The organism is Ferrimonas sp. YIN67, assembly GCF_057219095.1.
Genome location: NZ_JBXVVJ010000002.1, coordinates 402,825 through 458,321, shown reverse-complemented (window position 1 = coordinate 458,321; position 55,497 = coordinate 402,825). Strand labels below are relative to the sequence as shown.

Annotated in this window: 58 protein-coding genes and 4 tRNA genes (2 of these 62 running past the window's edge); 33 read left to right on the top strand and 29 right to left on the bottom strand. The window is 56.3% G+C overall.

Annotated elements, in window-relative coordinates:
* From AC2D8U_RS05725 to AC2D8U_RS05655, 15 genes are all read right to left on the bottom strand, one after another.
* A protein-coding gene (locus tag AC2D8U_RS05725; protein ID WP_484618090.1) for a DUF3069 domain-containing protein crosses the window boundary here: on the bottom strand, positions 1 to 267 show its 5' portion. 132 nt of this gene lie to the left of the window's left edge; the window shows 267 of its 399 coding nt (coding positions 1–267); its start codon is at positions 265 to 267; its stop codon lies off the left edge, out of view.
* A 1,078-nt stretch (positions 268 to 1,345) separates the two neighbouring features.
* The gene (locus AC2D8U_RS05720) at positions 1,346 to 3,025 is read right to left on the bottom strand and encodes a Na(+)/H(+) antiporter subunit D (protein WP_484618089.1); all 1,680 of its coding nucleotides are present in this window, start codon (positions 3,023 to 3,025) and stop codon (positions 1,346 to 1,348) included.
* Complete coding sequence (locus AC2D8U_RS05715; RefSeq protein WP_484618088.1) at positions 3,018 to 3,299, bottom strand: hypothetical protein; 282 nt, start codon at positions 3,297 to 3,299, stop codon at positions 3,018 to 3,020. The genes AC2D8U_RS05720 and AC2D8U_RS05715 overlap by 8 nt, the downstream gene beginning before the upstream one ends.
* Positions 3,300 to 3,308: 9 nt before the next feature.
* Positions 3,309 to 4,778 carry a monovalent cation/H+ antiporter subunit D family protein gene (locus AC2D8U_RS05710; protein ID WP_484618087.1) on the bottom strand — a complete coding sequence of 490 codons (1,470 nt, stop codon included), beginning with the start codon at positions 4,776 to 4,778 and terminating at the stop codon, positions 3,309 to 3,311.
* Positions 4,775 to 6,250 carry a monovalent cation/H+ antiporter subunit D family protein gene (locus tag AC2D8U_RS05705; protein ID WP_484618086.1) on the bottom strand — a complete coding sequence of 492 codons (1,476 nt, stop codon included), beginning with the start codon at positions 6,248 to 6,250 and terminating at the stop codon, positions 4,775 to 4,777. Before AC2D8U_RS05705 ends, AC2D8U_RS05710 begins: the two co-directional genes overlap by 4 nt.
* Before the next feature lie 3 nt (positions 6,251 to 6,253).
* Positions 6,254 to 6,694, bottom strand: coding sequence for a cation:proton antiporter subunit C (locus tag AC2D8U_RS05700; RefSeq protein WP_484618085.1), 441 nt, complete (start codon positions 6,692 to 6,694; stop codon positions 6,254 to 6,256).
* Positions 6,691 to 7,692 (bottom strand): DUF4040 domain-containing protein, encoded by a 1,002-nt coding sequence (locus AC2D8U_RS05695; RefSeq protein WP_484618084.1) that lies wholly within the window; start codon positions 7,690 to 7,692, stop codon positions 6,691 to 6,693. Before AC2D8U_RS05695 ends, AC2D8U_RS05700 begins: the two co-directional genes overlap by 4 nt.
* A complete protein-coding gene (mnhG, locus tag AC2D8U_RS05690; protein ID WP_484618083.1) occupies positions 7,689 to 8,051 on the bottom strand; it encodes a monovalent cation/H(+) antiporter subunit G in 363 nt (120 codons plus the stop codon). The genes AC2D8U_RS05695 and mnhG overlap by 4 nt, the downstream gene beginning before the upstream one ends.
* A complete protein-coding gene (locus AC2D8U_RS05685) occupies positions 8,048 to 8,323 on the bottom strand; it encodes an MrpF/PhaF family protein (RefSeq protein ID WP_484618082.1) in 276 nt (91 codons plus the stop codon). The genes mnhG and AC2D8U_RS05685 overlap by 4 nt, the downstream gene beginning before the upstream one ends.
* Positions 8,320 to 8,790, bottom strand: a complete 471-nt coding sequence (locus AC2D8U_RS05680) for a Na+/H+ antiporter subunit E (protein WP_484618081.1) — start codon at positions 8,788 to 8,790, stop codon at positions 8,320 to 8,322. Before AC2D8U_RS05680 ends, AC2D8U_RS05685 begins: the two co-directional genes overlap by 4 nt.
* 521 nt (positions 8,791 to 9,311) lie before the next feature.
* A tRNA-Val gene (locus tag AC2D8U_RS05675) sits at positions 9,312 to 9,388 on the bottom strand.
* Between the two features lie 28 nt (positions 9,389 to 9,416).
* Positions 9,417 to 9,493, bottom strand: a tRNA-Val gene (locus AC2D8U_RS05670).
* A 16-nt stretch (positions 9,494 to 9,509) separates the two neighbouring features.
* A tRNA-Val gene (locus AC2D8U_RS05665) sits at positions 9,510 to 9,586 on the bottom strand.
* A gap of 27 nt (positions 9,587 to 9,613) precedes the next feature.
* Positions 9,614 to 9,690, bottom strand: a tRNA-Val gene (locus AC2D8U_RS05660).
* A 165-nt stretch (positions 9,691 to 9,855) separates the two neighbouring features.
* The gene (locus tag AC2D8U_RS05655) at positions 9,856 to 11,211 is read right to left on the bottom strand and encodes an MATE family efflux transporter (RefSeq protein WP_484618080.1); all 1,356 of its coding nucleotides are present in this window, start codon (positions 11,209 to 11,211) and stop codon (positions 9,856 to 9,858) included.
* Positions 11,212 to 11,258: 47 nt separating this feature from the next.
* Here AC2D8U_RS05655 and AC2D8U_RS05650 point away from each other — a divergent pair, with 47 nt between their 5' ends.
* The gene (locus AC2D8U_RS05650) at positions 11,259 to 11,873 is read left to right on the top strand and encodes a riboflavin synthase subunit alpha (RefSeq protein WP_484618079.1); all 615 of its coding nucleotides are present in this window, start codon (positions 11,259 to 11,261) and stop codon (positions 11,871 to 11,873) included.
* Here AC2D8U_RS05650 and AC2D8U_RS05645 read toward each other — a convergent pair.
* From AC2D8U_RS05645 to AC2D8U_RS05635, 3 genes are read right to left on the bottom strand one after another with little or no spacing between them, the layout of a single operon-like run.
* Entirely contained in the window at positions 11,867 to 12,073 is a 207-nt protein-coding gene (locus AC2D8U_RS05645) for a CPXCG motif-containing cysteine-rich protein (RefSeq protein ID WP_484618078.1), read from the bottom strand. The genes AC2D8U_RS05650 and AC2D8U_RS05645 overlap by 7 nt on opposite strands.
* A gap of 19 nt (positions 12,074 to 12,092) precedes the next feature.
* Positions 12,093 to 12,860 (bottom strand): pteridine reductase, encoded by a 768-nt coding sequence (locus AC2D8U_RS05640; RefSeq protein ID WP_484618077.1) that lies wholly within the window; start codon positions 12,858 to 12,860, stop codon positions 12,093 to 12,095.
* Positions 12,853 to 13,716 carry a fructosamine kinase family protein gene (locus AC2D8U_RS05635; protein WP_484618076.1) on the bottom strand — a complete coding sequence of 288 codons (864 nt, stop codon included), beginning with the start codon at positions 13,714 to 13,716 and terminating at the stop codon, positions 12,853 to 12,855. Before AC2D8U_RS05635 ends, AC2D8U_RS05640 begins: the two co-directional genes overlap by 8 nt.
* 404 nt (positions 13,717 to 14,120) lie before the next feature.
* Between AC2D8U_RS05635 and AC2D8U_RS05630 the strand changes: the two genes are divergently transcribed.
* From AC2D8U_RS05630 to rplT, 13 genes are all read left to right on the top strand, one after another.
* Positions 14,121 to 14,951: a lamin tail domain-containing protein gene (locus AC2D8U_RS05630; RefSeq protein ID WP_484618075.1), complete on the top strand. Its 831-nt coding sequence runs from the start codon at positions 14,121 to 14,123 to the stop codon at positions 14,949 to 14,951.
* Between the two features lie 9 nt (positions 14,952 to 14,960).
* A complete protein-coding gene (locus AC2D8U_RS05625; protein WP_484618074.1) occupies positions 14,961 to 15,404 on the top strand; it encodes a hypothetical protein in 444 nt (147 codons plus the stop codon).
* A 10-nt stretch (positions 15,405 to 15,414) separates the two neighbouring features.
* Complete coding sequence (locus AC2D8U_RS05620) at positions 15,415 to 15,717, top strand: hypothetical protein (RefSeq protein WP_484618073.1); 303 nt, start codon at positions 15,415 to 15,417, stop codon at positions 15,715 to 15,717.
* Between the two features lie 604 nt (positions 15,718 to 16,321).
* Positions 16,322 to 17,260, top strand: coding sequence for an N-acetylmuramoyl-L-alanine amidase (locus AC2D8U_RS05615; RefSeq protein WP_484618072.1), 939 nt, complete (start codon positions 16,322 to 16,324; stop codon positions 17,258 to 17,260).
* A 257-nt stretch (positions 17,261 to 17,517) separates the two neighbouring features.
* Positions 17,518 to 18,714, top strand: a complete 1,197-nt coding sequence (locus AC2D8U_RS05610; RefSeq protein ID WP_484618071.1) for a ligand-gated ion channel — start codon at positions 17,518 to 17,520, stop codon at positions 18,712 to 18,714.
* A gap of 13 nt (positions 18,715 to 18,727) precedes the next feature.
* Positions 18,728 to 19,219 (top strand): SET domain-containing protein, encoded by a 492-nt coding sequence (locus AC2D8U_RS05605; RefSeq protein ID WP_484618070.1) that lies wholly within the window; start codon positions 18,728 to 18,730, stop codon positions 19,217 to 19,219.
* Positions 19,191 to 20,381 carry a type III PLP-dependent enzyme domain-containing protein gene (locus AC2D8U_RS05600; RefSeq protein ID WP_484618069.1) on the top strand — a complete coding sequence of 397 codons (1,191 nt, stop codon included), beginning with the start codon at positions 19,191 to 19,193 and terminating at the stop codon, positions 20,379 to 20,381. The genes AC2D8U_RS05605 and AC2D8U_RS05600 overlap by 29 nt, the downstream gene beginning before the upstream one ends.
* Complete coding sequence (locus AC2D8U_RS05595) at positions 20,362 to 21,204, top strand: PDC sensor domain-containing protein (RefSeq protein WP_484618068.1); 843 nt, start codon at positions 20,362 to 20,364, stop codon at positions 21,202 to 21,204. Before AC2D8U_RS05600 ends, AC2D8U_RS05595 begins: the two co-directional genes overlap by 20 nt.
* Entirely contained in the window at positions 21,197 to 22,447 is a 1,251-nt protein-coding gene (locus AC2D8U_RS05590) for an MFS transporter (protein WP_484618067.1), read from the top strand. Before AC2D8U_RS05595 ends, AC2D8U_RS05590 begins: the two co-directional genes overlap by 8 nt.
* 186 nt (positions 22,448 to 22,633) lie before the next feature.
* On the top strand, positions 22,634 to 24,568 hold the full coding sequence (thrS, locus tag AC2D8U_RS05585) for a threonine--tRNA ligase (RefSeq protein ID WP_484618066.1): 1,935 nt from the start codon (positions 22,634 to 22,636) through the stop codon (positions 24,566 to 24,568).
* A gap of 3 nt (positions 24,569 to 24,571) precedes the next feature.
* Complete coding sequence (infC, locus tag AC2D8U_RS05580; protein ID WP_484618387.1) at positions 24,572 to 25,117, top strand: translation initiation factor IF-3; 546 nt, start codon at positions 24,572 to 24,574, stop codon at positions 25,115 to 25,117.
* Positions 25,118 to 25,207: 90 nt separating this feature from the next.
* On the top strand, positions 25,208 to 25,402 hold the full coding sequence (gene rpmI, locus AC2D8U_RS05575; protein ID WP_484618065.1) for a 50S ribosomal protein L35: 195 nt from the start codon (positions 25,208 to 25,210) through the stop codon (positions 25,400 to 25,402).
* Between the two features lie 23 nt (positions 25,403 to 25,425).
* Positions 25,426 to 25,785 carry a 50S ribosomal protein L20 gene (gene rplT, locus AC2D8U_RS05570; RefSeq protein WP_222542804.1) on the top strand — a complete coding sequence of 120 codons (360 nt, stop codon included), beginning with the start codon at positions 25,426 to 25,428 and terminating at the stop codon, positions 25,783 to 25,785.
* 110 nt (positions 25,786 to 25,895) lie between these two features.
* On the opposite strand, the gene AC2D8U_RS05565 is transcribed toward rplT, so the two are convergent.
* Together AC2D8U_RS05565 and AC2D8U_RS05560 are read right to left on the bottom strand one after the other, a co-directional pair.
* The gene (locus AC2D8U_RS05565) at positions 25,896 to 26,711 is read right to left on the bottom strand and encodes a DUF1853 family protein (protein WP_484618064.1); all 816 of its coding nucleotides are present in this window, start codon (positions 26,709 to 26,711) and stop codon (positions 25,896 to 25,898) included.
* 47 nt (positions 26,712 to 26,758) lie between these two features.
* A complete protein-coding gene (locus AC2D8U_RS05560; protein WP_484618063.1) occupies positions 26,759 to 27,112 on the bottom strand; it encodes a hypothetical protein in 354 nt (117 codons plus the stop codon).
* Between the two features lie 272 nt (positions 27,113 to 27,384).
* Between AC2D8U_RS05560 and AC2D8U_RS05555 the strand changes: the two genes are divergently transcribed.
* Positions 27,385 to 28,374, top strand: coding sequence for a 2-hydroxyacid dehydrogenase (locus AC2D8U_RS05555; RefSeq protein WP_484618062.1), 990 nt, complete (start codon positions 27,385 to 27,387; stop codon positions 28,372 to 28,374).
* A gap of 14 nt (positions 28,375 to 28,388) precedes the next feature.
* Positions 28,389 to 29,144 carry a Nif3-like dinuclear metal center hexameric protein gene (locus tag AC2D8U_RS05550; RefSeq protein WP_484618061.1) on the top strand — a complete coding sequence of 252 codons (756 nt, stop codon included), beginning with the start codon at positions 28,389 to 28,391 and terminating at the stop codon, positions 29,142 to 29,144.
* 50 nt (positions 29,145 to 29,194) lie between these two features.
* Here the strand turns inward: AC2D8U_RS05550 and AC2D8U_RS05545 are convergent, their stop codons facing one another.
* Positions 29,195 to 30,985, bottom strand: a complete 1,791-nt coding sequence (locus AC2D8U_RS05545) for a cation:proton antiporter (protein WP_484618060.1) — start codon at positions 30,983 to 30,985, stop codon at positions 29,195 to 29,197.
* A 290-nt stretch (positions 30,986 to 31,275) separates the two neighbouring features.
* On the opposite strand from AC2D8U_RS05545, the gene AC2D8U_RS05540 reads away from it, so the two are divergent.
* On the top strand, positions 31,276 to 31,407 hold the full coding sequence (locus tag AC2D8U_RS05540) for a hypothetical protein (RefSeq protein ID WP_484618059.1): 132 nt from the start codon (positions 31,276 to 31,278) through the stop codon (positions 31,405 to 31,407).
* A 147-nt stretch (positions 31,408 to 31,554) separates the two neighbouring features.
* Here AC2D8U_RS05540 and AC2D8U_RS05535 read toward each other — a convergent pair whose 3' ends face one another.
* Positions 31,555 to 32,682 (bottom strand): acyl-CoA dehydrogenase family protein, encoded by a 1,128-nt coding sequence (locus tag AC2D8U_RS05535; protein WP_484618058.1) that lies wholly within the window; start codon positions 32,680 to 32,682, stop codon positions 31,555 to 31,557.
* A 25-nt stretch (positions 32,683 to 32,707) separates the two neighbouring features.
* Complete coding sequence (locus tag AC2D8U_RS05530) at positions 32,708 to 33,220, bottom strand: flavin reductase family protein (RefSeq protein ID WP_484618057.1); 513 nt, start codon at positions 33,218 to 33,220, stop codon at positions 32,708 to 32,710.
* A gap of 165 nt (positions 33,221 to 33,385) precedes the next feature.
* On the opposite strand from AC2D8U_RS05530, the gene AC2D8U_RS05525 reads away from it, so the two are divergent.
* Positions 33,386 to 34,087 carry a winged helix-turn-helix transcriptional regulator gene (locus AC2D8U_RS05525; RefSeq protein ID WP_484618056.1) on the top strand — a complete coding sequence of 234 codons (702 nt, stop codon included), beginning with the start codon at positions 33,386 to 33,388 and terminating at the stop codon, positions 34,085 to 34,087.
* A 99-nt stretch (positions 34,088 to 34,186) separates the two neighbouring features.
* Here AC2D8U_RS05525 and AC2D8U_RS05520 read toward each other — a convergent pair whose 3' ends face one another.
* Positions 34,187 to 34,534, bottom strand: a complete 348-nt coding sequence (locus tag AC2D8U_RS05520) for a HopJ type III effector protein (protein ID WP_484618055.1) — start codon at positions 34,532 to 34,534, stop codon at positions 34,187 to 34,189.
* Positions 34,535 to 35,038: 504 nt separating this feature from the next.
* The gene (gene metG, locus AC2D8U_RS05515; RefSeq protein WP_484618054.1) at positions 35,039 to 37,093 is read right to left on the bottom strand and encodes a methionine--tRNA ligase; all 2,055 of its coding nucleotides are present in this window, start codon (positions 37,091 to 37,093) and stop codon (positions 35,039 to 35,041) included.
* 225 nt (positions 37,094 to 37,318) lie between these two features.
* Here metG and apbC point away from each other — a divergent pair, with 225 nt between their 5' ends.
* The 9 genes from apbC to AC2D8U_RS05470 all read left to right on the top strand — a co-directional run bounded on the left by apbC (position 37,319) and on the right by AC2D8U_RS05470 (position 44,308).
* On the top strand, positions 37,319 to 38,434 hold the full coding sequence (gene apbC, locus AC2D8U_RS05510; RefSeq protein WP_484618053.1) for an iron-sulfur cluster carrier protein ApbC: 1,116 nt from the start codon (positions 37,319 to 37,321) through the stop codon (positions 38,432 to 38,434).
* A gap of 44 nt (positions 38,435 to 38,478) precedes the next feature.
* Positions 38,479 to 39,123, top strand: coding sequence for a uridine kinase (udk, locus tag AC2D8U_RS05505; protein ID WP_484618052.1), 645 nt, complete (start codon positions 38,479 to 38,481; stop codon positions 39,121 to 39,123).
* 42 nt (positions 39,124 to 39,165) lie between these two features.
* On the top strand, positions 39,166 to 39,750 hold the full coding sequence (dcd, locus tag AC2D8U_RS05500; protein ID WP_484618051.1) for a dCTP deaminase: 585 nt from the start codon (positions 39,166 to 39,168) through the stop codon (positions 39,748 to 39,750).
* Positions 39,750 to 40,562 carry an aminodeoxychorismate lyase gene (gene pabC, locus AC2D8U_RS05495; protein WP_484618050.1) on the top strand — a complete coding sequence of 271 codons (813 nt, stop codon included), beginning with the start codon at positions 39,750 to 39,752 and terminating at the stop codon, positions 40,560 to 40,562. The genes dcd and pabC overlap by 1 nt, the downstream gene beginning before the upstream one ends.
* Positions 40,563 to 40,624: 62 nt before the next feature.
* Positions 40,625 to 41,578: an endolytic transglycosylase MltG gene (mltG, locus tag AC2D8U_RS05490; protein ID WP_484618049.1), complete on the top strand. Its 954-nt coding sequence runs from the start codon at positions 40,625 to 40,627 to the stop codon at positions 41,576 to 41,578.
* 11 nt (positions 41,579 to 41,589) lie between these two features.
* Complete coding sequence (gene tmk / locus AC2D8U_RS05485) at positions 41,590 to 42,198, top strand: dTMP kinase (RefSeq protein ID WP_484618048.1); 609 nt, start codon at positions 41,590 to 41,592, stop codon at positions 42,196 to 42,198.
* 5 nt (positions 42,199 to 42,203) lie between these two features.
* A complete protein-coding gene (gene holB, locus AC2D8U_RS05480; RefSeq protein ID WP_484618386.1) occupies positions 42,204 to 43,118 on the top strand; it encodes a DNA polymerase III subunit delta' in 915 nt (304 codons plus the stop codon).
* Between the two features lie 21 nt (positions 43,119 to 43,139).
* Entirely contained in the window at positions 43,140 to 43,466 is a 327-nt protein-coding gene (locus AC2D8U_RS05475; RefSeq protein WP_484618047.1) for a PilZ domain-containing protein, read from the top strand.
* 77 nt (positions 43,467 to 43,543) lie between these two features.
* Complete coding sequence (locus AC2D8U_RS05470) at positions 43,544 to 44,308, top strand: TatD family hydrolase (RefSeq protein ID WP_484618046.1); 765 nt, start codon at positions 43,544 to 43,546, stop codon at positions 44,306 to 44,308.
* Between the two features lie 258 nt (positions 44,309 to 44,566).
* Here the strand turns inward: AC2D8U_RS05470 and rsmF are convergent, their stop codons facing one another.
* A complete protein-coding gene (gene rsmF, locus AC2D8U_RS05465) occupies positions 44,567 to 45,976 on the bottom strand; it encodes a 16S rRNA (cytosine(1407)-C(5))-methyltransferase RsmF (protein ID WP_484618045.1) in 1,410 nt (469 codons plus the stop codon).
* 73 nt (positions 45,977 to 46,049) lie between these two features.
* Between rsmF and AC2D8U_RS05460 the strand changes: the two genes are divergently transcribed.
* Entirely contained in the window at positions 46,050 to 47,276 is a 1,227-nt protein-coding gene (locus AC2D8U_RS05460; protein WP_484618044.1) for a nucleoside recognition domain-containing protein, read from the top strand.
* Positions 47,277 to 47,859: 583 nt separating this feature from the next.
* The gene (locus AC2D8U_RS05455; protein WP_484618043.1) at positions 47,860 to 49,248 is read left to right on the top strand and encodes a GGDEF domain-containing protein; all 1,389 of its coding nucleotides are present in this window, start codon (positions 47,860 to 47,862) and stop codon (positions 49,246 to 49,248) included.
* 363 nt (positions 49,249 to 49,611) lie between these two features.
* On the opposite strand, the gene AC2D8U_RS05450 is transcribed toward AC2D8U_RS05455, so the two are convergent.
* The 3 genes from AC2D8U_RS05450 to AC2D8U_RS05440 are packed head-to-tail and all read right to left on the bottom strand — an operon-like array spanning position 49,612 to position 53,394.
* Entirely contained in the window at positions 49,612 to 52,209 is a 2,598-nt protein-coding gene (locus AC2D8U_RS05450) for an MlaD family protein (RefSeq protein WP_484618042.1), read from the bottom strand.
* Entirely contained in the window at positions 52,206 to 52,805 is a 600-nt protein-coding gene (locus AC2D8U_RS05445; protein WP_484618041.1) for a paraquat-inducible protein A, read from the bottom strand. Before AC2D8U_RS05445 ends, AC2D8U_RS05450 begins: the two co-directional genes overlap by 4 nt.
* Positions 52,783 to 53,394 carry a paraquat-inducible protein A gene (locus AC2D8U_RS05440; RefSeq protein ID WP_484618040.1) on the bottom strand — a complete coding sequence of 204 codons (612 nt, stop codon included), beginning with the start codon at positions 53,392 to 53,394 and terminating at the stop codon, positions 52,783 to 52,785. The genes AC2D8U_RS05445 and AC2D8U_RS05440 overlap by 23 nt, the downstream gene beginning before the upstream one ends.
* Before the next feature lie 187 nt (positions 53,395 to 53,581).
* Between AC2D8U_RS05440 and AC2D8U_RS05435 the strand changes: the two genes are divergently transcribed.
* The 4 genes in view from AC2D8U_RS05435 to prc are tightly spaced (at most 33 nt apart) and all read left to right on the top strand, a layout consistent with a single transcriptional unit that may run on beyond the window.
* Positions 53,582 to 54,058, top strand: coding sequence for a GAF domain-containing protein (locus tag AC2D8U_RS05435; RefSeq protein ID WP_484618039.1), 477 nt, complete (start codon positions 53,582 to 53,584; stop codon positions 54,056 to 54,058).
* The gene (locus tag AC2D8U_RS05430; RefSeq protein WP_484618038.1) at positions 54,055 to 54,354 is read left to right on the top strand and encodes a hypothetical protein; all 300 of its coding nucleotides are present in this window, start codon (positions 54,055 to 54,057) and stop codon (positions 54,352 to 54,354) included. Before AC2D8U_RS05435 ends, AC2D8U_RS05430 begins: the two co-directional genes overlap by 4 nt.
* On the top strand, positions 54,344 to 55,018 hold the full coding sequence (proQ, locus tag AC2D8U_RS05425; RefSeq protein ID WP_484618037.1) for an RNA chaperone ProQ: 675 nt from the start codon (positions 54,344 to 54,346) through the stop codon (positions 55,016 to 55,018). Before AC2D8U_RS05430 ends, proQ begins: the two co-directional genes overlap by 11 nt.
* Before the next feature lie 33 nt (positions 55,019 to 55,051).
* Positions 55,052 to 55,497, top strand: partial view of a carboxy terminal-processing peptidase gene (gene prc, locus AC2D8U_RS05420; protein ID WP_484618036.1) — the 5' portion only. 1,594 nt of this gene lie beyond the right edge of the window; the window shows 446 of its 2,040 coding nt (coding positions 1–446); it begins with the start codon at positions 55,052 to 55,054; its stop codon lies beyond the right edge, outside the window.

Here is a 55,497-nt window from a genome sequence, read left to right as displayed (position 1 = left end):
GGTCTCTTCGCCTTTCTCCTGGTTGTTCTTCACCATGGTCAGCAGCTCGGCGGTCGGCCCTGCCAGGGTGTAAGTGCAGACAGCCAGGAACTGCTCAAAGCTCTCCATGACATTGCGGGCGCTCTGTGGTTGCTGATCCCAAGCGTCGCGCAAAGGGGCTTCCAGGGCAACGTAGATGCTGTGCAGGCCTTCGTATTGCGCCTCTTCAACTTCCATGTGGTTCATTACCTGCATCAGCTGGGCAGGGATCTGTACTTGTTCAGTCATGGTACCGGTCCGGTTTAAGGAAAAGCCGACATCTTAGCGGATCTGGCGAAAATGTCAGTCCTTGCTGTGGCAAACTCGAGTGAATGGGCGTTTCATCACCATTCATCTTGCTTCTTGAGGGCATATAGCCAGGGATTGAACTCGAACCACGACACTTGCTTGCAGTGGGACTTGCCCCTGAGTCCCAGGGGGTGTGAGCCTGTTCGCGAAGGGGCCAGTCCTGGTGTATGAGGCGATGGTGTCATGGATCAAAGGAAGTTGGGTGAGCATGATGAGCAAACTGGGAGCCGGTGGTGCAGCGTTACTGGGCTCGGCCTGCCTAATGCCCAATGCGGTGGAAAGCACCGAGTGGCAGATCGCCCATTTCGCTGGAAAACGTAGGTCCTGATCAAGAACGGGGATCCTGTGAGCCGGGTATTGGCTCATTGTGGCAAGCTCAGCTTGGTGTAATCTTGATTGGATCCCTTGAATATCAGGAGGGGAGCCTCACACGCACCTGTTACGACTTCGATGGTGATCATCGCCAGTATGGAGCGGTTAGGGTGGAAGGACTAAGGAGCGTAGCGATTGCTTGATACCATCTAGATGCAGTGTTCTATGAGATCCGAACACCTGTCTAGACCAATTTTCGGCTTCCGAAGGCGGGCGCTGCCGTGGTGTAGATGGGGACCCTTCCCGTTGCCGTCATCCATAAGGTCTGTGGCGATATCTCCTTTGACCTGGTGAGGCGTCATATACCCGGTTGATGGTACCCATTCTGTTTTCAAGCCCAGGCACCGGCGCTCCATTGGCGCATTGTCCCAACGCTCACCACGCCGATTCATGCTCTGAGTCATTGGATTACGCCAGAGGAACTGGGTGGTTGCGCTGGTGCCCACTGATCGCTTCTACTGGCTTGATCTAAGTGGCATGCTGGTTTGGCTAGGACGGGTTGCTGCTGCATAGGGTCAGTTTTCAGCGGAACGCCGATAAAGGTGTTTTGGATGCCTGGCCAGAACGATTCGGCAGCCTGGTGGAGTGGGTGCGGGATCCACACCCATCCAACTCGCCCTTGCACTCGCTCATCAACTTAACGCGGTTAAACAAAGCTCAATGTCAGATACCCGGTGAGGATCACCGCAACCCACATCACCATAGAGCTGGTCAGTCGGGTTCGCGATAAGCGCGCTTCCGGCAGGTGCAGCGCCAAGAAGTCCAACATCCGCTGTACCAAAGCCACACAGCTTTGCCGAACACTTTGATCCCAGTGCATCACCCGGCCCGAGCTGCGCTCTATCACGCTTGGGAAAAGCTTCCGATAGAACCAGTCAAAGTCCAGACTGATGGTGAGGGTCCGCTTCATCATAGGTAACAGAACAAAGAATGCCGTGCCGGCAAACAGCAGCAGCTGGAATTGGGTAACCAGATGATCCCAGGTGTAGGGCTGATAGCTCACCGGGTAGGGCAAGATCTGATAAAACAGCTGCGGGACAAGGCCGATCCCTATGCATAAGGCAGAGAACAGTGCCATCGCCCAGCGCATGGTGGCGGGCGGATCCGTTGGTCGCAGCCCGGAGTCCTTTTGAAAGAAGACAAACCAGGGGAACTTGATCCCCGCGTGGAGGAACACCCCGGCGGAGGCTGCCAGCAACAAGAACCACACCCAGGCCAGACCCTCATGGGCCGCGGCGGCGGTTTCCAGCGACTTAGTCACGAAGCCCGAGGTAAAGGGCACCGACGAGATCGCCAGTGCGCCAATGGTGCCGTACAGGGTGGTCAGTGGCATCGACTGGAACAGTCCGCCCAGATCGGAGCATTTGCGCTTGCCGGTCTGATAGAGCACGCAGCCCGCCGCCATCAGCAGCAGGCCTTTGTAGATGATGTGCGCAAAGGCATGGGCCGCTGCGCCACTGAGTGCCAGCTCGCTGCCAATGCCGATGGCGGTGATCATAAAGCCCACCTGGTTGACGATGCTGTAGGCCAGGATCCGCCGCATGTCGTTTTCCAGCAGCGCATAGATGATCCCGTAAAACACCATATAGAGGCCGATGTAGATCAGCGCCGTGGTGCCCGCAAAGCACACCATCAGGGTAAACACCGCAGTTTTGGTGGTAAACGCCGACAGGAACACGCTGCCGCTGGGACTCGCTTCGGGGTAGGCATCGGCGATCCAGGCCGAGAAGGGGGGCGCCCCGGCGTTAACCAGGAAACCCGCCAAGATCAGGTAACCGCTCCAGTGGGACAAGCCGATGGGGCCGAACTCAATGCTGCCGCTGGCGTACACATGGGCCACAATGCCCACCATCAGCACGACGCCACCAAACAGGTGGACCATCAGATAGCGGAAACTGGCCTTCCAGGCCGACTCCGTCCCCGCTGCCCAAAGCACCAAGGTCGAGCCCAGGGTCATCAACTCCCAGAACACAAACATGCTGAGCAGATCGCCGCAGAGCGCCACCCCAATCGCCGAGCCGGCGTACAGCATGGCCGCCGACAGCTCCACGGTTTTCGCCTGATTGAGGGCATAAAGCGCACCGGCAAAGGCCATCAGGGCAAAGACGGTGGCAAACAGCCGCCCCAAAACGGTGATCTCAAGCGGGGTCAACTGGTACTGCAAAAACGTCACGCTCGTGCTCGTGCCCAGCGGCAGTGTCCACACCAGCAAAAGCACAAGTATGGGCCCAGCCAATAGCAGGACCCGTTGCCAAAGCACAGAGGCAAACGGCAGCAGCAGACCAATGATGATCAATAACAGCCCAGGTGGAAAATGCTCAATCATGGTAGTAGCTGTCCTTGCGCTTCAAGAGAAAACCCAATCCTTTGGCGATGATCACCATCAGTGCGCAGGCGATAAAGCCGTACCAGCCATAAAATCCCGGGCTGCTGTCCAGGGTGATCCCTTGCGACTCCAGATTGCCATGGTGATGCATGAACAACTCCGGCAACAGGGACAGGGCCAGCACCACCCATAGGCCGCGCCAGAGTTTGGGCCGGTTCTCGGGGCGGTACAGCCAGTGAAGCTCAGAAGACGATTTAGTGGTTTGATCGGTCATCACAGTCCCTTATGAGAGCGCCGCAACGAGGCGGATCTGCTCAGCAAGCTCAAACAATCGATTGGGGAAGGCAAACAGCAGCAAGGTCATCGCAGCGGTGATCCCCAGCGCCGTGACCATCACGGGCGGCGACTCTTTGCGCACCGCGGGCAAAACATCGGCAGGCTTAAAGTAGGCGGCGTAGATCACAGGAACAAAGTAGGCCGCATTGAGCAGCGTTGATAACAGGATCACCCCTACAGCCAGTTGCTGCTCGGCTTCGATGGCGCCCATCAGCAGATACCACTTGGAGATAAAGCCCACCGCGGGGGGTAAGCCGATCATCGACAGCGCCCCTATGGTGAATGCCGCCATGGTGATCGGCATCTGATGACCGATCCCATTGAGCTGGCTGATCTCGGTTTTCTTGGTCGCGGTGTAGATGGAACCCGCAGCAAAGAACAGGGTGATCTTGCCAAAGGCATGGGCCGCGATGTGCAGGCTGGCACCCAGAATTGAGATCGGCGCCAGGATCATCGCCCCGAGCACCACATAGGAGAGTTGACCAATGGTGGAAAACGCCAAGCGACGCTTCAGGTTGTCCTGTTTGAGCGCCACTACCGAGGCACTGACCACGGTAAAGGCCGCAAGATAGAGCAGGATCTCACTGCCCGGTGCCTGTTGCAGCAGCTCCAGGCCAAAGACATACACCACCACTTTGATGACACAAAAGACCCCGGCCTTCACCACCGCGACCGCGTGCAACAAGGCACTGACCGGCGTTGGTGCCACCATGGCCGCAGGCAACCAGCGGTGCACCGGCATTACCGCCGCTTTGCCGATCCCAAGCAAAAACAACAGCGCCAGGACCGTTACCAATGGGCCATCCAGATGCTCAGCCAGGATCCCGGCACTGGTAAAATCTGTGGTGCCGGTGAGCATCCAGGTCCAGATGATCGCCGGCAGCAGCAGGCCCACCGAGGTGAACAGCAATATGCCCAGATAGACCCGTCCCGCCTTCATCGCCTTTTCGCTGCCCTTATGGGTCACCAGGGGGAAGGTCGACAGGGTCAATAGCTCGTAAAACACAAACAGGGTGAACAGGTTGGCGGAGAAGGCGATCCCCAACGCCGCCGTGATCGCCAGGGCAAACAGCAGATAGAAGCGTGTTTGATCCCGCTCGTTATTACCGCGCATATACCCGATGGCATAGAGGCTGGTGACGAGCCAGAGAAAGCCAATGATCAGTGCAAACAGCACCCCCAGCGGCTCCAGCTCAAAGCTCAGGCCCAGTCCGGGGAGCAATTCGAACCAGATCAGGGACGCGTTATCTTGAGCCATAAATCCCTGATAGAGGTGCAGCATCAAAACCAACTGGATCGAGGCGCCGACCAGGGTGAGGCCGTCACGCCAATTGGGATGGTGACGACACAGGGCGATCCCCGCCATCACCAGCAGCGGCAGTAATAGGGTAAGTTGAAGGGTCAGTGCTCCACTCATGATTGCACTCCAAACAGTCCTTGTGCCGTCATCTCCGCAATTCCCACGGTAAAGCGGGTATCAATGCCCAGGTACACATTGGCGAAGACCAGGATCCAGATGGGCAGCAGAAACCCTAAGGGGACCTCCTCACGCACTACCTCATGATCCGGCTGCTGGAAGTAGGCCACTTCCACAATGCGCCAGACATAGATGAGTGCCAGCATCGAGCTGAGCAACACCAAGCCGACCACCGGCCACCAGCCTTGCTCAAGCAGTGCCAAAACCAGATACCACTTACTGATAAAGCCCACGGTAAGCGGCACACCGATCAAGCTTAAGCCCCCCACCAGGATGGCCGCCATGGTCAGCGGCATCCGCTTACCCAGGCCTTTAAACTGACTCAGCTCAGCACTGCCGATCCGGTACACCACTGCGGCCAGCGCCAGGAAGAGCGCTCCCTTGATCAAACCATGGTTGAACATATGCAGCAGGGTGGCCACCAGCCCCTGCTCACTGGCCAGGCTGAAGCCAAGGATCATATAACCGATCTGGGCCACGCTGGAGTAGGCCAGCAACCGCTTCACGTTGCTTTGATAGATGGCGATCAAAGAGCCTGCGAAGATCCCTGTCAGTCCCAATGCCAGATGGATCTTCTGCAACGGCAGATGCTCAAATGAGAAGCTCACCCCATAGATATCAAACACAAACCGCAGCATGACATAGAGGGCTACTTTGGTGGCCGTCGCCGCCAAAAACGCCGTCACCACCGAGGGGGCATAGGCATACGCATTGGGCAACCACAGGTGCAGAGGAAACAGCGCCAGCTTGAGACAGACACCCACGATAAAGAATGCGAAGGCGGTAAACAGGGTGCGGGTATGGGCGACTTCAGGCAGGCGTTGCGCCAGATCCTGCATATTCAGCGTGCCGGTCATCATATAGATGAGGCCGATCCCAATGAGGATAAAGGTTGCGCCTATGGTCCCCATGATCAGGTATTGATAAGAGGCCCATAATGCCCGGCGATCTTTGCCGAGGCCCACCAGGGTGTAGGTGGCCAGTGAAGAGATCTCCAAGAAGACGAAGACATTGAAGGCGTCGCCCGTGGCCAGGATCCCCATCAAGCCAGCCATGCACAGTAGGTAGGCGATATAGAAATAGAGCTGACGATCTTCTGGCAGTTCCCGCTCAATGCTGTACTGCGCCGACCACAGCACTAAGGTCCCCACCCCGGAAACCAGCACCAACAGGAAGGCATTGAGTGCATCGATACGATATTCGATCCCCCAGGGGGCCTGCCACCCGCCTAGCTCATAAACGATGGGGCCGCTGGCGATCACTTGGCTTATCAACAAGAGGCTGATCCCAAACGCCAAGCCACTGACCATCACGCAGAACAGCCACAACAGGCGTGTGGGTCTTAGCAGTAAACATGCCGGTGCCGCCATCAAAGGGACGATCACCTGCAATACAGGAAGGTGGGCTAACACGATTTAACTGTCCTTGTTTCCAACTTTACGTTTAGGCTCATCCTCAGCGACCGGGTGAGGCTCTAATGGCACCACCTCCGCTGGCGTCACGCTGGCCCCATTATCAATGGTTTGGATCTCATCCTCCTCCACGGTGCCGTAAGCTTCTCGGATCCGCATCACCAAGGCCAAACCCACCGCTGTGGTGGCGATCCCCACTACGATGGCGGTGAGGATCAACACATGGGGTAGGGGGCTGGAGAAGCTTTGATAGCCCTCGGCCAGGATGGGCGCGGTGCCTCCCTCCACATTGCCCATGCTGATATAAAGGATGAATACCGAGGTTTGGAAGATCCCAAGCCCCATCAGCTTTTTCACCAGGTTACCGTGGGAGATCACGATGTAAAATCCCAGCATCATCAGGATGATCACCACCCAGTAGTTGTACTGCGCTAAGAGACTCACTCCTGCCCCCCTGGCTGGATCGCCCGCTCGGAAAAGGTAAAGAACAGCAAAATCATCACCGAGGTGACCGTGATCCCGACGCCCAGCTCTACCAGGAAGATCCCCAGGTGCTGGCCCGACAGGGCATTGGCAGACAGGGCGTGATAATCCAAAAAGGCGTGGCCGTTGAGCATGGACACCATTCCCACACTGCCGTACAGCAACACGCCCACGGCGGAGATAAAGCGGATCACCGGGATGGGGAAGATCTTCCGTGCCCGCTCAAAGCCGAACACCATGGCATACAGGGCGATGGCGGCGGCGAAGATCACCCCCGCCTGGAAGCCTCCCCCCGGGCCGTAGTCACCGTGAAACTGGACATAGAGCGCGAACAGCATAATGGGTGGGATCAGCAGCTTGCTGATCACGCGCAGAATGAGGTGATCGGGCAAGGCGCCCCGGCTGGCTGCCGGGTTATTGGGCTTGCGTATTCCCACGCCACGGCCACCGAGCAGCGCCAACACCCCGATCCCCGCGGTGAAGACCACCAGGGTTTCGCCGAACGTGTCGTAGCCCCGGTAGCTGGCAAGGACTGAGGTCACCATATTGGGGATCCCGATCTCCTCCATCGACGCCTCGATGTAGTGGCTGGACACCTGCTGCTGTACCGGCGTGTTGGGATCGCCAAACATCGGCATATCGATAAGGCCATAAAACAGCAGTGCGCCGGTCAAAAACACCACCACCAAGGCGGCTCTGGGCTGGATGCTGTTGGCTTTCTCATAGCGGCTGGTCACCATCAAGGCCGCCAGCAGCAACAAGGTGGAGATCCCGGCGCCTACCGCGGCTTCGGTAAAGGCCACATCCACCGCATCCATGGTGACGAAGAACACCGCAGAGACCAGGCTGTAGAGGCCACACAGCATCACGGAGGAAAACAGATCCTTGGTCCGCGCAATGGTCAGCGCCAGCAGCACCAAGAAGCTGAGCAGCACCACATCAATCACAAACTCGATCATCCGTTGGTCTCCTCCTGCTCTGTGGTGGATGGGCGCGCTCTCCCCCTCTGCGGTCCAAGTAGCGGTGCCAAACCGCCCTTAAGCGCAGCCTTGGCCAAAGCGTGGGCCGCCGTGGGGCTGGTTAAGGGAATGAAGATCAAGATAAAGCACAGCTTGGCGATCACCAGCCAGTGGCTGTCCGGCTGCAGGATCAATCCTAAGATCAGTAAACCACTGCCCAAGGTGTCGGTGACCCCGGCAGCGTGCATCCGGGTATATAAATCAGGAAAACGCAGCAAGCCCAGTGCCCCTATCAGGCAGCAGCTACAACCGGCCAGGATCAAGACCATACTGATCACAGATAACAGCTCTGCCATCATCCTTGCTCCCCCTCGTTCTGTCCATGCTGCTCGAAAAAGCGCAGGATCCCCACCACACCAATAAAGTTGATCAGGGCATAGACCAGGGCGATATCCAGAAACTCCGGCCGACCCATCAAGAACCCCAACACGGCGATCAACAGCACGGTCTTGGTACCAAAGACGTTCACCGCCAGGATCCGGTCATACATGGTTGGCCCCAGGATCGCCCGAGAGAGTGCCAGTCCCATTGCGACCAGTAAGGCGAGGCCTGCCACCACGAACACCGTCATTGGCTCAACTCCTTCACCCGCTGGATCGTTGATCCTTGCTGCAGTGCGTCGATATCATCGCTGTGAAGGGCGTGTACCGTCAGTGTGTTTTCATCCAGATCCAGAGACAGGGTTCCGGGCGTTAAGGTGACCGAGTTAGCCAGCACGACCCGGCTGGCATCATCGTGCAGCTGGTGTTCCAAGATCGCCACTGCCGGGGTCAGTCCCTTTGGGCCTTTTACGATGAGTTTGATCACCTGCCAGTTGGACAGCAGCAGTTCCTTGAGTAACCAGCAGAGGAAACCGGGAAACTTTCGTGCGAGGTGCAGGGGGTAGGACTCGTTATCCACAAGTTCCATGCGGTGGGCCAACCAGGTCACAAAGGCGATTGAGACCACGCCAAGGGTCAAGATAAATGAAGTGTAGTGACCTGAGTTTAAGAGCCAGATCAGGGTCAAGCAGACCAACAAAGAGAGTGTATATCGCATCCGATTGCGTGCAGCGCCATTCCATATCAAGTGACCAATTTATAACATCAACGGTGTTCTAACACTACGTCTTCAAATGTGCAAAGTGATTTTGCATAATCGAATTGTCCCTAATTTCCTAGAGACCTCAAAGCCTTACAATAGGCATACAAGGAAATGTTGTGACAGGTCATCGATATCCGGAAGCATTTTAGCCCAGCCTGCCAAAGGAGAAGACAGTGGGGGCGGCCTCTTCTTTTTTGCTCACGGCCCTGTCGGCGGTTCTAGTTTCAAACTGCACGATGATGTATCAGGTGATGTGCTAGGTGCTGTTGAGCACCAGGGTAGGGGTCACCTAACTCGGCTTAGAGTTATTACTCGTGCCCAAACTTGGGTACAAAACTCCGGATCTCGGGCGCGGCACAGTCCGGCAATGAAACTTGGCCATGAGAAGAACTGGGGAAGGATAGGCTAGGGGTCAGTCGAACTTATCGGACTGGAAAACAAAAAGCCCGCTCGAATGAGCGGGCTTTTTGCCAAGATGGTGCGTCCTAGTGGATTCGAACCACCGACCTCTGCCATGTCAAGGCAACGCTCTAACCAGCTGAGCTAAGGACGCAAAATGTGTTGCTGTGGACCAGCGAATATGGTGCGCCCGAGTAGACTCGAACTACCGACCTCCGCCATGTCAAGGCGGCGCTCTAACCAACTGAGCTACGGGCGCAAAATCTTGTATTGTATGGTGCGTCCTAGTGGATTCGAACCACCGACCTCTGCCATGTCAAGGCAACGCTCTAACCAGCTGAGCTAAGGACGCAGGGATTAGCATAACTAATCGAAAAAGTGGTGCGTCCGAGTAGATTCGAACTACCGACCCCTACCATGTCAAGGTAGTGCTCTAACCAACTGAGCTACGGACGCACTGGGTTGTCGCTGACAACGAGGCGTATAGTAATCATGGCCTCGAGTGTGTGCAAGGGGATTTTCCTTCGGCAGCGTCCGATTGGCCAGCGTTTCGCCAAAACGATGACGGATCAGGCTTTTTTGTTGGATGGCCCCGGAACTCGCCGGGGCCGAAGGTCGTGTTCAAGTGGCGGCCGCTTCATAACGCCCTTGCACTTTGCGCAGTCGCCATTGCAACAGGACGGCGGCACTGGAGAGTCCGGAGATAAAGCCGATCCAGAAGCCGTGGGCCCCCATTCTTGGGACGATCCAGTCGGTTAAACCCACCACATAGCCCACGGTCATACCGATCCCCCAGTAGGAGAGCAGGGCGATCCAGAGGATCGGCATGGTGTCCTTGTAGCCACGCAGGCAGGCGGTCGACACCACCTGGATCCCGTCGGAGATCTGGTAGATGGCGCACAGCAGCATCAATTGGACGGCGAGGGCGATCACCGCGGTATCGTTGGTGTAGAGATCGGCGATGGGGCCTCGAAACAGGATTGTAATGATCGCAGTGAACAGGGCCACACCGATCCCAAGCAGCACGCCCACCTTGGCGACCATGCGGGCGATATGGGGCTCATTGCGCCCCAGGTAGTAGCCGATACGTATGGTGACGGCAACGCCGATAGAGAGGGGCAGCATGAAGATGATGCTGGAGAAGTTGGCCGCGACCTGATGACCGGCCACCACAATGGCGCCCAGAGGAGCGACCATCACGGCGACGAAGGCGAACAGGGTGACCTCAAAGAACACCGCCAGTGCCACCGGCAGGCCGAGCAGACAGATCCGCTTTTGCGCCTGCAGATCGATCCGTTTGAATTGGCTAAATACCTTGTAGGGGCCAAAGCGCTTGCTTGCCAGCAGGTAAATCGCCATGCAGAGGCTCATGCCCCAGAATACCAAAGCGGTTGCCACGCCACAGCCGGCTCCCCCCATGGCAGGCATGCCAAAGTGACCATTGATGAAGATGTAGTTGGCTGGAATGTTGATGGCCAGGCCGATAAAACTGATCACCATGGAGGGCAGGGTGTGGGACATCCCCTCGGTGAAGGCACGCATCACCTGGAACAGCAGGAAAGCGGGAGCCCCCCACAGGACCGCTTCAAGGTAGCCGACGGAGAGACGCTCCAGCTCCGGCTCGAGATCCATGCGGGCCAGGATCAGATCAGCACTGGCCAACAGCATCATGGCGATGGCCGCGCAGATAAGAGCCAGGTAACCGGTCTGGTGGATCAACGGGCGGATCTTCTCCTCCTGGCGGGCGCCATGCAGGTGGGAGACCAAGGGGGGAACGGCCCAAATGATCCCGGCAAACAGCAGGATCACCGGGAGCCAGAGGCTGGCACCGACCGCGACGGCAGCCATGTCGACGGCGCTGATCTGGCCAGCCATCACGGTATCGATAAAGCCCATCATGGTTTGTGCGACCTGAGCGGCAAGGACGGGCAGGGCAAGTTGGACCAGTTTCTTGATCTGGTAGCCAGAGTTATGCATGGTGTACGGCCAATTGGTTTAGATTTCAGTGTAAAACGAGAAGACGTATGTTTACTGGCATTGTTCAGCTTAAGGCGCCTGTGGTGGCGTTGTTCGATCAGCCCGGCCTGCGCACCTATGGGGTGGCGTTACCTGAGGGGTTGAGGGAGGGACTGGAGATCGGGGCAAGCGTTGCCAATAACGGTGTTTGTCTGACGGTGACAAAGCTTGAGAATAATAAGGTTTTTTTCGATGTGATGCGAGAAACTCTGGAAAAAACCAACCTGTCTGAGCTGGCCTTGGGGAGTGAAGTGAACATTGAGCGCTCCCTGGTTTTTGGTAAGGAGATTGGCGGCCATCTGGTTTCCGGTCACGTCCATACCTGTGCCGAGTTGATTGAACGGGATCAGAGCGAAACAAATTGCCGTTTTCGCCTGAAGGTGTCGCCCCAATGGATGAAGTATATCTTGCATAAGGGCTTTGTGGCGGTGGATGGCTGCAGCTTGACCGTTGGCGATTGTTACGATGATGGCTTTGATCTGCATCTGATCCCGGAAACTTTGGCGATCACCACTTTGTCAGATCGCCAGGTGGGCGATCGGGTCAATATTGAGATTGACAGCCAGACCCAGACCATTGTCGATACGGTGGAGCGGGTGCTGGCTCAACGCCAGGCTCAGTAGTTCTGTTCGTCATCCGCATCGACAAATACTTGCACCTGCTGGTGCTGCTCGTCGATGTGGAGCCGGACATGGATGGGGCTGCAACAGGCGCTGCAATCCTCATAAAACTCCTGATCGCCGTCACTGGAGTCCACCTCGATCCGAGTATGGAATCCGCAATGCGGGCACAGAACATTGTGTTGGTTATTGCCCAGTTTCATGGTTCCCGCTCCAGGAGCGCTAGGCCCCCTCTAGTGGTGAAAGGGATCGGCCGCCATCGACGGCCAATACCTGCCCGGTGATGTAGTGTCCCTCTTCGGCCAGAAAGCACAGGGTGTTGGCGATCTCCTCTGGGGTTCCCAGGCGGGCCTGGGGGATCTGCGCCAGGACCCGTCGTTGTGCATCCGACCATGTGTCTGCGCCATCATCGCCAGGCCATAGGATGGCCCCCGGTGCAATGGCATTGACACGGACTTTGGGAGCCAGCTCCAGCGCCAAGGACTTCGTCATCATGATCAGCGCAGCCTTCGCCATACAGTACAGTGTATGCCCTTTTAATGGGCTTTGAGCATGGAGATCGACCAGGTTGATAATGCTGCCCCCGTGCCGTTGTAAAGCGGGCGCAACGGCCTGGCTCAGTAGCAGAGGCGCCTGCATATTGGAGCCCACCAGAGCGTACCAGGACTGCTGATCGATCTCGCCGATGGGGGTGGCATAGAAGGCGGAAGCATTGTTGACCAGCAGATCGAGCCGTTGCCACTGTTCCAGTGCTGCCTGGGCCAGTTGCTGGGGGGCTTCCCAGTGGGAGAGATCGGCAACCAGCACTCGGGCGCTGTCGGGGCGGATCCCGTTGAGTTCGTCCGACAGTGCTCGGGCTTCGTCATGGGAGTGACGGCAATGGATCAGGATGCGGTAGCCGCGTCGGTGCAGGGTGCGGTTGATCACGGCCCCGATCCGTTTGGCACTGCCGGTGATCAGGGCGACCTTGGCTTCGCTGCTCTCAGTCACAGAACAGCTCCTGTAACTGGCGTTGGCACTGCTGCAGATAGCTGCCGCCGAACAGGTTGAGGTGATTGAGCAGGTGGTAAAGCTGGTAGATCGCCTTACGCCGGGCGTAGCCGGGATCCAGCGGCCACTCGAGATCATAGCCTTTGTAAAAGTCGGTCGGCAGGGGAGAGAAGAGTTCAGTCATGGCGAGATCCGTTTCCCGATCACCATAATAGGTCGCCGGATCGAACAGGCTGCCGCAACCCTCAACAAAGGCGAGGTTGCCTCGCCACAGATCACCGTGCAGCAGTGAAGGTTCGGGCTGGTGTCCCTGCAGTGCGGTGGCACAACGGTCGATCCACAGGGCGATGTTACCCAGTTGATGGCCCTTCTCCTGGGCGAGCTTGAGCTGCCAGCCAATACGCTGTTCGGCGAAAAACTCCGCCCAATTTTTTTGCCAGCGATTGGGTTGTACCGTGGTACCGATATAGTTGTCTTCATCAAACCCGTACTGGGACTGGCAATGATCCCGGTGCAGGCTCGCCAGTGCCTGGCCAAACCGGAACCACTGGGCGTCGTTAGCGCCACTGAATTCGAGGAATTCCAGGGCAAGGAACGAGCCTTCGGCACAATCACCAACGGCGATCACCTCCGGGATCTTCAATTCAGGAGACTGGGCCAGCAAGCGTAAGCCGTGGGCCTCGGTTTCAAACAGCTCCACCTTGTCACGCAGGTTGGTTTTGATGAACAGGGCACAGTGATGATCCCTGACATGCCAGGCCTGATGGATATCCCCTCCGGTGATCCTTTCCCGGTGTTGGATCTTAAAATCCCGGCCCAGAGCATCGGAGATCTGCAGGCTGATGGCGTTCCACATATCGGCGGTTCCTTGGCGGTTGTGATGTTTTCATCTTACGACAACTTGTCAGGGATCCAACTATTTCTGACACGACCCTTGCGCTGGCTCAAGGACCGCTTTGGGGTTGGGTATATCTCAATGAGTAGTGTGGAGGCACTTGCGTTCAGACTCATAATTGGGAAGCAAATAGTGGGCAGCTCGAAGCAATCTCTGGAGTAATGGACTGAGTTGACCGTATATGGACACCCCGGTCGTGGAACAAAGCTGACCTGAACTGTAAGGCTACAACTCACTCAGAACCACACATGTTTGGGCTCAGATATGCAATGAAAGTCAAGGGGTGGCGACTCGACGGCCAGCACGACTTCCGAGCCATTTTTTGGTGGCTCAATGTAAGCAACCGATGACACGTGAGGGATAGCATGGAACATGGTCGATACAATGACGACCAACGTCGCTTGAAACGGATCAGCGAGTCTGTACTGGATACTGCCCAGCAGATCTTGGCCAAGGAGGGGTTGGGTGACAGCTATGATCCCCACTTTGCGCTCTGGTGGCGGGCAAATGTGATCCACGCCAGCCGGATGGTGGCAATCGACACCATCAACTGCGGTGAAGCGGGGATCGAGCAGGAGTTCACGGAGGTGATAAATCGCGGGCCGGCGGTGGTCAACCTGTCCCGCTGGCGCCTCAATGCCGGGGGCCGCGGCCAGGACTTTCAATTTCCCAGCAACTGCTTTTTATCACCCGGCGAGGTCATTCAGATCCACACCGCTAGGGGCGTATACAGTTTCCAAAGCAGCACGCCGATCTGGAATATCCGCGGCGACGAGGGGCGCTTGTTTGATGCAGAGGGTCAACTGATCTGCGCCTATATGTATGGCAGCAAGGCTCAGGGCTGTGTCGACATTGCCGAGATCACCTTCGATGGTGTCGAGCAGGGGGAAGCGGATGAGTACTGCGAACTGGTGAATTTCTCCGATCATTGGATCGATCTAAGCCAGTGGCGTCTCAGCGCCGGGCCAGATCAGGAGTTCGTATTCCCCCAAGGGGCGAAGCTGGCGCCCAGCAGCCGCGTAAGGGTGTACACAAATAAGATCGAACCGGCGACCGGGGGGTTCTCCTTCGAGTCGGGCCGCCCTGTGTGGAATAACCGTGGCGATACGGCCCAGTTGTTTGATGCTCGCGGTGAACTGGTCACTGCTTTTCGTTATGAAGTCCGTCAGGAGCGTATCCAGGGTTTGCCGGGGTAGGGAGGTGGCATGATGAAACAGCTGAAACTGAGTCATCTGTTGCTCTTATCGGTGGCACTGCTGGCCTCGGCGTGTTCGATGCAGTTGGTCGATAAGCAAGATCCCATGACCCTGGAGCAGATCGTGCAACTGGGCCGAAAGATCGATGGCTTTTGGCTGCGCCTGTCGTTGGTGCCTAGCGACGACCGACCGTTTCAACGCTACGCCCCCGCCTACATCCAGAGCGGCAGTGACATTGCCGCCTTGCATCTTCGCCAAAAGGCGCGAGCTGACAATGAAGAGACGCAAAAACAGGTCGAACTGATGCAGAGCATGTGGGAGCAGGATACGCGAGCCCATCAACGGGATAACACGGTATCGGATTACATCATAGAAAACCGGCGCAAGCAGTACCACAGGATGATCCTGGCGATCGTTCAGGGCGAAAGTGCCAAACCGCAAAGCTCAGACTAAGGAGAACAGCATGAGCGAAATAAAGGAAGATCTGCTTAATGAGGTACGTGATGCGATTGAGCAGGCCGGGATCCCCCTGATTGGCGAGGCCGAGGCGCGCTTTCGACAGCATAAAAGCGCGCTGGAAAATCTGCTTAAAGCCCGGCAAGAGGGGCTGATTGACGAAGCAGACTTCCAGGCGGAAGTAGTACGCGAAGGGGAGGTTCTTAAGGTGGAGCTGCTGAGTTTGCAGATCGCCAGCAAAGCGGCGGTGCAAAAAGCGATCGACGGCGTCAAGCAGGCGATGATGGCCAGCGCCAAGAGTTTGCTGTAACGGGATGTTCCCTCCTCGATTCGGGTGCCCCGTTACGGGGCGCCATTTTCAGCTATCACACTCGAGTCCTTGTGTCAGAGGAGCCGGAAAAATGATGCCAAGGCTGAGCCCAGTCGAGCTGAAATTGTCGAGTATTTAATGGGTAACGCAAGCTTTGGGCTATGGTTGAATCAGTAAGGGTCGAGGACAAAGCGGTCGAGGTAAAGCCCAGGAGGGAACGGGTTTCCATGCTGGTCCCGAGCATCTCACCGTCAGGTGTACGGGGCAGGGCCTGTGTACTGGCGCACGCTATGCGCCCGGTGTCAGATAGGAAGGCATTCATTTATGGCCTCCGTCAAGGGTCGTTAGCGGACGCCGTGCCCTCGGTCAATACCAAGGTCGGGACACGTTTGGTGATGGTCAAGGGCTTTGAATATAGGGTTGAGCGCCATCCGTTAAGCCTAGGTTCTTGTTGGTCACACAACCAAGCGATTGAGTTGCCGCCGATCTTGTACTGGCCAGCGTCTTTGTCACCTCGGCTCCATGTACAGGTGGCGCCTAGTGATGAGAAGCAGAATGAGCGGGTGTTGAGGTGCTTAATGCGACGCGAGTAAGTAGGAAAGGGATGTTGTCATGCCTTCAGGTTGTGCTTGCGCTGGTTCTTGCGGGGTGCTCCGCTCTGCCCGTTAAGGAGTTACCCAGCCCTGATTTCGATCAGCGGGTGAAAGCGGTGGTGATCCACTATACGGCCGGAGACTTTGCCGAATCGGCCGAGGCGTTGACCGGGCGTGGAGGGGTCAGTGCCCATTACCTGATCCCTCAGGCCGATGATCCGAGTCATGGATCTGCGCTGCAGATCTATCGGCTGGTTGATGAAGGGGATCGCGCCTGGCATGCCGGTGTGAGCCATTGGGGCAACCGCAGCAACCTCAATGACACCTCCATCGGTATCGAGCTGGTCTATCAGCCCGACTGTCGTCGGGGAGCAGACGTTCAGTCGGGGATGGTGACTACCGCACAAGGTGATACCGACCTGCTTTGCCTGTTTCCGGATTTTGATCCTGAGCAACTGGGGCTGTTGGTTCGTCTGCTCACCCAGATCCAGCAGCGCTATCCGAAGATCCCCCCGACCCATTACCTCGCCCATGCGGACATCGCACCGCGGCGTAAGCAGGATCCCGGCCCACGTTTTCCCTGGCAGTGGTTGTACCAGCAGGGGTTTGGTGCCTGGTATGAGGATGCGGTGGCCCAGGGGTATTGGCAGTGCTTTCGGCACAATATGCCTTCAGAGGAGGTGCTAGTTCAGGCCCTGTCGCTCTATGGGTATGTGTTTTCTCAACCTCTGGCACCGGGAACGACCGAACCCGATGCGATTTCTCAAAACCATGTGCAACTCAGTGCCGTTTGGCGCGCGTTTCAGGCCCACTTTGTGGCCGATAGGATGACCGGTCAGGCGGATCCCAAGAGTGCAGCGATCCTGTTTGCCCTGCTGGACCGATACTATCCCGATCAAGCTAAAAAGCTCAGGTCCCAGACTGAGTGTTCAGCACCAGAGGGAGGGTAGAGTGATTTATCGTGCGCCGCTAACGCCTATCCCCAGTCCACTCAACAGTTGAATAAATACAAGTAGTTGAACATAGTTTTACTCGTTAGGCGTAACCCATTGGACGCATCTTCATCGCGCCTTTCACGGCCCGGCATGCGCCGTGAACGAGCAAGCGGTTGTATTGGAGCGTGACAGTCTTTGGGTTGCACCTGACTCCTGGCCACGGCAAGGAAGCCTGGCAAATTTCTCAACAGGACGAGAAGGAATCTGTGTTTATGCCCTCCAATGCCGGTGTTGCAGACTCACTCCCCGAGTCTGACTCGCTCGAAGACCCCTCATCCCCCGTACGCCGCAACGAATTTCGGGCGAGTCTAAAACGTGGCTTGTTGCCCTCGCTAGCCAATGGCTTGATGCTCGGCCTGTATCTGCTGGCGGCCAGTATCGCCCTAGGGCTTTTGGTTGAAAGTATCCCTCTGCGCACTGAAATGGAGGCCAAGGCGCATTATCCGGTGAAGGCCGTGGATGGGAGCCCGGCGCCAATCGGCGCGGCGCCGGTTAACGTGGGTCTCTACCTGTTAAGCCTGTCGGCTCATCGTGATCAGGAGCGCAGCTTCTACGCCGACTTCTACTTGTGGCTTCGTTGGCCCAGCGATCTGGGCGACAGCATGCCTTTTGAATTCATGAATCGAATGTCACCGGTGAGCCTGGTGGATGAAACGGCTCCGGATCAGCGTTGTACCTTAGAGCAACCCGATGGCTGGGTGCCCTGTCCTGAAGGGGATGAGCCGGGGAGCTGGCAATACCGGGTTTACCGGGGCAGTGGCGATTTTATTTATGATCTGGATCTCCGGCGTTACCCGTTCGACGCCCAGCGTTTTGAGATTGAATTGGAGTCCTCTCAGTTGTTGCTGGAGCAGGCTCACTTTGTCGCCGATGAGCAGAGCCAGGTCCCGGGTCACCTGATCCTCAATGGTTGGCACTTGGGCGGAGCCGAGCTGGAAACGGGTGCCGAGCGTTATCAGACCAATTTTGGCATTCCTATCCTGGCGGACAGTCCTGAGTTGCAATACGCCAAGGCAACCTTTTCCATGGAGATGGCGCGGGATCCCAAGCCTTATGCCTCCAAGACGCTCCTTCCGTTATTGGTAATTTTGGTGATCACCTATCTGGCTTTCTTCTTGCCGCTGGACAGCCATGAGGCACGGATCCCCTTGTGTGCAGGTTCCATGTTGTCCGCCATCGCCCTGCATATCACCGCCAGCAATGCACTGCCAAACATTGGCTATACCACGATTATGGATCGCTGCTTTATGACGGCTTATCTGCATATAGGGGCGGTTACCGTGGTAACTGTGGTGAATTCACTGATCCATCAGAAAACCGGCCACCTGGTGCCCCAATTGAATCAGGCGGCGGCCCGGCTTTACCCCTTGACCCTGATGCTGGGGCTACTGATCTCGATTCAATACTAGGCGGGAATGAGAAATGGACTTCTATCACTTTCTGGATACACATCACAGGATCCCGGGAGGGATCTCTCCCAACACCGATGATTTTGCACTGGTTTATCTTGGTGACGGGGTGAGGTTGGGGATGGTCGCCCGCAAGGCGATCAGCCATGGGGCGGTGATCGCGACACTACAGGGAATTCCCTCTAACGTCGTCACACAACACAGTCTTCAGCTGGAGGGGCGGGGACATGTTCGCGATCCCTTTTTCTGCGGATACCTGCTGCACTCCTGTGAGCCTAATCTGCAACTGGATCCCCGCACGGGGCAGGTGAGCGTCTGTCGCCCCATCCTGCCGGGCGATCCCCTGACGTTGGATTATGCCGCGACCGAGGATGTGCTGTTTAAGCAATTTGATTGCACCTGTGGAACGTCGAAGTGTCGGGGCCGGATCCTGGGACGGTTGGAGGCAATCGAGGAAACGGTTGAGGAGGGCAGGGATGGACGATTCGTGGTGGGCGCGGTCTGATCTGCATTATCACAATGAGCAACTGTTGATTGGAGGCCGTCCGGTCGAGTCTTGGCTACAGGGGATGGCATCGCCCCTGTTTCTCTACAGCCTGGCCCGGATGGAAGCCAATGTCACCAGGCTGCAGGCGGCACTGGCGGGGATCCGGCCCACCAGTCGATTGCTCTATGCGGTAAAGGCCAACCGCCACCCCCTGGTTTTGCGGCATCTCTTGTCGTTGGGACTGGGGCTGGACCTGTGCTCGCCGAATGAGGTGAGTCTGGCGCTCGAGTGCACGGCCAGTGCCAAGCAGCTCTCTTTGACCGGCCTGATGTCACCTGAGGAGCTAAGGCGGATGGCCAGGCTCCCCGAGATGATGATCAACCTCGATAGCCTGGGTCAGATCCCCATTGTCGGTCAGTCCTGCCCCGGCAGGGCGATCGGCCTGAGGATCAACCCGGCCGTTGCCGGCGGGGCGCAGGGCAACAGTAAGCTCCAGTACAGTGGCCCTCGTCCCACCAAGTTTGGGATCTACCCGGATCAACTTGAGGAGGCGCTGCGCCTGGCGCGCCGCCATGAACTGGTGGTCGAGCGCCTGCATATGCATGTTGGCTGTGGCATGCAGGGGGAGGATCTCAGTGCCTGGCTCCATGCCCAGCGATGTTTGGCCCAATTGGCGCAAACCTGTCCCGAACTGCGCCAGGTCAACCTGGGTGGGGGACTTGGGATCCCCTTGCAGGCGGGGGACGCTCCTCTGGATCTGGACCGTTGGGCCCGGGAGATCGATAAGATCTGGGGCCCGTTAGGCGTGGAGCTGTTGTTTGAGCCCGGTGAGTACCTGGTGCGGGATGCGGGGGTTTTGATCCTTGAGGTGATCGGCGTGGAGCACAAGGGAGGCGTCGACTTTATTACTCTTAACGGCGGGTTCAACCTGGCGGTAGAGCCGGCGTTCTACCAGAGGATCTGTTACCCGCTCCCTGCCTGTCGGGGCAAAGCAACCGGACGACCAACCTGTGTTGCTGGCAATATCAATGAAGCCCTGGATATCTGGTATGAGGGGGCAGATCTGGGCGAGATCCCCGTGGGAAGCGCCATGGTGCTGCTCAATGCCGGTGCCTACGCGGCATCGATGGCGTCCAACCACTGTTTAAGAGGACGTTTCAGTGAACGTATCATCGGTTGAAATAGAGCAAGATCATCGCATCGTACGAGCCTATCGGATGCGCCCTCTGCTGGAGGGGATCCTGGTGGGCAGCGGGATCCTGCTGGTGACCCTGATCACCACCTATTTCATCCTTCATCATGCGCTCAATGCGGAAAAGGAGGAGATCCGGGAGGGGATGTTGCGTCAGGCCAAGGTGATTGCAACCCTGGTTGATGGTGACTCCCATGATCAGTTTCAGTTGCCCGAGCAGGAGCAGACGGCTGCGTATCAGGCGGCGATCCGGCCCATGGCCAGAGCCTTATTGGAGAGCTGTGATCAGCCACTGAGCCGATTTGAGCAGATGTTCGACGACGGCAATGGGTGCAGCCTGCGCTTCATCTATACCGTGATCCTTCGAGCGGGGCAGGTCCACTATGTGCTGGATCCCTGGCCGGCCGGGATCCTCTCTCCGAACAACCCGGACCGGGAGATGAAGTCCCATATTATGGAGCCCTATCCCGAAGCGGCACCTGAGATGTGGACGGCGTTGCGGGAGCAACGGGCGATGACAACCGGGGTGTTTACCGATGAGTGGGGATCCTTTATCAGCGCCTATGCCCCCTTTTATACCAGTGATGGGGAGTTTGTCGGGATCGTCGGTGTCGATATGAGCGCCGATCGTTATCTGGCGCGTCTTCAGCCCATCAAGACGGCTGCCACCAGAGCCTTTATCTGTCTGGTCTTTGTTGCCTACCTGGTTGGTTGCATAGTCTGGTTTTTAAGGCGCTTTGCCCTGGTGATCAACCGCAAACGTCTGGCCTTGCACCAGGAACTGGTGGTCCAGGAGGCTGAACATGGCTGAAGTGGCAGTAGCACCCACCCTGGTGACTCGGCGTGGCGGTCAGGTGGCGGTTGCCCTGGCTGCCACCTTGCTTTTGTCCCTGTCCATGGGGATCAACACAGTGCTCTTTCCCGTGACCATGGAGGGACTGGGATTCTATTCCGCCCAGATCGGCCTGGTACTGGCCGGGGAAACCCTGGCGGCGTTGATCATCTGTCTCTCTTTGGTTTGGCTGCTGCGTCGAGGAGGCTTGTTGTGGGCCATCACCGTAGCGCTGCTGTTACGTGCCGGTGCGCTCTACTCGCTCTCCTGGCATATGGGGGGGGCTGAGTTGGGGAATGCCGGTGCCGAGCCGGTCGAATCGGTTCGACTGACCAGCTGGTTGGGGCTGGTCTTTATTCATGGGATAGGGGCCTACCTGATGGTTATCGCCCTGCAACTGCTGATCTCTACCCAAAGACTGGGGCGCTACCAGACGCTGATCAATGCCGGGTTCGGCGTGATGTGCTCCCTGGGGTACAGTGGTGGGCCTCTGATCATCGAGTGGTTAACCTCACAGCCTGCCCAGCTCACTCTGCTTGGCACCCATTGGACTCTGCCCGATCACCGTGTGTTGTGGTGCTCACTGGTGATCTCTGTGTTAGCCGGAGTGCTCTTTGTCGCCTCCCGTCCCAAGGTCCCGGTGGCCAATAGCAAGGCGGAGCCCTTGACCGGTTACCTGATTCAGTCCGCCGGTGTGTTTGGTGCCGTGGCCAATGCCGGAGTGGTTAATTATGGTGTGGCCGCCTTCATCACCCTTTATGGCCTGCGTAACGGCATGCCTCTGTATGAGTCTTCCCTTCTGCTGGCGGCCTTTATGCTGGGTTGTATCCTGCTTGAGCCGGTCTATGCCTGGCTGTCGGGATTTTTCGACCTGCGCCTGGTGCTCTTCACCAACACCTTTGTCTCCCTGACCTTTTGTACCTTCCTGCCCATCGTGATCTATGAGTTCCCTCAAGCCGCGCTCCTGCTGTTTCTCTGGGGAGGCGCAACCGCATCCGTTTATTCCATCGCTCTGACCATACTGTCCCAACGCTATCGGCAATCTCAGATGGTGGGTGTAAATGCCGCCTACTCTTTAATGGATATGGGAGGCGGGACCCTGGGAGTTTTGGGGATCGGCCTGGCCATGCAGGGTGTGGGATCCGAAGGCCTGCCCTATGTGATCATGGTCGCCTCCGTCCTCTATTTCAGCTATGCACTGACTCGATACCGAGTGGCCTAGCGCGAGGGAGTTTGGTTGCGAGCACAGCCGCTGTCATTGTCCTTGTACCTGTCGCCGTTCGCCGATACACTTTGTGGTCCGTTTGTGCAGACTTAGCTCTCGTAAGGCCAAGCATCCAAACGGTTTTCAATTCATAAAATTACACTCATGTGGCCCTTGGTGTGGGTCACCACTGATGGAGTTACTATGCCAATCATTACCCTTCCTGACGGTAGCCAACGTCAATTTGATAACGCCGTATCCGTAATGGATGTCGCCATGGATATTGGTCCAGGGCTGGCGAAAGCCTGCCTGGCCGGGCGCGTCAACGGTGAGCTGGTGGACGCCTGTGAACTGATCGAAAACGATGCCGAGCTGGCCATCATCACCACCCGTGATGAAGAGGGCCTGGAGTTTATTCGTCACTCCTGTGCACACCTGCTGGGTCACGCCATCAAGCAGTTGTGGCCGGACACCAAGATGGCCATCGGTCCGGTGATCGACAATGGCTTCTACTACGACATCGATTTGGAGCATCGTCTGACCGACGAAGATCTGGTAGTGCTGGAAAAGCGCATGCTGGAACTGGCCAAGAAAAACTACGATGTGATCAAGAAGACCGTCAGCTGGCAGGAAGCGCGGGATACCTTTGAGGCCCGTGGTGAAACCTACAAGATGGAGATCCTGGACGAAAACATCAGTAAGGATGATCGTCCCGGTCTGTACCATCACGAAGAGTATGTCGACATGTGCCGTGGCCCGCACGTGCCAAACATGCGTCACTGCCATCACTTCAAACTGATGAGCGTGGCCGGTGCCTACTGGCGTGGTGACTCCGACAACAAGATGCTGCAGCGTATTTACGGTACCGCCTGGGCTGATAAGAAGCAGTTGAAGGCCCACCTGAACCGCCTGGCGGAAGCGGCCAAGCGCGATCACCGTAAGATCGGTAAGGCGCTGGATCTGTTCCACTGGCAGGAAGAAGCGCCGGGCATGGTGTTCTGGCACAACGATGGCTGGACCATCTATCAGGAGCTGGAAGGCTACATGCGCAAGCAGTTGCACAAATTCGATTACGAAGAGGTGCGTACGCCGCTGGTGATGGACAAGGTGATGTGGGAGCGTTCCGGTCACTGGGACAAGTACTCCGAGATGATCTTCGCCACCGAGTCTGAGAAACGCACCTATGCGGTGAAGCCGATGAACTGTCCAGGTCATCTGCAGATCTTCAAGCAGGGTCTCAAATCCTACCGGGATCTGCCTTACCGTATGGCGGAGTTTGGTCTGGTGCATCGTAACGAGCCGTCGGGCTCTCTGCATGGTCTGATGCGTGTTCGCTCCTTCACTCAGGACGATGCCCACGTATTTTGTACCGAAGAGCAGATCCTCGATGAGGTGACCAGCTGTATCAAGATGGTGTACGACACCTACAAGACCTTTGGTTTCGAAGAGATCGAAGTGAAGCTGTCCACCCGCCCTGAGCAGCGCATTGGTGACGACGCCCTGTGGGACAAGTCTGAGCAATCTCTTGCCGACGCGTTGGAAGCCAATGGCCTGACCTACGAGCTGCAACCGGGTGAAGGGGCTTTCTACGGTCCCAAGATCGAGTTTACCCTGCACGACTGCCTGGACCGCGCCTGGCAGTGTGGCACCATTCAGCTGGATTTCTCCATGCCTCAGCCTGAGCGCCTGGATGTGAGCTATGTGGCGGAAGACAATAGCCGTAAGGTACCTGTGATGATCCACCGGGCGATCCTGGGGTCGCTGGAGCGTTTCATTGGTATCCTGATCGAAGAGTTTGCCGGTAAGTTGCCTACCTGGCTCGCTCCGACCCAGGTTCAGGTAATGAATATTACTGATAACCAAGCGGATTATGTACAAAAAGTCGTCGAAACACTCAATGACCGTGGCATTAGAGCCAAAGCGGACTTGAGAAACGAGAAGATTGGCTTTAAAATCCGCGAACACACTTTGAAGCGTGTGCCGTATCTGCTGGTCTGTGGTGATCAGGAGATGGAAAACGGCGAGATCGCGATTCGTACAAGAAATGGGGTGGATCTGGGCAAGATGAGCATCGAGCAGTTTGCCGATGCGGTGTCCAAAGAGATCACCACCCGTAGTCTTAATATGCTGGAGGAATAAGCGATTAAAGGCGGAAGAAAGCAAGGTCCTGTAAATAAGGACCGCAACCGTATCAACGGTGAGATCCGTGCTCAAGAAGTACGTCTGATCAATGCCGCGGGTGAGCAGGCCGGTATCCAAACTCTGGATGTCGCACTGAAGATGGCTGCAGGTGCGGATATGGATCTCGTTGAGATCAGTCCGAATGCCGAGCCACCAGTCTGCCGCATTATGGATTACGGTAAATTCTTGTACGAAAAGAGTAAGGCTGCCAACGAGCAGCGCAAGAAGACCAAGCAGATCCAGGTTAAGGAAGTTAAATTCCGTCCTGGAACTGATGTAGGCGACTATCAGGTAAAACTACGCAACCTGACTCGCTTCTTGGAAAGCGGTGACAAAGTGAAAGTAACACTGCGTTTCCGCGGTCGCGAAATGGCGCACCAACAACTGGGTTTCGACCTGCTGAATCGTATTAAAGACGATGTGGCAGAGCTGGCCCAGGTGGAAGCCTTCCCGAAAATGGAAGGGCGTCAGGCCATTATGGTCCTCGCACCGAAAAAGAAACAGTAAGGCATACAAGTAATAAAGGCAGCCGGGCTTGTCTCGGCTGGCTTTGTTCGCCTTGCAGTTCATTCATTTAACAATGCGGAGTTTCTTCCAATGCCGAAGATGAAAGCAAACAAAGGCGCTGCTAAGCGTTTTAAAAAGACTGCGAATGGCTTTAAGCGCAAGCAGTCGCACCTGCGTCACATTCTGACCAAGAAATCCACCAAGCGTAAGCGTCATCTGCGTAAAGGCATGATGGTTGCTAAGAGCGACGTGGCCCAAGTACAGCGCATGCTGCCGTACGCTTAATTGATTGGTTAGGAGAGTAAACAATGGCTCGTGTAAAACGCGGTGTGACCGCTCGTGCTCGTCACAAGAAAGTTCTCAAGCAAGCTAAAGGCTACTACGGTGCCCGTAGCCGTATCTATCGTGTAGCATTCCAAGCCGTTACCAAGGCTGGTCAATACGCTTACCGTGACCGTCGCCAGAAAAAGCGCGTGTTCCGTCAGCTGTGGATCGCCCGTATTAACGCTGCTGCTCGTCAGAATGGCATGTCTTACAGCCGTTTTATCAACGGTCTGAAGAAAGCTTCTGTTGAGATCGATCGCAAGATCCTGGCTGATATCGCCGTATTCGACAAAGTAGTATTTGCTGCTCTGGTCGAGAAAGCGAAAGAAGCCCTGGCTAAGTAAGCAATACGCTTAATTATCCAGAGAAAGGGGAACCCGTCAGGGTTCCCCTTTTTCGTTCGTTGCTGGCTGCTTCTGATCAACCTGTCGTCGGATACGAGCAAGCTCCTGTCTCACCAGTCGTTGGGGACGAGAAATACCCTGATTGTCGTATCGGCGTTGATCAGGTGGACGGGCCAAGTCAGTGGTTGTGGTTGGTAATGGGGCAGTACCTTGATAGGACGACCTGCCAACCAATCAAATCGGGAAAGTTGTCGCCAGTTACCTTGGGGCAATTGGCGGGGATTGAGCCAGAGACCGGTTGGGGCTTTTGGGTGGATACGGTCTGGCAGGGGAGCACCCGCATAGGGTAGATAGAGGCGTCCTTGCAGCATGATCCTTTGTCGATCGATCTGCCAGCCTTGCTGTTTCAGCTGTCGATCTGCTTCGGCGCTCTTGGCCAGGGGAAGTTGGTGCTGTTCGAGCCTTTTGAGCTTGCTGGAGAGGTGATCCTTTTTTCCGGGTCCCTGCCACTGTGTTGGCTCCCTGGTATCTCCTCTCCCTAAGTAGAACTTAGTGGCCAGTTCCCAGTGCTCAATGCTGCCACTGGGTTTGTGCTGGACTAAGAGATCCAGTGCGCCCATCGTTCGCTTGTCCTTTTTGACCCCCCAATCTTGTGCGACCAGCTTGTAGTCTGGATGCAGACTGAGCGCCAGTTGCCAGAGCCGCTCATAGTAGCGACCCAGCCGCCCATGTTGGGCAAGATAAGGGAGCAGAAGATCGAGCCGGTGTTCTAGCCTCTGAAGCTGGAACAATACGGGGGCCGAAAACTCCGCCAGGTCGTCACTGCCGACATAGAGGGGAACACTCTCGATCAGGGGAGGAGTGGTAAGCAGCCAATGCAGATCCCTGAGGATGGGATGTTTTAATGGTCTAAGTGTATCAGGCATAAAAAAGCCGACCCTTTTGGGTCGGCGTTCTTACAGCTTAGTGCAGCCTAGAAACCGCGGGGCAGTTTGCCACCCTTGGCCACTTTTTGGGCCCAGAGTTGCTTGGCGGTGAAGCCGCCATTGCTGGAGCGAACAACCGCTTTTGGCTTAGTGGCCTTTGCTGCAGGCTTAGGGGCCTCGGCTTTTTTCTTGGCTTTAACTTCCGGCTTGGCTTGGGCTTGCTCTGGGGCATTGCCTGCCAGGTCTGCGGTCATATCGGCCAATGCGCCCAGACGAACGGATTTGCCACCGTCGACTTTAAACCAGCTGCCATTTTGTTCAATTTGCGGCTCTTGGCCGTTCTTGGCGAGGTACGCGGCAGTGAACTGCGCGATCACCTCTTCCTTGTTCAGTTTAGACATCGGACAGATCATGATTGCTTGAAATATCAGCGCGCAATAATACTCGGATGGCCAGCTTGGTTCAACTTAACCTGATGGTTTCTGCAGCAAACTGGGTCTGGTCGTGGACTGGGTCATATGGCGGCGATCTGACGCTGGACTTTTGACGCCAAAAACCTCCCGGATCCGTGAAGATTCGTTACGCTTTTTGATATTGAGCATTGCGCACTTGGATCAAGGATACCCAGGTGCCTTAAGCACGCCTTCGATTCCGATGAGTGATGGGAGAGAGCATGAAGCGTATTGCCGTATTTTCCACGAAAAGTTATGACCGTGAGTACCTCGAGCTGGCCAATACGCCTGCCCGGTTTGAGCTGGTCTATTTTGAGCACAGACTAAAGCGGGAGACAGTGAAACTGGTGGAAGGTTTTGATGGAGTATCCTGTTTTGTCAATGACTTAGTGGATGAGTCTGTGTTGGAAAGCTTGCTTAAGCATGGCGTCAGTGTGATCGCCCTGCGCTGCGCAGGCTTCAATAATGTCGATTTATCGATCGCGCAGCGACTGGGGATACAGGTGGCAAGAGTACCCAGCTATTCCCCTGAGTCGGTCGCCGAACACGCCATTGCGATGATCCTCGCACTCAATCGTAAGATCAATAAGGCGTATAACCGGGTAAAGGAGCACAACTTCGATCTCGATGGCCTGATGGGCTTCAATCTTCAGCAGGCAACGGTCGGGGTGGTTGGCACAGGTAAGATAGGTTTGGCGACGCTGCGGGCGTTAAGCGGCTTTGGTTGCCGATTGGTATGCCACGATCCCTATCCAAATGACGCGGCTGCCGCATTGGCCGAGTACGTCGACCTACCGACCCTCTATCGAGAGTCGGATGTGATCTCATTGCATTGTCCTTTGACGGAGAGTACCTATCACCTGATCAACAAAGAGAGCATTGCAATGATGCGAACCGGGGTGATGTTGATCAACACCTCACGGGGGGCGCTGGTTCATGCACAGGCTGCCCTGGATGGCATGAAACAGGGTAAGATCGGTTATCTCGGTCTGGATGTGTATGAGTTGGAAGGTGAGATCTTTTTCCGAGATCTGTCCGACCGGGTGCTTCACGATGACGTATTTGGCTTGCTGCTCAGTTACCCCAATGTCTTGGTTACGGGCCATCAAGGCTACTTCACCCGAGAGGCCCTTACCGAGATTGCCCAGACCACCCTGGATAACATTGATGCTCATTTTAATGGTCGTAAGACAGGCAATGAGCTGTTTTAAATTGAAGGACTACCATGCAAAGAGAAACCCTGCTGCACACCCTGGACACTCTGCTTAAGCCCTGGCTGGTCAAAGACTATGCCCCGAACGGTTTACAGGTAGAAGGAAAGACCCGCGTTGAGAAGATCGTCACCGCCGTCACCGCCGACCAACATGCGGTTGATGCGGCGGTGGCGGCGGGCGCCGATGCCCTGTTGGTGCATCATGGGTATTTTTGGAAGGGGGAGTCGGCGGTGATCACAGGGATGAAGCAGCGCCGGTTGAAGGCGCTTCTGACCCATGATATCAACCTAATCGGCTACCACCTGCCATTGGATATCCACCCAGAGTTTGGCAATAACGTGCAACTGGGACATCTTCTTGGGGTAACAAACGTGCGTGCGCTGGAAGAGGGCAATGAGACCTGTCTGGTACTGCGAGGCGAACTGAGCGAGCCGATGACCGGAAGCCAATTGGCTCAGAGGATTGGTGTGGCCCTGAATCGTACACCGCTGCATATAGCCGGACATGAACGGCCGATCCGTACGTTAGCCTGGTGCACCGGTGGTGCGCAGGATTATCTTGACGAGGTGGCGGCAGCTGGGATCGATGCTTTTATTTCCGGTGAAGTCTCTGAGCGGACTTACCATAGTGCGGTAGAGCAGGGGATCGACTATTTTGCCGCAGGCCATCATGCGACGGAGCGCGGCGGGATCCGGGCGCTGGGGGAGTACCTGGCGAAGGAGCACGGCTTGGATGTGCAGTTTGTTGATACGCCCAACCCGGTCTGATCCCTGCGGGTGCTAATTCGCTGTGGGGTACGCTTGTCCCCAAGAGCCTGCTATGGATCGCCACTGGTTGGATCCTCGGCTGGACTCAGTGCCAGCACCTCCCAGCCCGTCTCGGGCCGGAAGGGCGCCTGTGCGGTATAGGTGCGCAGTTTGCCTTTGTTAGTGCGGGCAAACAGGATCACGGCCTTTGGGTTTTCCTGCTGATACTGCTCCCAGGTAAAGCTGTCGGTCAGACGGGTGGTCTTGATCTGACCCTGATCCCGGATGATCCCGAGTAAACTGGCGTAGCTGATCCCGTCACCAAAGAGCTTTTGGTGACGGTCTCGGCTGATCTTACGCGCACTCTTTTCCCGGCCGGGTTCCGGCAACCGGTAGACCTTATCCTCGCCAAACAGATCCTGGTAATGAAACGCCACTTCCGTGTTGAGCTGACGATAGGGGGAGAGGATCAATACCCGCCGGATCAGGGAGAGATCCATGGCCGTATCGGCGTGTTCGGACACTGGATTACCATAGTACACGGGCAAGCCTTTCATCCGGGCTGCACTGAGGTTATCCCAGTTGGTGTCCGACAGCAGTACGGGCACTTCCACTCTATTAAGGGCTTCGGCTACGGCTATGGCAAAGGGGTTCGCGCCGAAGATGAGGAAGCCATTACGGTCTGGTGCCTGCAACTTCAGCAGGCGCAGCAGGGGACCGGTTAATACGCTTTGCAGCACCACGGTCGTGACGATCACCATAAAGACCAGAGAAACCAGGGCGTCTGCGCCTTGAACGCCACGGTGCTCAAGTTTCAGTGCAAACAGAGCCGATACTGCGGCGGCCACGATCCCTCGAGGGGCGATCCAGCCGATCATGAGGCGTTCCTTCCAGGTTGTATCACTGCCCAGGGCACACAGCCAGACGGCGACGGGCCGAGCGATCAGCAGCAGGACGGCAAGCCAGAGTCCCGCACGCCAGTCGAGCATGGCGATATCATCGGCCGTCAGGCGGGCGGCAAGTAAAATAAAGAGTGCTGAGATCAGTAGAATGGAAAGGGTCTCCTTAAATTCTATGATGGGTTGGAGATCCAGCTCTTTACTGTTGGCCAGCCAGATCCCCATGACGGTGACCGTCAGCAGACCAGACTCGTGCATCACCTCATTACTGAAGCCAAACGCCGCCAGCATAAAGAGCAAGGTGCCCACGGTTTCCAGATAGCGGGGTAGCCAACGACGACGCAGGGCCTGGGCCAGCATGCTTCCGGCCAAGGCGCCAATGACCAAACCGGCGGTTACGGTCATGGCAAAGATCTGCCATGCCTCGGATTGACTGGCCACCAGATATTCGAACACCAGCACGGCCATCAGGGCACCGATGGGATCGATCAGGATCCCTTCCCAGTGCAAGATGGTAGCCAGCTTGGGCGTTGCTCGAATGCTTCGCAGCAGGGGAGCGATCACCGTGGGGCCGGTCACTACCACCAGAGCACCAAGCAGTGCAGCGACTCCGGGCCTGAGATCGAGGATAAGATGGGCGGCGAGTCCTCCCAGGACCAAGGTGATCAGCATCCCCGGCAGGACCAGGTTACGGACCATGCGGCTTTGCTCTTTTAAATCTGAGAATTTGAGCGTGAGACTGCCTTCAAACAGGATCACGGCAACAGCGAGAGAGACGATGGGAAAGAGCAGATCGCCTAGCAGGCGCTCAGGATCCAGACTGCCCGTGATGGGACCCAGCAGTAGTCCAGTGAGCAGAAGCGGCAGGATCGCGGGAATTTTGAACCGAAACGCCAGCCACTGACACAGAAGGGACAACAGCCCGATAAGACTGAGTGTCATGACAGGGGAGAGGTGATCCATGGTGATCCCGTCGAGAGGTTGTCCCTACAAGCTATGCAAGGGTTGGTGTAAGCACAAGTTCTTGCGGCTAACTTCCCCATAGAGGCCATTACTACTGGGTTAGCCCTGGCATGAGCGAATTCGCCAATTTCGTCCTTTTGCCCAGTCGATTATCGGATCCTTGATACCAGGCAGCGCGTTTGATTCAGTTTGTGGATGAGTTGGTCGCAAGAGTCCAAATAGCAGGCGAAGGGCCTGCTGTGTTTTCGCTTGGGAGCCCGGGCGGTAAGTGAGTGAGAAAGGCGATAACAATGAAAAATACACTATGGATGGTACTGTTGCTGGCTGCCGTGGCTGGCTTTTGGTCAATGCAACACTTGGCTGAGAAGCGATTGAGCGTCGAACATGTTGGTTCAGTATTGATCGAACAGGTAAGCCCCTAACGACTGAGTGGAGTCAAAGATGGAACCGGAGCGATGGCTCCGGTTTTGTTTCCTGGTCGTCGCTTGCTCAGGAGGGACCGGGTAAGGTTACTGCTCTTTGAAACCCAGTGCCTTTGAGGATCCGATGCCCCCTCCCGAATGGCGGCGTTAGAACGCCTGACTCGGGGGCTCTTTGCCCATAGCGATGTAGCCGCTAAACAGCAATTGTCGCTTTTCCTGCAGCGGGTGGTAAGCGGCGGCACAGACGTCGCGCAACAGGGATTCGATCCCGGCATCCCTCAGGAACCCAGGTCCCCCACAGCACTCCAGGGCTTTTTCGACCGTCGCCTTACAGGCATTCGCGGCGAGCGTCTTGCGCTTGAGGATGGCATCCGCAGTGGCCAGATCGGCACGATAATCAAACTCGTCTACAAGGGCGATCATGCTGTCGACACAGATCTGTGCCTGGGTCAGGGAATTCTCCATCTCACCCATCAGGTAAGGCGTTGCCGGATCCAGCTTATCCCTGCAACGTTCACGGGCTCGTACAGCCGCTGTTTGGGCTACACCCAGGTAGACAGACATGATCAGACTCAAGGCTACCGGTAGTACCACGCTCCACAGTGCATGATAATCCCCTCGCGGGCGTCTCATTACGATTGCCTCATCGGGAACGAAGACCTCCTCTAGCCTGACGCTGTTGGAGCCCGTCCCTCGCATTCCCATAGCCTTCCAGTTATTGAGTACCGTTACTCTATCTGCTTGCATGGAAAGGGGAAAATGCAGGACCTGCCAGCCCTCATCCGGATCCTCGTAGGGGGCGGACGTAACCAGGATATCGCCGCCTGGGGAGCCACTGGCAAAGTGCTTGAAGCCTGTAAGCAAGAATCCGCCTTGGACTTTGCTCATCTCGCCACAGGAAGCCAGCCAGTCTCCGGCTCCTGTACTAACCAGTACCTGTTCGTTAGTGGCGACCTTCTCCAGCAAGGCACGACCGGGTTTCTCATGGCAGTCGTTATAGCGATTGGTGGCGATAATGTGTTGATGCATAGAACAGCTGAGTGCCGTAGAGGGGTGATAGCTCGCCAATTGGGTGAGCAATCGGCACATCTCGGCAAAGCCGATCCCCGCCCCACCATATGGTCTGGGGACCATGGCGGAGAAAAAGTGATTCTCTTTGAGCAGGTGGTAGTTTTGGTCGGCGAATTGATCTTTTTCATCACATTGGCGGCCTATTTGGCTCAAGGTTGGTGCGATCTCTTCGAGACATTGACTCAGGGAAATGGCGGTAGTCATAAGAAGGTCCTCGAGAAGGGCCGCCTCAGGCGGCCACGAATTTCTGATCAGCGATGGGCCAGGGCTGTAGCTTGCCTGAAGCGAACACAAGTGGTGTCGCCTGCTCCTGGACAAAGTGTCTTACCAGGCCAATCAGCATCAGGTGGTCGCCAAGGGGGATTTGGCGATGGGTTTGGCAATGGAAGGCGGCACAGCCTCCGGGGATCCGCCCGTCCTCACGATTGACCTGTTGGAAGAGTCCGGCAAACTTGTCGGCTCCCGGCGTGGCAAAGCGTTTAGCCAGGGTCAACTGCTTGGCGGACAAAACGGTCACGGTAAAATCCCGGGCATTGACAAAATCTTGATAGCTGTTGGCACTGAGGCTTATGCACCAGCTGATCAATGGTGGTGACATGGATACTGAGGCGAAGCTGTTAATGGTCATGCCAACCGGCCCCTGCTTTCCTTGACAGGTAACGATAGCGACCCCGGTAGCAAATTGACCCAGTGCCCGACGCAGATCTCGTGTATTGAGCATAAAGGGTTCGCAGCGGCTCATGGGAACTCCTGGTTTCAAGGTGGTTCGTACACAGCTAGAGCATGGTCCACTCCCGTGACTTTGACTGCTTCATCTTATGGAGTAACCCACTACAGATAATGGAGTCACTCACTACACTTTATGGATTGGTGCCGGATTGCCTTGCGCAGTCAGGAGGGTGACACAATGAGCTATGGTCAGTTTTGCCCCATTGCTAAGGCGATGGAGATCCTTGGGGAAAAATGGACGCTTCTGTTGGTAAGGGATCTGCTGATGGGATCGACGCGATTCAACGAGTTTCAGAGGGGCTTGGGGCTGATCTCACCAACCTTGCTCTCCAAACGCCTTCATAGCCTGGAGGAACACGGCCTGCTGCTGAAGAAACAGATCCCTGGGCAAAAAGGCTGTGAGTACTTTCCCACCGAGAGCTGTAAAGAGTTGATGCCCGTCATGGAGCAACTGGGGACCTGGGGAATGCGCTGGGCAAGAGGTAAGCTGGGCGATGAGGACCTGGATCTGGAGCTACTCATGCTGTACCTGCAACGCAGTATTCAACCGGCCAAGTTGGTTGGTCGCCAAACGGTGGTCCGCTTCCAGTTTACCGATGTACAGGCATTTCGAGACTGGTGGCTGGTGATCAGCGGCGATGAGGTTGAGATCTGTATCCATGATCCGGGTAAGGATGTCGATGTCTACTTTACCGTGGATCTGCGGACAATGATCGAGTTGTGGATGGGAGAGCTCAGCTATCGCCAAGCTCAGGAGATTGGCAAACTCAAGTTGGTCGGGAACTCAGCGCTGACCCGACACGTGAGTGACTGGCTCAAATGCAGTATTTTCGCCGGGATCCCGCCGGCAAACCGGATCGATCAAGCCGCTGGATCTTGAGTCAAGTCAGCACACTTTGAGTGAGTGGATCGTGTGCCGGTTGGTGTTAACAAGCAGGCCCGGGGCAGCCCCGGACATGCCAGCACCCTGGACGCAGCGCTATTTGGCTACCAGAGCCGGGTTTGAGAAACAGACACCTTGCCATCCCGTCTGCATAAAGTTGCGAATGTTCTGATGGTCTTCGCCGTGCGGGTATTGCAAGACGTCCTCCCGGTAGTAGCGGCCGAAACAGGCCAAGAGTAGGCTGGGCGGCAGATCATGCAAGAGACCAAAGGCGAGGATCTTGGCCGAGCCGACATTGGTGCCCGGGGGATTGTCGGCAGAGCCGTTGCGAAAGGCAGCAGGCTGATAGTGATAATGCTGCTCGATCACGGCCATTGTCTGCTCAAATTCAATGCTATCCGGCTGCTGTTGCAGCTGCTGTAAAAATTTTTGTAGGTGTTCCATCACGGTTCAACTTGGCAAAGGGGGATCGCCATTTTCGCACTTAGCGATAGCTCATACCAGTGCTGAGGCCCGGGAGGTTGTGACTAGGAGCGGCCGTCATAATGGCCAGACAAAGCTGTCTACCTATCATTGCGGCCGCCAGTGTAGGTTCTGTCGCCTTGCTTCGGGTGAGCGCCTGGTTGCGATTGTACGGGTGATCCCTTCGCCGTTATTGCCGTTGGCGGGATCGGTGCCTGCATCGACAACAACAAGCATACACAGAGGTGTAGCTTGGTGCTGCGCAGGGTAGTGGAGCCTGGCTGGCCGCCCCTTGCGGGGAAGAAGCCATGCTGATGGAAACCGGAATGACACTCTTGTCGTGAGTGGTGGGACGATGAGGATATGTTGGCGCTCGATCCGACAAGAGGGGTGGGGGAGCTAACCGCTTGAGGAGATCTCAAGCACAGGGGATAGCCAACAAAAAACCGGAGCCCATGGACTCCGGTTTTCCTATTTTTGCTGGCCTTACATGATGCGTTGGCCTGGCTTGGCGCCCTCATCTGGGTTGAGGATATGGATCTCCTCACCGCCTGGGCCAGCGGCCAGAACCATGCCTTCACTCATGCCAAATTTCATCTTGCGTGGGGCCAGGTTGGCCACCATCACCGTCAGTTTCCCTTCCAGATCTTCCGGCTGGTAGGCGGACTTGATCCCGGCAAAGACGTTGCGGGTCTCGCCGCCCAGATCCAGGGTCAACTGCAGCAACTTCTTGGCGCCGTCGACGTGCTCGGCCTTGGCGATGCGCACGACACGCAGATCGACCTTGGCGAACTCATCGAAGCTGATGGTCTCGGCGATGGGATCCTTCTCCAGCTCGTCGTTGTGCTCCAGCTCGATGGCGGGGGCGGCTTTGGCTTTCTCGGCAGCCACTTCCGCCTTGGTTTGCTCGACGATCGCTTCGATTTTGGCCGGTTCAATACGCTGGATCAGCGCCTTGAACTTGTTGATCTCGGCTCCGACCAGTACATCATCGATGCTGTCCCAAGTCAGCTCAGTGTTGAGGAACTGCTCGACATTGGCAGACATCTCAGGCAGTACCGGCTTGAGGTAGGTGATCAGGATCTTGAACAGGTGAATGCCCATGGAGCAGACTTCGTGGGTCTTTTGCTCCATCCCTTCCTGTTTGGCCAGGGACCAGGGAGCCATCTCGGCGATGTAGGCGTTGGCTTTATCGGCCAGGGCCATGATCTCACGGATCGCTTTGCCGTATTCACGACCTTCGTAGAAGCCAGCGATGGCGTCTTTGGCTTCCTGGAACTCTGCCAGCAACTCAGGGCTGTCGATCCCTTGGGCCAGTTTGCCGTCGAAGCGCTTGGTGATGAAGCCGGCGGTACGGGAGGCGATGTTGACCAGCTTGCCGACCATGTCGGAGTTCACCCGCAGGGCGAAGTCTTCCAGGTTCAGATCGATGTCGACGATCTTGTCGTTGAGCTTGGCGGCGTAGTAGTAACGCAGGTACTCAGGATGCAGGTTGTCCAGGTAGGTGCGGGCCTTGATGAAGGTGCCGCGGGACTTGGACATCTTTTCTCCGTTGACGGTGACATAACCGTGAGCGAACACATTGGTCGGCTTACGCAGCTGCGCGCCTTCCAGCATGGCTGGCCAGAACAGGCTATGGAAGTAGATGATGTCCTTGCCGATGAAGTGGTACAGCTCGGCGTCGGAATCCTTGCCCCAGTAGTCGTTGAAGTCGAGGTCGTCACGCTGGTTACACAGGTGCTGGAAGGCGCCCATGTAGCCAATGGGGGCGTCCAGCCAGACGTAGAAAAACTTTTTGCCGTCGGTGCCTGGGATCTCAAAGCCAAAGTAGGGCGCATCACGGGAGATATCCCACTGGCGCAGGCCCCCTTCGATCCACTCTTTCATCTTGTTGGCCACTTCCTGCTGCAGGGAGCCGGAGGTGATCCAGCTTTGCAGGCTGGACTCGAACTGAGGCAGATCGAAGAAGAAGTGCTCGGACTCCTTCAATACCGGGGTCGCACCGGAAACGACGGATTTCGGGTTGAGCAGTTCGGTCGGGCTGTAGGTCGTCCCGCAGCTTTCGCAGTTGTCACCGTACTGATCGTCGGTCTTACACTTGGGGCAGGTGCCTTTGACGAAGCGGTCAGGCAGGAACATCCCTTTTTCCGGATCGTACAACTGCTCGATCACTTTGGTGGTGATGTAGCCACTGTCTTTCAGGCGGGTGTATACCTCACCGGCCCACTGACGGTTTTCATCGGAGTGGGTGGAGTGGTAGTTGTCGAAGTCCACCATAAAGTCGGAAAAGTCGGCTTTATGCTCGGTAGCAACCTGGGCGATCATGGCTTCCGGGGTCATGCCAAGCTGTTGGGCCTTGAGCATGATCGGGGTGCCGTGGGTATCATCGGCGCACACATAGGTACAGGCGTTGCCACGGAGTTTCTGGAAGCGTACCCAGATGTCAGTCTGGATGTATTCCAGCATGTGACCCAGGTGAATGGGACCATTGGCGTAGGGCAACGCACTGGTCACCAAAATTTTTCTGCTTTCGGTTGCCATCGTATCTCGATACTTACTTGTAAACGGTGAACGAGCCTGAATATTCGGCCCGCGAGGTAATCCGCAATTCTAACGGATAGCAGGGGGTTTTTCATCCATCTGGGGTTTACCCGCTTGCTTTACCGCCAGTCGTCAGGTTTTGTACTTGGCCGCCAGCCCTTTGGTCATCGGATCTTGGCTGGCTTCTGGTACACTTGGGCTAATTATCTGAAAGGGAGTCGATTTGTGAGCCAGAGCAATAATGCGATCCGTAATGCGCTGTCCGAGCCGCTTTCCAGCCAGGTGCTGGATACCTTGGCCCAATTGGTCGATCCCGAGTTGGAGCAAAATCTGCTCGACGCCGGCATCGTCCGGACGTTGGGTCTGGATGGCGCCTGTCTTCAGATCGGACTGGTTTACCCATACCCCTGTCAGAGCCAGTACCGGGACAGGGTGATGTCCCTGACCCAGGCCCTGGCGCAGGTGCCGGGGATCGATGAGGTGGAGTGTGAGATCGGCCTGGCGGTGCCTGAGATCCAGGCCGGTTCGGTCGCCGCGATCCCTAATGTCAGTAATGTCCTGGTGGTCGGCTCAGGCAAAGGGGGCGTGGGCAAGTCAACGACGGCGGTTAACCTGGCGCTGGCCCTGGCGGCCGAAGGTGCTCGAGTGGGGGTGCTGGATGCGGATATTTATGGCCCATCGGTGCCCATCATGCTGGGCTGCAGTGATTTTCGGCCCAGTAGCAGTGATGGGAAAACCATGGAGCCCGCTTTTGTCCATGGCGTAGCGGCCATGTCCATGGGCTTTATGGTGACCGAAGATAATGCCGCCGTTTGGCGAGGGCCGATGGCCGCAGGTGCCCTGGTGCAACTGGTGAATGAGACCCGCTGGCCCGAACTGGATTATCTGGTGATCGACATGCCACCGGGTACCGGGGATATTCAGTTAACCCTGTCTCAGAAGATCCCGGTGAGCGGTGCGGTTGTCGTTACCACCCCTCAGGAGATCGCCACGGCCGATGCCCGTAAGGGGATCACCATGTTCAACAAGGTCAACATCCCGGTACTTGGGATAGTCGAGAATATGAGCTATCACCTGTGTGGCCAATGCGGGAGCAAGGAACATCCGTTTGGCAGCGGTGGTGGACTGGCCACGGCGAAACGTTACAATGTGCCGCTTTTGGGAGAGTTGCCGCTCAATGTCTCTGTGCGCGAGCACCTGGACTCTGGTTCTCCCAGCGTCGTGGCCGAACCGGATGGTGAGATCGCCGACGCCTATCGTGCCATTGCGCGTACGACCGCTGCGGCCCTGATCCGGCGGTCGGAGCCTCAATCCCTGGCGATTGAGATCTCCATGGAATAGGGGGCTTGCCCCCACTGTTTGCCCACTTTGTGTTGAGATCCCGTATGAACACACAGCAACAATGCGTCATCATCGGCATCGCCGGTGCATCCGCCTCAGGCAAAAGCTTGATTGCCAGAACCATCTTTGAGGAGTTGCGTGCCGATCTGGGCACGGATCAGATCGAGGTGATCAATGAGGATGCGTATTACAAGGATCAGTCTCACCTGACCATGGAGGAGCGGGTCAAGACGAATTACGATCACCCCAACGCTCTGGATCACACCCTGCTGTGTGAACACCTGAAACAGCTCAAAGCCGGGTATGAAGTGCTGGTGCCGACCTACAGCTATGTCGAGCACACTCGCATGAAAGAGACAACAAGTGTGACGCCCAAGAAGGTGATCATCCTTGAGGGGATCCTGCTGCTGACCGATCCGGCACTACGGGAGCAGATGCACGCCTCCATTTTTATGGATACGCCTTTGGATATCTGCTTTATTCGTCGCCTAACTCGGGATGTCGAGGAGCGGGGACGCTCCATGGAGTCGGTCATCGACCAATACCAGAGCACGGTCCGACCCATGTTTTTGCAATTTATCGATCCGTCAAAACAGCACGCGGACATCATTGTGCCCCGCGGTGGAAAGAATCGTATCGCCATCGACATTCTTAAGGCGAAGATCTGCCAGTTGCTAGACGCCGAATAATTGACCATTCAAATCAACAATAACAATAACCAAGGAAGAAAGATGCGCCTGACCGATATTGAGATTGAACAGTACCTGGACCGCGGAGAGATAGTGATGGTGCCCCGGCCAGGGAGTGACAAGATCAGTGGAGTGAGTGTGGATGTTAGCCTGGGCAAGAAGTTCCGGGTGTTTCAGGATCACACCGCGCCCTTTATCGATCTGTCCGGGCCACGGGAGCAGGTGCAGGTGGCGTTGGAAACCGTCATGAGTGACGAGATCCTGATTGATGATGATCAGGCCTTTTTTCTCCATCCAGGCGAACTGGCCTTGGGGATCACCCATGAATCGGTCACCCTGCCGGCCAACGTGGTGGGCTGGCTGGATGGCCGCTCCTCCCTGGCTCGGCTGGGGTTGATGGTGCACGTCACGGCCCATCGAATCGATCCGGGCTGGTCCGGTAACATCGTGCTGGAGTTCTTTAATTCCGGCAAACTGCCTCTGGCCCTGCGGCCTGGCATGCCCATAGGTGCATTGAATTTCGAACTGCTCAGTCAGGATTGTGCCAAGCCCTACAGTAAACGGGCCGATGCGAAATACCGGGATCAAACCGGTGCCGTCGCCAGCCGGATCAGTCAAGATAGCTGATGACCACTTGGGTTGACGGCGTCTTGACCGATGTCATAGCTGCGAACGATCGTGGCCTGTTGCTGGCGGATGGGCATTTCACCACCATGCGGGTGGTGGACGGCAGCGTCGCCTTGTGGCCACTGCATCGAGAGCGTCTGGAGCACGCCTGTGAGCGCCTGGCGATGGGGCAGCCGGACTGGGCTGAACTTGAACAGGAGATCGCCCAGGCTTGCACCGATATTCCTCTGGCCTGTTTGCGCCTGACCCTGACGCGTGGCAGCGCGGGGCGTGGCTATGAAGGCACAGTCGGGGCACGTCCCCGGCGGATCCTCACCCTCAGCCCCTTTCCTGACGCCTATCCGGCGATGCAGCGATCGGGCCTGGTGGTCGGGATCGCTGAGCAGCGGTTGGCTTACGGGGGAGCATTGGCCGGGTTAAAAACCCTGGGTCGGACTGAACAGGTTTTGCTCAAACAGGAAGCGAGGCGACGTCAACTGGACGATCTGGTCGTATTAGATCAACAAGGCGAGGTGGTTGAAACCATCGCCGCAAACCTGTTTTTGGTCATTGACGGAAAACTGGTTACCCCCCCTCTGAGTGTCGCCGGTGTCGCCGGTGTGATGCGACAACATCTGTTGCAGCAAGCGCCAGGCTGGGGGATCCCGGTGCGGATCCGGCCGGTAACCCGGGCCGATCTGAGGCGATGTGATGAAGCCTTTGTGACCAACTGTCTGATGGGGCTGATCCCGATCAGGCAGTTGGAGCATCATCGAGTCGGGGTGGGATCCATTACAGAGAATATTTTAACTGCGGGAGCATTGAAGCTTTGAAATTGGCGTTGAATGGCTGGTTAAAGGGATTGGTATGGGCAGGAAGCCTGGGAGTCAGCTCTGTGCTGGCAACGGTAGGTTACGGGTATTATCAGGTCCAACAAACCTTGGCTGCGCCGCTTGCGCTTGAGCAGGCTCAAGAGCTCTCACTTGGGGCGGGTCAGTCGGCGGTTCGGCTGGTGCGTCAATGGCAGCGAGATGGGATCATCGAATCTGCTTTCTGGGCCCGGCTCGGGCTAAAACTGGAGCCCGAGCTCACCGCCATCAAGGCAGGTACCTATGAGCTGGCACCTGGGATGAGTTTACGAGAGGCGTTGAGTTACCTGGTTTCCGGTGACGAGCTCCAGTTTCAGATCACCCTGGTGGAAGGGGGGACGGTGGCACAGTGGTTGGCGCAGATCCAGGCGCATCCCAGGATCACCACGACCTTGGCTAACGTCGCTGAATTGGGTGCGTTGATCGGTGTAGAGCAGGACAACCCGGAGGGCTGGCTGTTTCCCGATACCTATGCCTTTACCAATGGCACCGAAGATCAGGAGCTGGTATTGCGCGCTTACCGGCGTATGGCCAGCGAGCTGGATCGGGTTTGGGCACAAAGGGATAAATCATTACCGCTGAAAAATGCCTATGAGCTGTTGATCCTCGCCTCCATCGTCGAAAAGGAGACTGGAGCCCCCCATGAGCGGGATCTGGTCAGCGCCGTGTTCGTCAATCGTTTAAATCAGCGCATGCGATTGCAGACCGATCCGACCGTGATTTACGGGGCGGAGGACTACCAGGGGCGGATCACCCGTAAACACCTGGATACCTGGACGCCCTACAACACCTATCGCAATCACGGCTTAACACCGACGCCCATCGCCAACCCGTCGTTGGCATCCCTTGAGGCGGCGGCTGCACCGGCAGACAGTGACTATCTCTACTTTGTCTCTAAAGGCGATGGTACTCACCAGTTTTCACGGACACTGCGCGAACACAATAACGCGGTAAACCGCTACATCAGAAATCGGAAATAATGAGCAACGGCATGTTTATTGTGATTGAAGGGTTGGAGGGTGCCGGTAAGAGCAGCGCCGTGGCCCTGGTCAACCAGATCCTTGAAGCGCGCTTTCCCGGGCGTGAGATCGTCAACACTCGTGAGCCGGGAGGCACGCCTCTGGCCGAAGAGATCCGCGCCATCTGGAAAGCCCCGCGGGAAGAGGCGATGGCACCGATGACCGAGTTGTTGATGGTCTATGCCTGTCGTGCCCAATTGGTGGAAACCGTGATCAAGCCCGCTCTGGATCGTGGGGCCATCGTGCTGGGGGATCGTCATGATCTGAGTTCCCAGGCCTACCAAGGGGGAGGTCGGGGTCTCGCCGAGCAGGTCTCGGCCCTGTCGTCCATTACTTTGGGGCAGTTTAAGCCGACCCTGACCCTGTACCTGGACATCGATCCGGCCATCGGTCTGGCCCGGGCTCGTGCCCGGGGTGAGCTGGATCGGATTGAGCTGGAGCAGCTGGACTTTTTCCAGCGAGCCCGAGCCTGTTACCGTCAGGCGGCCGACGCGGATCCTACCATCATGACCATCGACGCTTCACAGCCTATGGATGAGGTGCATGGGGCGATCCGCCGTGCATTGGAGTCGGCACTGTGACGTCAATGCTGCCTTGGCTGGCTCCGGCCTGGTCGCAATGGCAAAACAGTCGCAGGGCCGGCCGCCTTGGCCATGCCCTGCTGCTGCATGGTGGGGAGGGCCTGGGTCTGGAGTCCCTGGGCGACAGCATGGCTGCCCAGTTGCTGTGTCAAACCGGGGATCATTGTGGTGTCTGTAAGAGTTGCCTGTTGTTGGCCAGCGAGCACCACCCCGATAAACTGGTACTGAGACCGGATGGCCAGCAGATCAAGGTCGACGCGGTGCGTGCCCTGAGTGATGTCCTCACTGGGACCGCGCATCAGGGCGGGGCTCGGGTGGTGTTGATCCATCAGGCTGAACGGATGAACCCGGCGGCCGCCAATGCCCTGCTGAAGACCCTTGAGGAGCCAATGCCCGGGGTCTACCTGATCCTGATCAGCCATTCGCCCCAAAGTCTGCTGGCCACTATCGCCAGTCGATGCCAGAGGATCGCCGTCGCGAATGCGAGCCAGGCGCAGTTGAAAGCCTATCTGGGAGAGCAGGCGTCCGAGCTGGATGACTGGCCCTATTGGCAACGTCTGCTAGGGGGCCCCTTAAATCTTAAGAACGGGTTGGACGAAGGGGAGGTGGCGCAGATCCGACAATGGCGAGGTGCTTGGCGCGAAAGCATCCGCCGGGGCCTCCTTTTGCCTGAGTTCGCCAAGGTACCTGCGGAAAAAAGTGCCTTGTTGTTGAAAGTGCTGTATTTTGAGTTAATGTGGCGATCGCGCAGTAAAACGGCGGTCAGTGCGGTGATCTACCCCGTACTGCCTGAACTGATGGAGCAGATCCAGTGGTTTGAACGTCAGGCCGGCATTAATCAGGGTGCGATCTTTCAGCGTCTGATCAGCCAACTTCATGACAGACTCTATGGGGGGGCTCCCCTTAAGACTCAGCCTTAAGCTGCAGTGACAGGGACGACTATGCAGGTACTCGAAGCGCAATTTGATACAACGACCCAGTTATACCGGGCCTACATGCCTTTTATCCAGCATGGGGGCCTGTTTTTCGTCACCAGCCGGGAGTACGCCCTGGGTGAACGGTTGGCGGCGCGCTACAGCCTGCCGGGCAGTGAAAACTGGTATCCCTTCGAAGGTGTTGTGGTTTGGTGTAATCCCCTGGGCTCAAGCGGGGGCCGCCCACCTGGGGTAGGCTTGAGTTTTGGTGTAGCGGATAACCCCCATAAGGTCCGCATCGAGAAACTGCTGAGCGGCGAGACCCGTGGCGAACAGATGACCTCCACCATGTGAGCCAAACGGCGAAGCTAGATCCCAGCCCAATTTGGGTTTACCCTGTGCCGCTGATCCAACCTTAGCGGAATATAAGCGTGTTAATTGACTCCCACTGCCACCTCGATCGTCTGGTCGAGGGTGATGATCCCCAACAGCTAGAACCCTTACTGCAGCAGGCCCGAGATCGAGGCGTGAAGAAGATGCTGTGCGTATCGGTTAGCCAGGCCGGCTATCCTAGGATGCGAGATCTGGTCGCCCCCTTTGACGATGTCGTGATCTCCTGTGGGATCCATCCACTGGATGTGCAGGATGGCTATGATCAGGCCTGGCTGGCGGAGCAGGCGCGGGACAGCAAGGTAGTGGCGCTGGGAGAAACCGGGCTGGATTACTACTACAGCAAAGATACGGTGGCATTGCAGCAACAGGCGTTTGCCGATCATATCGCGCTTTCCAAGGTGCTGGATAAGCCGGTGATCATCCATACTCGGGATGCCCGAGAGGACACCATCGGTGTTTTGCGTGATTGCGGCGCTGAGCACGGGGTGCTCCACTGCTTTACCGAAAACTGGGAGATGGCCAAGGCGGCGCTGGATCTGGGGATGCACATATCCATCTCGGGGATCGTGACCTTCCGCAACGCCGAGGCGCTGCGAGAGGTGGTGCGTAAGCTGCCTCTTGACCGCCTTCTGGTTGAGACAGATGCGCCTTACCTGGCGCCGGTACCCTATCGGGGCAAAACCAATCAGCCCGCCTATGTTCATGAAGTGGCGCAGTTTGTTGCCGATCTGAAACAGGTGCGCTTTGATGAGCTGGTGCGGATCACCGGTGACAACTTTCAACGTCTGTTTAAGCTGGCCTGAACCGACGGCATCGCCAACGCACGCGAAAGCTTAGCGCTCGCTGTGCCGACGGAAGCACAAAGGCCCGCGCCATTTGGCGCGGGCCTTTGTCTCTGAGATCAGGGCGAAAAAAAAGCCCGCAACGATTCCGGTGTCACAGGCTTAGGGGAAGTGTCATGGTTGCCGGCTGCTGTCCGGTAACAAACACGAAGCATAGTCAAGAAAACCCATAATGGCGCACTTTTTGCCGTATTTTCCCCGGTGGGCCTCCAATCTGCGTCAGGCTGGACTGATCTTGTCCCGCACCAACTCTCTAGGCAGGGCATTTTTCAGTTTGCTGCCGACCCATTTGGCCAGGCCCAGGGGGTGTCCATCCAGGGTGACGATCACTTCCCCTTTGCGGCCCGTTTCTTCCCGCTTAACGTCTCTGCCCATGAGGAATTCACGGGCCTGATCCCGGGAGAGCGTGACGCCGTGTTTGGCGTCAAACGGCAGGGCCATCACCGCTTCATGCTGGGTCTTGAAGCCATGCTTGTGGCTCTCGGCCAGCTTTATGCCGAGGCGATTCATTCGGATCTTGCCGACTAATTGTTCCAGTGCCTCGGGGAACCACCATAACTCCTTATCCCTCTGCATCACTTGTCCCGCTGTCGGCAGCGACAGGCCGAGGGTGGCCAGATGATCGGCGAGGGCCTGCACCTCTTTATTCCTGGCCGGGGAAAAGGGGAAGTTCTTCAGTCGGGGCGGGGCATACTCCGCCTCAACAGAGCCGGTTTTACGGATCGCCGCGACGAAGAATCCCTCGGAGTCGTAGATCTGTGGCCAGATGTGCAGGAAGCCTTCTTCGGTCAGGGCCTTCTCGGCCCCGGGAAACAGCTTGCCCAGGGAAAGAAACTCGACCTGATCCGGATAGAGGGATTGCAAGTGCTGGCATACCGCCTGGTTCTCTTCGCTGAGCAGGGTACAGGTGGAGTAGACCAGGGTACCGCCGGGCTTTAGGGCGACAAAGGCGGACTGGATCAGGGTCTTTTGCACCGCGGCGATCTGCGCGATCGCCTCCGGACTCCAGTTGTCCATGGCCCCCGGATCTTTGCGCACCGTTCCTTCGCCGGAGCAGGGCGCGTCCAGCAGGATGGCGTCGAACTGTTCCGGCAGAGTCGGGCCAAACACCTTGCCATCATAGTGGGTCAGGGAAACGTTGCGCACGCCCAGACGCTGCATATTGGCTGACAGGCTCTTGAGTCGACTGGAGGAGTACTCGTTAGCCAGCAGCACCCCCTGGTTGTTCATCAACGCGGCCATCTGGCTGGTCTTGGAGCCTGGTGCGGAAGCGACATCCAGCACCATCTCGGGGTCCTGGATCAGGGAGAAGAGGGCAGAGGGCGGCATCATGGAGGAGGCTTCCTGGATGTAAAACAGGCCCGCCAGGTGTTCGGGGGTGTTGCCCAGCTGATGCTCATCCTGATCCCGTTCCAGCCAGAAGCCGGTGTCACACCAGGGGATGGGATCCAGTTTCCAGCCCTGTTGCGCCATGCGCGCAGCAAAGGGTTCGACACCGATCTTCAGGGTGTTGACCCGGATCGATTTTCTCAGCGGCTGGCGACTGATGGAAACAAAGTCGTCAAGGCTCAGATGGGCAGGTAAGATGGCCTTAATGCTGTCGAGAAAAGCCTGGGGAAACTGGACCATGGTTCGGTTCCTGAAGGAAAAAAGCGGCCGCAACTATAGCACATGGGTTTGGGTTCACGCAGGGAGCATTGCCGTGTTAAACCGGGTTTGGGCCGCATTTTTTATCATCTCGGCCATCGGCTGCCTGGCCCAGTGGGGCATGGGCGATCCGGGCGTCTTTGCCCGCTGGGTGGAGCAACTCTTTGCCATGGCGACCCTAGCCGTGGAGATCGGGATCGGCCTGGCCGGTGTGATGGCGATGTGGATGGGCCTGATGCAGATAGGTGAGCGTTGCGGCCTGATCGACGCCCTGGCCCGAGGGTTAACGCCGCTGTTTGCCCGCCTGATGCCGGAGATCCCCCGGGGCCATCAGGCCCTGGGCTCGGTGACCATGAACCTGTCGGCTAACGCCCTGGGGCTGGATAACGCCGCCACCCCCATGGGGATCCGGGCGATGGAGCAGATGCAGGCGCTCAACCCCAAACCGGAGCAGGCCTCCAACGCCCAGATCCTGTTTCTGGTGCTCAACACCTCCTCGGTGACCCTGTTTCCCATCGCCGTACTGCTCTACCGGGCCCAGCAGGGGGCCGCCCATCCCGCCGATGTGTTTATCCCCATCCTGCTGGCGACCACTGCCTCGACCCTGACCGGATTGCTGATCACTTGTCTGGTGCAGCGGATCCGCCTGTGGGACAGGGTTCTGCTCCTGTGGTTTGGCGGTGGGCTGGCTCTACTCACTGCGCTGATCGCCAACCTGGCGGCCTACACCAGCAGCCAGTTACAGGCGTTCTCCACCCTGTGGAGCAACTTTGCCCTGTTTGCCCTGATCATGACGATATTGATCGCCGGTGCCTGGCGCCGGGTGGCGCTGTTTGATGAGTTTGTCGAGGGCGCCAAGGCCGGCCTGCACACCACGGTGCGCTTGATCCCCTATCTGGTGGCCATGTTGCTGGCCATCGGTAGCCTGCGCGCTTCCGGCGTGTTGGATGGCGCATTGGCGGGGATCCGCTATCTGGTGGAGTCTCTGGGCTGGGACACTCGTTTTGTCGAAGCCCTGCCCACGGCCATGATGAAACCCTTCAGCGGCAGCGGGGCTCGGGCCATGATGCTGGAAACCTTGTCCAGCGAAGGGGCGGACTCCTTTGCAGGCCGCCTGGCCTCGGTGTTCCAGGGCTCCACGGAAACCACCTTCTATGTGCTGGCCGTCTACTTTGGTGCGGTGGGGATCCGCCGGACCCGCCATGCCATCCCCTGTGGCCTGGCCGCCGATCTGGCCGGGATCCTGGCCGCCATCGCCGTGGCCTACTGGTTCTTCGGTTAAGTGCCACGGCCGGTAGCAGGGTTTTCTTAGGGGCAGAGGGAGTGTTCTTTAGTCTGACCACAGGGCGCCTTCCTGAGCGGGATGCTCTGGCGTTATTCGATGTCAGAGCATCCAACAAAGGTTGATTGTCGAAGGAGGTTACCGGGAATGGTCTCGGCCTGTGGGAAACTAAGCCTTGGCGATCGCGCGCTCTATATTTCTATGCCTGATTCGGGGAAGCTGACATGACTCAGTTTGGACCTCTAAATTCAGTCCTGGCAGACTGGGTAGCCCTGTACTATGTTACTGGTTGATAACCTTACAAACAATGCGTGATATTTGGGTAGTTGACTATCGTGCGATTGTGAAAGCATAAGATGTTACATCAGTGTAACAAGGGTTGCATGATAGCTTTCACACAGCCACCTGGTGTTGGAACAGTCGTCTATGCCCAACGTTTAGTCGTTAATTATGATGAGATATGCGTACTCCTTTGAGATATACAGTGTCACTATATGCGATCACAAAATAAGTATGTAAAGGTGTAATGGTTGTAGAGGAGTCTTTGTTATTTAGTTGGAAATATTAGACTGGTTGGATAGATATGGATATCGAGAAAGCAAAGTCTATTGGTTTAAATGGCTTCAGTCGGTTTAGTTACATTGCACAGGCTTTAGCAGCTGTCATTTTGTTGTTTATGTTGATACTCACCTATGAAATGATAGGTGTTCAAAGTGAACTCAAACAAAGTGAAGTGAACAGATATCTTTCGATTGATTTAGTACATGAGTTATTTCAATCTTCAGAAGACCTTACGCGTATGGCCAGATCATATGTATCAACTGGCGATCCGGTATATAAAAGGACGTATTTCGATATATTGAAAATTAGAAATGGGGAGATGCCAAGACCGAAGGATTATAATGCTATCTATTGGCATCTCAATCTACATGGTGATGATATTTTTACTTATGATTATGAGGACAAGCCCGTTTCTTTAAAAAACTTGATGAAAGCAGCACAATTTACTGATACGGAGATGGGACATTTAAGTGTTTCACAGGGAAATTCAGATGCGCTGGTTTTACTTGAAGAAAAAGCCTTTGAGATTGTTGATGAGCTAACAACGGAAAGTATTGGAGCAATCGAATTCTATAAGAAGCGTAGCAATGCGTTAAACCTTTTATATGGTCAAAGGTATGCAGAAGCAAAGCACAATATTATGCTTCCAATTAAACTTGTCATCGATAGTGTCGAGAAACGATCTGCAAGGGAATTGAAGAAACACCAAGCACAGCTTAATGATTACATGGATATCATGTGGGTTGTTATCGTGATCTCTATCTTTGGCGTGTTCTATACTTCACTTTATACCGCTAGAAATTTCGTTACCCCTTTAGCTAGGCTGTCTCAAACGGATCCATTGACAGGCTTGTTAAACCGAAGGCGTTTCAAGGAGTTGGCTGAAAATGAACTGGCCCGAGCCCAACGTACTGGTCGTCCGTTATCAATCATCATGCTTGATATCGATTATTTCAAGAAAATCAATGACGAATATGGACACGATATTGGCGACAAAGTTCTTGTGAAGTTATCCAAGTTGCTTTTGAAAAATATTCGTGAAATTGATATGTTATGCCGTTGGGGAGGAGAGGAGTTTGTTGTTCTTTTGTTGGAATCCGATAGTGAAACGGGAGATGTGGTCTCTGAAAGAATTAGGCGTTCCGTCGAGGAGACTGCTATCTACGTCAAAGGTCATCCTCCGATCAAACTAACTGTGTCTATTGGCCTTGCTACACTAAAAAATGATTTAGATGACTTGGATGAATTTATAAAGTCAGTAGACAATATGCTTTATCAGTCAAAGAGGACTGGACGAAACAAAGTCTCCACGGGTCACTCTGATATTGTTAGTTTATCAAAGAAAAATGAAATTACGGAAGGAAATAAAACGACCGAAGTCATTAGGAGCTTTGATAGTATTGGCAGTTAATAGGAATGACTGCTAACGTCAACTTTTGAAATATTTCTTAAAACAAAAGTAATTATATACATGAGTCATGCCACTCCGGGTGATTTCGACCTCTAATCGCAATTTGGGGCACAACCGGTAAGGGTCTTCGCGACAATAGTGCATACAGGATAATTTGTTATTAATGATTTGTTTCCTGTTTGTGGCGATACCTTCAGTGTGCCGTTCTGATCTGGGTAAAGACAAGTGCTTCCATTTGATGTTTCTCTTTTGCTGTTGGTGAGTCATCAGCCCCGAGATCATGATCCTAATACGTTGTGAGAAAATAATTTGGATCCTGTAGGAGAAGAAAACGGCCCTTGAAGGGCCGTTTGTGGTTGGGGGTTAGAACTTGGGCTGCCACTGCAGCCAGGCGGCCTCGACCCTGGGTTGAAGGGGCAGGCGTTCGCCATCCTCCAACAGGTTGCTCTCGTCTGTGGTCGCCTGAGTGGCGAAGGCGATGCCGCCGGCAAGGATGGTCTCCAGGGACTCGGCGTTGATCTGGGCACCGGAGAAGATCCCCACATCCACGTTCAGGCCTGAGGCGTTCCAGAAGCGGCTGCTGCGGTTGACCAGGTGTTGGTGTTCGTTTTGCAGCTGGATCTCGATATCCACCGAGGCGCCATCGTTCGCGAGATGGGTCTGAACCACTTCGCCCACCTTGATCTGGCGGTAAAGAACCGGGCTGCCGATGGAGAGGGAGCCCAGACTTGGCTGGTTCAGCACCAGGCGCAGGCCATCGCCATAGGGCAGGGCGGTGGGCGCCTCGCTGGCCACGCGAAACTCGGACGCGGGTGTGGCATCATCGCCGGGCAGCGCGCCGATGTGGTTACCCAGCAGCAGGGTCTCGGCATTGCGCACGCCGTTGAGGCCGATCTGGGCGGCGATCAGGAAAAAGCGGCTGTCCTGGAGCAGGAAACGCTCGGCCCAGCGGGGATCCAGTCGGGCTTCAAGCCTTTGATAGGCAAGGTCGTCAGTCAGGGTGACCGAATCGATCTGGCCGATGGCATGACCGCGATAGCGGATCTCGGCGCCCGCCCTGATGCTGTCTTTACTGCTGAGGTAGAGGGTGAGTGGGCTGGTACCGAACAGGGCCGCGTGGCGATCCGGATGGATCTGGCGGTCATTGGGTATGCCCATCTGCCCTGGGTCCTTGGGGTGGTCAAAGCTGAGGCCACCTCGCAGCAGGGTGGTCAGTGGGCTGGCTTGGACCGAGATCCCGGCCAGGGAGCCGTCGATCTTGACGCCGCTGTGATGCCAGAACCGTGTATTGGTATGAAGCAGGTGACGGTAGCGCCCTTCGATAGCCAGGGTAACAATGAGTTCATCACCCGTGAGATCGATCGACTCTACCTTACCCACTTCCAGCTCCCGGTGCAGCACGGCGGCACCGGCGCTGAGTCCCTCCAGGGTTTCGGTCTTAAGGGTGATGTGCACCGGCGGTCGCTGGGTCGCTTCCTCCTGACTGTTGGCCAGATCAAAGGTGTGCTGAGCGGGAGCCGCTTTACCTTGGCCACCGAGGAAGGCGATCCCGCCGCTGAGCAGATCGGTGAGCGGCCCGGTTTTTACCGAGAGTTTGGCGAGATCGGCCTGGACCGAGATCGCCGACTGATGCCAGAACCGGCTCTGTGTCGTGACCCGCTGATCATGGGGTGCCTGGATCCAGATCCGGCTCTCAACACCCTCGTCGGTCAGTTGGAACCCCAGCACTTCGCCAACCGCGACCCCACGATAACGCACCGGCGTTCCGGCGCTGATCCCCGCCAGTTCGGCATGTTGCAGGCGAAACTCCCGTCCTTCGCCTCTTGCCGGCTCCGGACTGAGCTTAAACTGGGTTTGCGGGGCCCCTTGGCCCGGCGAAAGGCGGATAAAGTCACCGAATACCAGGGTATTGAGATCCTCAACCCCGGACAGTCCGATCGTCGCGCTGACCTGGCTGAAACGGCTGCCCTGACGAAGCAGGTGCTGATACTGAGGAGCGATCTGGGCCTGGAACTCGACCCCTTCGGGGAGGAGCTCTATCTGGGTCAGCTTGCCCAGCTCCAGCCCGCGGTAGCGGATGGGGCTACCCACTCTAAGCCCCTTGGCACTGTCGGCAGTCAGGGTGATGATCAGCTTGGCCTCGGCGTCGTCGCTACTGTCGTACAGGGTGAAACGGCGATTATTGTCAACCACCTCTCCGTCGGCAGGAGAGGAGAAGGTGATCCCGCCGGCGAGCAGACTGGCCAGGCTTTCCAGCTCCACCTTGACGCCTTCGAGGCTGGCCTCCACGTTGGCACCTGAGGTATGCCAGAAACGACTGTTGTGCCGGATCAGGCTGCGATACTGGGGCTCGATCTCGGCATCGAAGATCACCTCCTGGGCGTCTTTATCCAGCTGGAAGTTGATGATCTCGCCCACCTTGACCTGATGAAAGTAGATCCCGCTGCCGATGCTCAGGGAGCCCCGTTTGGGAGCGATAAACTGCAGTGGCAGGCCATCCATCACCCGGGCCGTCACCGGGGGCTCTATCACTCCGGTAAAGTGGCTGCGCTTGGGACCCTCGCCGGGTGCCATGGCGATGTAGTTACCGGAAAACAGGGCATCGAGATCTTCGAAGCCGGTCAGGGAAGCTTTTGGGGTGACCACCCAGAAGACGGTTTCCTTGCGCAACAGGTTATCCACGCTGTGGTGCATATTGATGGAGACCAGGACGCTCTTCTGATCGGAAGCCAGTTTAACCCCTCTGACCTGGCCCACCACGATCCCCTGGTAGCGTACCAGGGTCTTGTTCGCTTCGATGCCATTGGCACTGGGGAAGGTCACCTCGATATTGGTGCCTCGCTCCAGGATGTAGCTGTAGAGCAGCCAGGCCCCAAGAATGAACGCCAGCACTGGAAGGATCCAGATGGGAGAGAGGCTTTTTTTACGATGAACGTTTGGATGGTGAAGTTCTGAGGTCATGATGCGTGTTCCAGATCCCAAAGCAGACGGGGATCGAGGGCTTTGGCTGACAGTTGGGTGAAGATGATCACCAGGGCGAAATAGGTGGCGGCGGGGGCCGGTTTGGCATGGAGCAACTGCCCCATATTGATCAGGCTGGCCATGATGGAGATCACAAACAGATCCAGCATGGACCAGCGGCCAATAAATTCGATGATGTGGTAATAGGCACTGAGCCGTTTATGTGGCATGGGCAGGCGAAGGCTGATGGTCGTCAGGATCAACAGTAGGCCGACCACCTTGGCAGCGGGTACCGCCACCGAGGCGATAAAGACGATGATGGCGATAAAGGCCATGTCACTATCCACCAGCGACAGGATCCCGGTATAGATGGTGTCATAGCTGGTTACGCCCTGGTTGGTCAGTTGGGTAATGGGCAGAGCATTGGCCGGAAACAGCAGGATCGCCGCCGTGATCAGAAGCGCCCAGCTGTGTTGCAGACTGTTAGGTCGGCGCCGATGCAGGGGACTTTGACAACGGGGGCAGTGAGACGCCATGGCTGTTGTCAGTCCGCAGCCTCGACAGAGGCACAGATCAGTTTGGGTGTCGTTGCTCATAATGTCGCCACATCACTTGCGAGTTGTACTCGTATTGAACATAAAACGTTATGATAAACAGTAATGTATAGCATAACGTGCCCCAGCCATAGGTCAGATCAGCGATATCGGTCAGTTTAAAAATGGAGACCAGCAGGCTGATCATGTAGATCTCCACCATGCTGAGTTCGTTGAGCATCTTGTGGTTCAGCAGTAGACGTCGAAGCAGTCCGGGGGAACGTCCGCTGCGCAGCAGGTAGATCTGCAGGAGGATCGACACCAGCAGAAGGAGCGGCGCTAGGATCCCGGTGAGGATCACGGCGATCCCCACCAGCCAGTAGCCTTGCTCCAGCACTGTGATGGCACCGTGTAACACTGTGGTGTTGCGAAGGTTTCCGACAAGGTCCACATTGAGCAGGGGGATCAGGTTGGCCGGGAAATAGATCAGTAGAGCGGTCAGTGTCAGCGCGGTCAGGCCAGCGATATCACAAAAAGGCTGATCGTAGATCTTGCTGCTGCAGCGCGGGCAGTGGGCCCGAAGGCCGCTGGGCAGGGCGCGCATTCGGATCTGGGCGTCACAGATCGGACACAGGACGGATGGGTTTGGCAAGCGGATCCCTTCTCAAAGTTGGTCCCTTTAAACAGTAGCTTATCCTAACATTTCTGAACTGCTGCTGATACGTTCGGTCGTTTTGGCCAGAAAGCCGCCAGCAAACCCCTCCCAGGGCCCATTTACCTTGACTCTGAGACAGTGAAATGGGTTAATGTCAGGCTGATTATTATTCTAAGTTTCCACCATGTCATCTGCACAATTTAAAGAGTATGGGGTGCTGGCCGAACAGGCTCGTTGCCTGATGGAGGGCGAGCGGAATCTGGTTGCCAATCTGTCCAATCTCTCCGCCTTGATTTACCACAACTTGGATCGGGTTAACTGGGCCGGCTTTTACCTGATGGAAGGTAAAGAGCAGTTGGTGCTTGGCCCTTTTCAGGGTCAGGTGGCCTGTGTGCGGATCCCCGTTGGTAAAGGTGTGTGTGGAACGGCGGTCGCAACCGGCGAAGATCAGCTGGTTACCGATGTACACAGTTTCCCCGGCCACATCGCCTGCGATGCGGCCAGCCAGTCCGAAGTGGTGTTGCCTATTCGAGTGAACGGCGAGATCATCGGGGTATTGGACATTGACAGTCCGGTACTGGCGCGCTTTGACCAGGATGACTTGAACGGCCTGCGGGGCGTCGTTGACGTATTGCAGAGCCAACTGGAGCAACAGGCGTGAAAGAACACGTAGATATCCACACTTACCTGATGGAACCATCGGAAGTCGGTGAGTGGGAAGGCGAGGAGGTTCTCGCCGCAGAAAATCTCAATCGTATGTACCATGCCGTATACGATAGGGCTGATGACGATATCGACACCATCCTGTTAGAGGAGATGTTGGAGTCGATTTGGCTTGATTGGCAATACAACCCTCAACTCGTTGAGTTGGATGACGAAATGATTGAAACCTTCGTCGAAGCACTATTTATCCATTTTGACCCCGAACAGGGCCAGGAAGAGTTTGATGACCACTGAACAAAACACCACCCCAGAAACCACCGAGAAGTTGAAAGACATTAAGGAAGTTCTAGCCTACCTGGCCGAGCGTTTTCCCGCCTGTTTTTCCCTGGAAGGTGACGCAAAACCGTTAAAGATCGGCCTGTTCCAGGAGCTTGCAGAGCGCCTGGAAGGGGACGAGAAGGTCAGCAAGACTCAACTGCGCCAGGCCATTCGCCGTTACACCAACAGCTGGCGCTACTTGCGTGCCGCCAAGCCTGGGGCGGTTCGGGTTGATCTTGATGGCAACGACTGTGGTGAGCTGGATGCCGAACATATTGAGCATGCCCAGAAAACCCTGAAAGAGAGCCAGGACCGCGCCAAGGCGCAGCGTCAGGCTAAAGAGGGCAACAAAGAGGCCAAGACTGGTAAAGAGCAGGCTCGACGTCGTCCTGCCCGTGCAGAACGTGCCGAGAAAGCGAAACCCGCTAAGCTTAACAAACAAAAAGTTGATCAAGCCCGGAACCAGCCGCGCCTTGAGAAAGTCTCATCAGATAAGCTCAGCGCTGATCAAACCGTTATGGTCAAGCTGGGGCGTACCCCGGCCAAGGGCGTGATCGTTGACATCAACAAAGACGATGTGATGGTTCGCCTGGAATCCGGTCTGACCGTTAAGGTTAAAGTCGACCACATCCGCGTTTAAGCCTCGGATTGTGTCACAAGGAGTTGCGAGTAGATGATAAAGAGAACCCTATCTGCCTTGATCGCCGGTGTGCTGCTGAGCACCTCGGTGATGGCAGAGACTTCGGCGCTTACGCTTGACGACCTGCCAAAACTCCAACAGGAGTCACAGCATAAAGTCGCCAGCAAGCGGATCACGGATCTGTTCACACGCTCGCATTATCGTCAAGTCAGTTTCGATCAGGCCTTCTCTCAGCAGGCCTTCGATCGCTACCTGCAGCAGCTGGACTTTAACCGGTCTATCCTGTTGGCCGACGATGTGGCTAAGTTTGACTCACTTTCCGAGCGCTTTGTTGTCCAGGTCAACAAGGGCGATCTCGAACAGGCCTATGACCTGTTCGTACTGTCGATGCAGCGGCGATTTGAACGTTTGCAGTACGCCCTGTCCCTGCTGGAAGAGGAGATCACCTTCGATCAGGAGGGTGACAAGTACTACTTCGA

What these genes read in the sequence shown, in the direction of transcription:
- AC2D8U_RS05720 (WP_484618089.1), bottom strand. Translation starts at nt 3,025, where the DNA reads ATGATTGAGCATTTTCCACCTGGGCTGTTATTGATCATCATTGGTCTG.
- AC2D8U_RS05715 (WP_484618088.1), bottom strand. Translation starts at nt 3,299, where the DNA reads ATGACCGATCAAACCACTAAATCGTCTTCTGAGCTTCACTGGCTGTAC.
- AC2D8U_RS05710 (WP_484618087.1), bottom strand. Translation starts at nt 4,778, where the DNA reads ATGAGTGGAGCACTGACCCTTCAACTTACCCTATTACTGCCGCTGCTG.
- AC2D8U_RS05695 (WP_484618084.1), bottom strand. Translation starts at nt 7,692, where the DNA reads ATGATCGAGTTTGTGATTGATGTGGTGCTGCTCAGCTTCTTGGTGCTG.
- mnhG (WP_484618083.1), bottom strand. Translation starts at nt 8,051, where the DNA reads ATGATGGCAGAGCTGTTATCTGTGATCAGTATGGTCTTGATCCTGGCC.
- AC2D8U_RS05685 (WP_484618082.1), bottom strand. Translation starts at nt 8,323, where the DNA reads ATGACGGTGTTCGTGGTGGCAGGCCTCGCCTTACTGGTCGCAATGGGA.
- AC2D8U_RS05680 (WP_484618081.1), bottom strand. Translation starts at nt 8,790, where the DNA reads ATGCGATATACACTCTCTTTGTTGGTCTGCTTGACCCTGATCTGGCTC.
- AC2D8U_RS05655 (WP_484618080.1), bottom strand. Translation starts at nt 11,211, where the DNA reads ATGCATAACTCTGGCTACCAGATCAAGAAACTGGTCCAACTTGCCCTG.
- AC2D8U_RS05650 (WP_484618079.1), top strand. Translation starts at nt 11,259, where the DNA reads ATGTTTACTGGCATTGTTCAGCTTAAGGCGCCTGTGGTGGCGTTGTTC.
- AC2D8U_RS05645 (WP_484618078.1), bottom strand. Translation starts at nt 12,073, where the DNA reads ATGAAACTGGGCAATAACCAACACAATGTTCTGTGCCCGCATTGCGGA.
- AC2D8U_RS05635 (WP_484618076.1), bottom strand. Translation starts at nt 13,716, where the DNA reads ATGTGGAACGCCATCAGCCTGCAGATCTCCGATGCTCTGGGCCGGGAT.
- AC2D8U_RS05630 (WP_484618075.1), top strand. Translation starts at nt 14,121, where the DNA reads ATGGAACATGGTCGATACAATGACGACCAACGTCGCTTGAAACGGATC.
- AC2D8U_RS05625 (WP_484618074.1), top strand. Translation starts at nt 14,961, where the DNA reads ATGATGAAACAGCTGAAACTGAGTCATCTGTTGCTCTTATCGGTGGCA.
- AC2D8U_RS05620 (WP_484618073.1), top strand. Translation starts at nt 15,415, where the DNA reads ATGAGCGAAATAAAGGAAGATCTGCTTAATGAGGTACGTGATGCGATT.
- AC2D8U_RS05615 (WP_484618072.1), top strand. Translation starts at nt 16,322, where the DNA reads ATGTTGTCATGCCTTCAGGTTGTGCTTGCGCTGGTTCTTGCGGGGTGC.
- AC2D8U_RS05610 (WP_484618071.1), top strand. Translation starts at nt 17,518, where the DNA reads ATGCCCTCCAATGCCGGTGTTGCAGACTCACTCCCCGAGTCTGACTCG.
- AC2D8U_RS05605 (WP_484618070.1), top strand. Translation starts at nt 18,728, where the DNA reads ATGGACTTCTATCACTTTCTGGATACACATCACAGGATCCCGGGAGGG.
- AC2D8U_RS05600 (WP_484618069.1), top strand. Translation starts at nt 19,191, where the DNA reads ATGGACGATTCGTGGTGGGCGCGGTCTGATCTGCATTATCACAATGAG.
- AC2D8U_RS05590 (WP_484618067.1), top strand. Translation starts at nt 21,197, where the DNA reads ATGGCTGAAGTGGCAGTAGCACCCACCCTGGTGACTCGGCGTGGCGGT.
- thrS (WP_484618066.1), top strand. Translation starts at nt 22,634, where the DNA reads ATGCCAATCATTACCCTTCCTGACGGTAGCCAACGTCAATTTGATAAC.
- rpmI (WP_484618065.1), top strand. Translation starts at nt 25,208, where the DNA reads ATGCCGAAGATGAAAGCAAACAAAGGCGCTGCTAAGCGTTTTAAAAAG.
- rplT (WP_222542804.1), top strand. Translation starts at nt 25,426, where the DNA reads ATGGCTCGTGTAAAACGCGGTGTGACCGCTCGTGCTCGTCACAAGAAA.
- AC2D8U_RS05565 (WP_484618064.1), bottom strand. Translation starts at nt 26,711, where the DNA reads ATGCCTGATACACTTAGACCATTAAAACATCCCATCCTCAGGGATCTG.
- AC2D8U_RS05560 (WP_484618063.1), bottom strand. Translation starts at nt 27,112, where the DNA reads ATGTCTAAACTGAACAAGGAAGAGGTGATCGCGCAGTTCACTGCCGCG.
- AC2D8U_RS05555 (WP_484618062.1), top strand. Translation starts at nt 27,385, where the DNA reads ATGAAGCGTATTGCCGTATTTTCCACGAAAAGTTATGACCGTGAGTAC.
- AC2D8U_RS05550 (WP_484618061.1), top strand. Translation starts at nt 28,389, where the DNA reads ATGCAAAGAGAAACCCTGCTGCACACCCTGGACACTCTGCTTAAGCCC.
- AC2D8U_RS05545 (WP_484618060.1), bottom strand. Translation starts at nt 30,985, where the DNA reads ATGGATCACCTCTCCCCTGTCATGACACTCAGTCTTATCGGGCTGTTG.
- AC2D8U_RS05540 (WP_484618059.1), top strand. Translation starts at nt 31,276, where the DNA reads ATGAAAAATACACTATGGATGGTACTGTTGCTGGCTGCCGTGGCTGGC.
- AC2D8U_RS05535 (WP_484618058.1), bottom strand. Translation starts at nt 32,682, where the DNA reads ATGACTACCGCCATTTCCCTGAGTCAATGTCTCGAAGAGATCGCACCA.
- AC2D8U_RS05530 (WP_484618057.1), bottom strand. Translation starts at nt 33,220, where the DNA reads ATGAGCCGCTGCGAACCCTTTATGCTCAATACACGAGATCTGCGTCGG.
- AC2D8U_RS05525 (WP_484618056.1), top strand. Translation starts at nt 33,386, where the DNA reads ATGAGCTATGGTCAGTTTTGCCCCATTGCTAAGGCGATGGAGATCCTT.
- AC2D8U_RS05520 (WP_484618055.1), bottom strand. Translation starts at nt 34,534, where the DNA reads ATGGAACACCTACAAAAATTTTTACAGCAGCTGCAACAGCAGCCGGAT.
- metG (WP_484618054.1), bottom strand. Translation starts at nt 37,093, where the DNA reads ATGGCAACCGAAAGCAGAAAAATTTTGGTGACCAGTGCGTTGCCCTAC.
- udk (WP_484618052.1), top strand. Translation starts at nt 38,479, where the DNA reads ATGAACACACAGCAACAATGCGTCATCATCGGCATCGCCGGTGCATCC.
- dcd (WP_484618051.1), top strand. Translation starts at nt 39,166, where the DNA reads ATGCGCCTGACCGATATTGAGATTGAACAGTACCTGGACCGCGGAGAG.
- pabC (WP_484618050.1), top strand. Translation starts at nt 39,750, where the DNA reads ATGACCACTTGGGTTGACGGCGTCTTGACCGATGTCATAGCTGCGAAC.
- tmk (WP_484618048.1), top strand. Translation starts at nt 41,590, where the DNA reads ATGTTTATTGTGATTGAAGGGTTGGAGGGTGCCGGTAAGAGCAGCGCC.
- holB (WP_484618386.1), top strand. Translation starts at nt 42,204, where the DNA reads ATGCTGCCTTGGCTGGCTCCGGCCTGGTCGCAATGGCAAAACAGTCGC.
- AC2D8U_RS05475 (WP_484618047.1), top strand. Translation starts at nt 43,140, where the DNA reads ATGCAGGTACTCGAAGCGCAATTTGATACAACGACCCAGTTATACCGG.
- rsmF (WP_484618045.1), bottom strand. Translation starts at nt 45,976, where the DNA reads ATGGTCCAGTTTCCCCAGGCTTTTCTCGACAGCATTAAGGCCATCTTA.
- AC2D8U_RS05455 (WP_484618043.1), top strand. Translation starts at nt 47,860, where the DNA reads ATGGATATCGAGAAAGCAAAGTCTATTGGTTTAAATGGCTTCAGTCGG.
- AC2D8U_RS05450 (WP_484618042.1), bottom strand. Translation starts at nt 52,209, where the DNA reads ATGACCTCAGAACTTCACCATCCAAACGTTCATCGTAAAAAAAGCCTC.
- AC2D8U_RS05445 (WP_484618041.1), bottom strand. Translation starts at nt 52,805, where the DNA reads ATGAGCAACGACACCCAAACTGATCTGTGCCTCTGTCGAGGCTGCGGA.
- AC2D8U_RS05435 (WP_484618039.1), top strand. Translation starts at nt 53,582, where the DNA reads ATGTCATCTGCACAATTTAAAGAGTATGGGGTGCTGGCCGAACAGGCT.
- proQ (WP_484618037.1), top strand. Translation starts at nt 54,344, where the DNA reads ATGACCACTGAACAAAACACCACCCCAGAAACCACCGAGAAGTTGAAA.